The sequence below is a fragment of the Prochlorococcus marinus XMU1404 genome (genome assembly GCF_017696175.1).
GTDB lineage: Bacteria > Cyanobacteriota > Cyanobacteriia > PCC-6307 > Cyanobiaceae > Prochlorococcus_A > Prochlorococcus_A marinus_X.
Genome location: NZ_JAAORE010000002.1, coordinates 1 through 57,671 on the forward strand (window position 1 = coordinate 1; position 57,671 = coordinate 57,671).

The window sequence follows — 57,671 nt, forward strand, 5'->3', positions numbered from 1 at the left end:
ATAGTGAAATCGAATATTTTATCTCCCTGAGAAACATCAAACTGATATGCAGAAAGATTTAATTTTTGGACTTCTGGTTTGGTGACGTCTTGTACACTAGAGACTTCAAAAGAGTTAGCTAAACCTAAATCTAAATCAAGTATTTGTGAACCCCAAGGACTAATGTAATTCCCGGCATTATCTCTAAGATAAATATTAGCTAAAGTCCATACTCCCTGTTCTGAATATTGAGGTATTGTTAATTGACCAGCAAATGTGCCTTCTAAAATATCACCACTAATTAAATTACTATCATTAACACCATAGGAAATGCTTTGATCTCCACTTGGACTTTGGTACGTTATGGATGCATGACTAATACCACTTAAATTATCTGATGCATCAATAGTGAAATCGAATATTTTATCTCCCTGAGAAACATCAAACTGATATGCAGAAAGATTTAATTTTTGGACTTCTGGTTTGGTGACGTCTTCAATACCACTTATTGAAGGTAAAATGTTGAATTTATTTTGTGCTTCAATCTCTCCTCCATTACCATCTATAACTTTATATTCAATGTTTATTGATCCAGTCTTTCCTGATACAGGATTAAATGTATATGTTCCATCATTATTTTTAAGTAGATAATTATTACTAGAAGCTAGACCGGGAACTAGATTAATAGAATTGCCCATTCCCGCATGGTTTGCACAATAATATTCAAATGAATCAGGATTGTTTTGAGGTGTTTTAAGTTTTATGCTTGCTCCATCTACTCCTTGAGATCCATTTATTTCTATTGAGTATTCATCATTATTAGTTTTAAATCTTAGAGGATGATTACTTAAACTTGAATCAGATACATCAAATGTGTATACCGTTCCTTCTTTGACATCTAATTTTGGCGCTTGAACTCCATCAAAATAAAACTTTCCATTACTTGCAGTAACAACAATAGATTTTTCTTCAAAAGGAACGATATTTAAATCTGATATCTCTAGGTTATCGCCATCAACATCGGTGAATCCCGCAAGTAAATCCGAAGATTTAATGGTGTATGAAGAATCTTGAGTTCCATTATTTAACGTAATTTGTGATCCTGTTAATTGAGGTGCGTCATTTACTGGGTTAACTGTTAAAGATGCTTTGGCCGGAACAGATGAGACATCAATGTTGTCTAATATAATTTCTCCTCCATAACCTTTAGCTACATGTTCATTAAATACTTGCTCAAGTTCTGCCCATGTTGGCTTAGTGAAGCCATTAGCAATAGTTACATTGTTGTTGTAGTCTGATTCAGTAGTCCAAGATCCGTTAGCAGACCAACCAATTTCAGGATTTATAAACCTTATAGCTTGTTGCCAATCAGATTCTTTATCACCAAACTTGTGGTTACTACCTGCTTGAAAACCTGGAGCGAAGGAAATTTCTCCATTTATAGGTCCTCTGGGGTTAACTTTTAAAACGATATCTATAGAACCGTCATCATTTTGTTCATATGATTGTTCAGTATTGAAATTTCCTTGGGGATGTGGGTTATGAAGACTTAAATCAGATACAATATTAATATCCAATCCGTTAGATGAATTTATATATACATCCTTAAATAATGGATCACTTGAGGTGTTCTCAAAAAATAGCTTTAAATTATTATTTGGCAAATCATCGTAAGAGTCATATCTTATCCTTACTTCCTGAGGCTTATCCCAGTTATCCTTGTTAAAGGATATAGAACTACTTTGAATTTCTCCTCCGTAACCTTTAGCTACATGTTCATTAAATACTTTCTCAAGTTCTGCCCATGTTGGCTTAGTGAAGCCATTAGTAATAGTTACATTGTTGTTGTAGTCTGATTCAGTAGTCCAAGATCCGTTGGCAGACCAACCAATTTCAGGATTTATAAACCTTATAGCTTGTTGCCAATCAGATTCTTTATCACCAAACTTGTGATTACTACCTGCTTGAAAACCTGGAGCGAAGGAAATTTCTCCATTTATAGGTCCTCTGGGATTAACTTTTAAAACGATATCTATAGAACCGTCATCATTTTGTTCATATGATTGTTCAGTATTAAAACTTCCTTGGGGAGGTAGGTTATCAAGACTTAAATCATCTCCAATCTTAATATCCACCCACCTAGAATTATTTATATATACATCTTTAAATAATGGATCACTAGAAGTGTTATCAAAATATAGGTTAAAATTATTTTTTGGTAAATAATCGTAAGAGTCATATCTGATCCTTATTTCCTGAGGCTTGTCCCAGTTTTCTTTATTAAAAGATATGGAACCATTTTTAATTTCTACACCATCGTCATTGGTGATATGAAGATTGTCAAATTCTGTAGTTAAGGAAATTTCTCCATTTATAGGTCCTCTGGGATTAACTTTTAAAACGATATCTATAGAACCGTCATCATTTTGTTCATATGATTGTTCAGTATTAAAACTTCCTTGGGGAGGTAGGTTATCAAGACTTAAATCATCTCCAATATTAATATCCAAGCCGTTAGATGAATTTATATATACATCCTTTAATAATGGATCACCAGAAGTGTTATCAAAATATAGTTTGAAATTATTTTTTGGTAAATCATCGTAAGAGTCATATCTGATCCTTACCTCTTGAGGTTTATCCCAGTTATTTTTATTAAATGTAATTTGATTCTTAGAAACTTCCGAATTTCCAGTATTAACTGAATCAGAAACTTGATAAGAAAATTCAACCTCACCGTGCCAATCAGCATTAGGTTCAAATTTCCAAATATTAGTATTAGTCTTTGTTAGATTTCCTTGCTCATTCGATACTGTTAGGTTGACTATGGAAAGTGAATTAATTACATCGTTAGAATAATTGGCTAAAAAATCATGTTTCTTTATCAGTTTACTAGTATCTTCATCAATAGAACCAAGATCTATTGGTCCTCTTACTACTGGAGGTTTATTAATAGATTCAACAAATTCAATACTATTGTTTGCAGGGGTAAATCCTCCATTCCCATCAACAATGGTATAGGCTAAATCAACTTTGCCAGTCCAATTTTCATCTGTTGTAAGGGTCCATTTTTCATTAAATGAAATGTTTTCTAATGAGCCATGACTTGCAACTAAATTATTGATTAGAAGAGTATCACCATCAACATCTTTATAACCTTCGATTAGATCTGTTATTTGAATTATGTATGGAACTCCTTTAATACCTTCAGTAAATGAGGTTACCTGTCCTGTTAACTCTGGGGCATCATTAACAGGATCTACAGTTAATGATGCTTTAGCTGAAATAGTCGAAGATTTAGTCTGATTTAAGATTATTTCTCCGTTAGAACCGACTGAGTTCTCGCCGAAATCAGGCACAAAAGATAGATCTCCAATAACACTTTCATTCTGTGGAAGAGAATTAGCAGTAAGTTTTATGACGAGATCTATCGAGCCGTTTTCACCATGTTCAGTTGAGTAATCAGTGGAAATCCAACCATCAATAGGTGGAGCACCAACGCCATTACCGTTTACTGGAATATTTAAAGTATTTTGATGCTTGTAAATTTTTTCGTCTTTAAATTCACCGGTAGAGGTATTTTCAAAGAATAAATCAACACTAGTTTTTGGAAGGTCTTCAAAAGAGTCATATTTAATTCTTATTTCTTGTGGCTTAAACCAATTTTCTTTATTAAAAATTATTGGAGAATTATTTTGAATTTCGCCTCCAAATCCATTGGCAATATGTTTCTCGTAAACCTCAACGACTTCATCCCAAGTTGGCTTTGATGTTGTGCTATCAACCAAAAAGTATTGGTTATAGTCAGATTCACTTGTAATCGGAGTTGTTCTGCCAAGTTCAAAACGCCAGCCTTTACCTGGTCGAAGAATATCAAAGATATTAACCCAATCCTCATCAAGACTTCCTAGGACTCTTGTTGGATCCTCATTAAAATTAGCTAGGAAGGATAGATCTCCATTAAGAGGTAGCGAATTAGTAGTAAGTTTTACAACGACATCTATAGAACCATTTTCACTATGTTCAGTTGAGTAATCGGTGGAAATCCAACCATCAATTTGTGGAGCCCCAAAGCCATTACCATTTACTCCAATATTTAAAGTATTTTGACCTTGATAGATTTTTTGGTCTATGAAGTCATTAGTTGAGGTATTTTTAAGGAATAAATCAACACTAGTTTTTGGAAGGTCTTCAAAAGAGTCATATTTTATTCTTATTTCTTGTGGCTTAAACCAGTTATCTTTATTAAAGAGAATCGAATTTTCATTCTGATTTGAATTTTCTTGAATACCATAGGATATTTCAATATCCCCATTCCAATCTGCCTTTGGTGAAATTTTCCAAGAAGTAGGCTCTGATTCAAATATCTCATTAATTTCTAGGATACCTTCCCCTTTTGAAATTTTTAGATCAGTAATTGATGAAAGATAGGAAGAAATTAATTCACCAGAGTCATTTAATAAAAGATCAGATTTAGTAAAAATTAAATTATTATCTTCATCAATAGAACCAAGATCAATCAGGCTCGTAATGGTTTCTTTATTCTTCTGCCAATCAAGAAATTCTTTGCTTAACTTGACTTCTACAATCCCAGACGATGACATATTGCTGGGATCTTCAAATCTACTAGCCCAATCTCTACCATATACATTATTGTTAGAAACCCATAAAGAATAATCAGAACCATAAAAATCTGAAAAATCTATAGAAGTTGGGGAAGAATCAGCCCATTGAATATCATTTGAAAAAGCAGACCAAGATGCATCTTTGATTGTGATCTGTGATCCATCAGCCCATTGTAAGTTTCCTTCAACATTATTTTCTTTATTTGTAAGTCCAATCCATTTACCAATTTCACTATTATTATTTTCTGCGAATGTTTCCCATAAGAATTGGTTTTCTTCAACACTATTAATAGAAACTAAATTACCACCAAGTTTTTCTGCTTGTTCTTTGGCTTCACTCCATGTAGAAGCGCCAAGTTCAAAATAAATGGAATCTTCAAATTGATAATATGGAATTTCTGCTAGGCCATTTACAGGCAAACCGGATAAATCCTGCGTTCTGAGGTCATTTGTAAAATGTCCCCATGAACCAGCATTGTTAGTTATTGGATATGCATTAAATCCAATAAATTCTCCTAAATCAGACCCTCCCCATTCAACTTTAATGTCATCAAGTAATATTGAACTGTAAGTTCCGAAAACTTCTATCCACATCATATTAGTAATATCTGTATTAGTGAAATTAGCTTTGTCTCCTATATAACCTTCAGACGCAGTTATCTCTCCTGAAATCCATTTGCCACCTGTAGATGTTGCTCCAAAGACAGGAAGGGGGTCGTGGTAATCCGCAATTGGTTCACCTCTATCCATAAATGATTTACCCCAGTGATATCCAATCCATAGTGATTTGTCGTCGACTTCAGCACTTAGTTTTTCACTGATAAAATTATTCTCTTCTAAATCATTAATCGTTACTAGATGTCCACCTATCGCATTAGCTTCTAGCTCAGAGGTGAACCAACTAAGTACATTACCTCCTTGTCCACCAACGACTGAGTAAATACTGTTTCCAAAAATATATAAATCATCAGTCAGGCAATAAGCCGATTTTGAATAATCATATTCTTCAATTTCTTTGGGTTCAATAATATTGATTGGTTTTTTATCTGTTTCGTAAGCAGCAGAATTTAGATCTGAATCCAAATCCAAATCTTGAGTAATATTATAATTTTCATCGTCAAAGGCGTTGTCCATGCAGGTTTAAACCGGAGTTAATTACAACGAAGAATAAAGAGGATGAATCTTAAAAAATCTAGATAACTAGAAATTATAGTTTTATTATACTTTGTTTTGGTGCAAATTTTGTCTAATATGCCCATTTATTAATCTAAATCTAAAGAAAAAATATGAATAAATTTACTAGCTTTTGTAATGGTTTTTACAGATTTATATTGATTTAATACTTTAAGTATTTTAGAAAAAAATTCTTGAAAGTTTTCAGGTTAATTTTTCGTGTTAAGGTAGGGAATAGTTTTCTAACTCTTTAGAAGATTTTCAAAATAAATTTTTTTTGAAAATGCCTAATCTCTCAAAAGAAAAATTAGCTATTTGGGGACTGTATAGAAAAATTTCAACAGAGCAGCTTATTGATAGTAAAGTTGAGGAAATAGAAGTTAATCAATCTTCTATTAAAGAAATTTTAGATAATTGGATTAAATCAAATAAAATAAGATCTAATGAGGAGTTGGAGAATTGGAAAAAATATAATGGATTAAATAATACTGAATTTACGAAGTTTGTTGTAAGAACCTGGAAGTGGAAAGAATGGTGCAAAAAAACATTTGCGAAAGAACTTCCCTCTTATTACTTAAAAAGAAAACCACTTTTAGACTCTATTACTTATTCGATACTTAGAGTTAAAGATGAAAATCTTTCATTGGAACTTTTTTTAAGAATTAAAGATAAAGAGTCTTCTTTTAAAGAACTTGCTATCAAATATTCTGAAGGACCTGAAGCTAATAGCGGTGGATTAATTGGTCCAGTTTCTATGACAAATGTACACCCTGTAATAGCAAAATTATTGACAATTAGTGAATCTGGACAACTGTGGCCTCCTAGAAAAATTGAGGATTGGTGGATTATTATCAGATTAGAAGAACTAAAAAATACAGAATTAAATGATCCGATAAAAAATATGCTTTCCATGGAACTTGGGAATCAGTTTTTAGGAAAAGAATTTGAGAAAATTAACAAACTAAATCAAAAAGAAAATAAAACAAGTGGACAAATTAGTAAATAAAATGAAAACGAAGCAAAATTCCTGGGAATTAATTCTTTCATCAATAAAATCAGTAAGTGTTACTAATAAAAATCTTGTAAAAAAATTTACTTTAAAAGAGGCTGAAATATTCGTAGAGGAAGGTGAATTACCAAGGGGTGTTTTATTACTTAATAAAGGAAAGATTAGAGAAATAAGTATTAATGAAGATAAAGAACCATTTACTACAAAAGTTTATGGTTATGGAGAATTTGTAGGTTTTGACCATCTTCTCAGAGAAGAAAAATCTGTAAAAATGATCGCATCCTCAGATGTTGAAGGACATTTGATGAAGGCATCTGATTTTTTAAATTTATGCATAGAGTCCACAGATTTTCTGAAATACTTTGGAAGATGTTTTTCTCAAGAACTCTTTTACTTGATTAAAAAAAATAATCAAGTAAATGATGAAGAGAATTCTTCTCTTCTTAATTGGAGCAAAATAACAACTGAAAATCAAATAAATTCAATCTTCATATCAAAAGGAACTCATAATTTTGATAAAAAATTTGATAGACATTTTGTTAGCAGTAATAATTTTAAAGGTTTAAATGTAGGAGAAATTATAAAGGGACCTATTGCTCTTGAAGTTAACGGTAATTTACCTGGGAGATTGATCCCTATAGATTTTGATATGCCAAGCTCAAAGGATCTTATTCCAGTGGCATTAGATGAATTTAATAGGGAAGAAGAAACTCAAGAAATAAAAGAAATGGAATCTTTAGAAGATATATATGGAAAAATTAGAAAAGATAATAAATATCCTCATTGTAAAGGTTCTGGATTAAGTGATGAGCTCTTAGCCACCTTAAGAATGATCTCTAGATTTTATGATTTACCTTTTAAAAAAGACTTCGTCAAAAAAATTATTGATGGACAACTTAAGGAAAATAAACTAAACATTAATCAGATTGCTGCCTTTTGTGATTTGATTGGGCTAAAGGCTGTTTTTCTAAAACCATCTAATAAATCAGAATTATCAAGAATCCCACTACCTGCAGTTTTTTTAAGAAATGGTAGACCAATAATTATTTGGGAAAGGCAGAATAATAGATTCTTCATTGGAGATCCAACCAAAGAGCAAGAGTTTTTAGATATTGATTTAATAATAGATTCTTCTAATGAAAGTTTAGAAATTCTTTCAGTAGAGCGAAATAAAGAGTCTCCAAAAGCTCGATTCGGCTTGAAATGGTTTTTGCCTTCAATCAAAAAACATAAATATGCTTTGATTCAGGTTGTAATAGCAAGCTTCTTCGTTCAATTATTAGGTTTATTAAATCCTCTTCTTATACAACAAATTATTGACGCAGTAATTAGTCAAGGCAATTATTCAAGTTTAAATATTCTTGGGACACTTCTCATCTTTATGGCATTTAGTCAGGCTTTATTAGGTTCCTTAAGAACTTATCTTTTCAGTGATACAACTAATAGAATTGATATGACTTTAGGGACTTCAATCATCCGCCATTTGTTGAGATTACCTCTCCCCTATTTCAATAAAAGACCTGTAGGAGAAGTAAGTGGAAGAGTTGGAGAACTTGAAAAAATAAGAAGTTTTCTGACTGGAACAGCCTTGACAGTTTTACTTGATTCTTTCTTCTCTGTTATCTATATCGCCGTTTTACTTAGTTATTCAGTTCAATTAACAATTTGGGCGTTAGGGGTTTTGCCTCTTTTTATAGCTTTGACGATTTTTGTATCTCCAATACTTCAAGCGCAACTTAGAAGAAAAGCTGAAGCATCTGCGAGAGTAAATAGTCATCTTGTTGAGAGCCTTTCAGGGATGGAAACAATTAAAGGCCAAAAAATGGAACTATCTACTCAATGGCGTTGGGAACAAATGTATGGAGAACAGATTCAAGCTGGATTTAAAAATACAGTTACAAGTACCGCAGCAGGTTCGATAAGTAATTTTCTTCAACAGCTTTCAGGTTTAATTATTATTTGGGCTGGAGCAGCAATGGTTTTACAAGGTAAATTAACTCTTGGACAGTTAATTGCTTTTAGGATTTTGTCTAATTATGTTACCAGCCCTCTTTTACGGTTAGCTAGTTTATGGCAAAATTTTCAGGAGACATCTATATCCCTTGAGAGATTATCAGATATTGTTGATCATCAAGAAGAGATTGAAATAGCAGGTGAAAACTTACCTCCAATTCCTCCAGTTATAGGTGAAATTATTTATGAGAAAGTGAATTTCAGGTTTACTTCTTCAGGTCCTTATCAATTGTTAAATGTTAATTTCAAAGTTAAGCCAGGTACTTTTGTCGGAATTGTAGGAAGTAGTGGTTCAGGGAAAAGTACTCTATTAAAATTATTAACTAGATTATATGAACCAAACAACGGCTCTATAAAAATTGACGGGCATAGTATTTCAAAGGTAGATCTTTATTCACTTAGAGAGCAGATTGGTGTTGTTCCTCAAGATAGTTTACTTTTCGATGGAAGCATACAAAGTAACATAGCTTTGACGAAGCCTGATTCTTCTTATGAAGAAATTATTAATGCAGCCAAATTAGCTTGTGCACATGAGTTTATAGAAAAATTACCTTCTGGTTATACCAATAGCGTGGGTGAGAGAGGTTCTGGTCTTTCGGGTGGACAAAGACAAAGAATCGCAATAGCAAGAGTTATTCTAAGAAAACCAAAATTATTGATTTTAGATGAGGCAACAAGTGCCTTAGATGTAGATACTGAAAAGAGAGTTATCAGGAATATCTTGGATACCTTTAAGGGGTCAACTATTTTATTTATAAGTCATAGACTCAGTAATTTAAGAGATGCCGATAACATTTTATTAATGGATGAAGGTAGTCTTGCTGAGGAAGGAAATCATGAAGATTTGATGGCTCTTAATGGAAGATATACAACTTTATATAATCAGCAAGAGGCAGCCATATAATGAATATCTTTCAATTCATTAAAAATAAATTTAGAGATTTCAAAAATAAGAAAGGCGAGTCTCAAGAAGTGAAATTTAAATCAACTAATAAATTGAGTATTGCAATTCTTTGGTCAATAATAGGATCTTTTGGAGTTGGAATAATTTATGCTTCAATTTCAAAGATTGATGAGGTCGTTATCACCAGAGGAGAATTGCAAGCAGTAGGAGCTGAGAGACCTATTAAATTGCCATTTGACGGTATTGTTGAAAGCATAATGATAAAGGAAGGAGATGAGGTATTGATTGGCCAAGATTTAATTAAATTAGAGTCAGATATTTATTTAACTAATAAGGCAAATTTAGAAATTCAATTAAAAAATTCAGAGGAAATTTTATTAAATGAAAAAGATATTTTAAAAAGATTTGCTCAACTTATTCAAGAAGGTGCAGTATCCTATCAAGATTATCTATTACAAAAAAACAAAGTTGAGGAAAATAAATCAAAAATAAATCAATTAAAGTCTGAAATAAATGAAATAGATTATCAATTAAAAAAAACGGTGTTAAAAGCGCCCTTAAAGGGTAAAGTTTTCAATCTAATTCCATCTAGCTCTGGGTATTATGGCTCAAAAGGTGAAACATTATTGGTAATAGTTCCCTCAGAGGAATTGGAGGCAAAAGTATTCTTTAACAATGCTGATATTGGATTTGTTAGACAAAATATTCCTGCTGAAATAAGAATTGATTCATATCCCTTTACTCAGTTTGGACATATTGATGGACAGTTAAAAAAACTTGGAGAAGAATCATTACCTCCTGATCAGTTTAATCCTCAGGCAAGATTCCCTGGATATGTAAAGCTGAATAAACAGTTCCTTGAGAAAAAAGGTAAAAAATATAATTTACAATCAGGACAGACTCTATCAGCCAATTTTATTGTTAGAAACAAACCATTAATTACACTAGTAACTGATGTAATAGCTAATGCCTGGGATAGCTTAAGAGGTATAAAGACAGAGGGAAGTTTAAACTAAAAATAATTAAAACAATTAATATTTTATGATTCTAAAGGGGTTACATCCTTTAATTTCTCTTTTAGTTTTTCACTAATTGATTGTCTGGACATACTAATTAGCTTTATTGTGTCACTATACATTTTTAGTTGAGCTTCACAGACTTGAAGACCTGTCACATCGTTTTTAGCTTCATCAGATAATGATTCATAATCATATTCTTTGTCTTCAAATTTTATTTTCTTTAATTTTTTTGCTGAATCTGTCATGATTTATTCTAGAAAAGTAGATAGTTAGTTTAATTTTAAATCATTAACCATCGATACTTCAATAATTATTAATGATTTCAAAATAAATTTATTATTAAAATCTATTCAAATAAAAGTAAATATCCAGTTATTTAGATTAAATTATTAATTATAAATTTAAATTAAGAACACTATTAAAGATTTATAATAATAAAAAGGTTTTAAATATGCCTAAAAGAACTCAACTCAATATCAATATAAATGAAAAACTTTTAAAAGCTTTAAAGATCAGTGCTCTAAAACAAAATAAAAACTTAAGTGATTTAGTCACAGATATTCTTGAATCTTTTGTATATAAGTTAGGTAAAATAGATTTTTCTAAGCCTTTTTCTGATAGAGATGCTTTAAATTGTACAAAGTTTATGAAAGCTTTATTTAATAAAAAATTTGAATTAGGAGTATACAATAATAAAGAAATCGCTTTTGAAGAATTTATTTTTTACGTAGAAAAATTTAATCAATGGGATAAAATTTATACTCCAAAATTAAAGACAGTAATGCTTTCAGAATCTTCAGAAGCATGGAGTTCTAAGGAATTAAATTTAATAACTTCCGAAAGAAATTGTGAATGTCCAATTTATGCAGCACTTAAAGAGTGGACTGGATGTTCTGAATTCCCTTCTCAAGATTTAATTTGTGATTTAGGTAAATCTTTAATACCTGTTATTGAAGCTAATATTAAATAAAAAATTTTGTTTACAAAGATGATTATTTTAAAATTAAACGTTTTCTCATACTTACTGTGATAGATAAATATGTTGCAGAAAATTTATCATTTTAACAATACGACTGATGAATTATTTTTTTGTTTATGCAACTTTCTTTGTACTAGGAGCATGTTTTGGAAGTTTTATTAATGTCATAAGATATAGATTTCCTCGAGACATTTCGATAATAAGTCCTAGAAGTTTTTGTCCTCAATGTAAAACACCAATTCCTTTTTATTTAAATATTCCAATTTTTTCATGGTTTTTTTTAAAAGGGAAATGTAATTTTTGCAAAACTAAAATCTCCTTTTCGTATCCTTTAATAGAATTTTTTACCGCTTCTTTTTTTGTTTTTAATACTTTCTTCAGTAATTATTTTTCCTCAATATACCTTTTAGATTTATTCTATTTAAATATTTTTAGCACCTTATTGATTATCATCTCTTTAATTGATTTTGATAATATGATAATTCCAAATAAGTTATTAATTATTGGATCGTGTTTAGGATTCTTTTTTAATTTAATTAAATATACTTTTTTGGGAAATCAAACTTTTTTGTATGTATTCTACAAATTTATAATTTTATCTTTTTTAGCTTTTATTTTTTTGGAGATGTTAAATCTGATAATTTCTTTCTTTCTAAAAAAAGATGCCTTTGGATTTGGAGATAGTAAATATCTTTTCATGCTATCTACTTGGCTAGGCTTTTATGGAGTTATTTGTACCTTTGTATTGTCTTTATATATTGGAGGTGTAATTACTATTTTTTTGATCATCTCAAAAAAGATAAACTCTTCTGGGAAAATACCCTTTGGTCCTTATTTATCTATTGCTGCTTATGTTGTAAGTTTATTGGGACCAAACAATATAGTTTTATTCCTTAAAAATTTTTATAAACTAGCCTAGATAATTAAAATTTTAAGTTAATGTTCAATTTGAAAATTAAGCAATAAAATAAATAGTAATTGAAGTCTTAAATTAATGAAAATATTTTTCAAATTTTTTTTACTCTCTACAATATCAGTCTTTGTTAATGGTGATGTGTATGCATCTAAATCTTTAGATAAAAAGTTTATGAATAGTTTTAATAACTATAAAACATATGAGAAAGTAATAGAACCTCAAAATCAATTTTATAATTTACTTGGCATTAAAGGATATGCTGATCAAAGGCTTAAGAAAAGTAGTTTCAAATTACGGAATATTTACAAAATAGAGTCATCAAAACAAATAGGTAAATATAGATTAAATGGATCTGATATTAACAACACTTTTAATGAGAGTCTTCAAGATTTTTAAAAAAAATTCTATAAATATTTTTTTAATTTTTTTTATGAATGCATTTTATGGAAATAAGAAATATAGAAATTTTCTATTATAGAAGTTATGAAATTAAATATTAATATTTTCTCTAAAAATAAAAATTTGGAAGAAGGATTCACAATTACTGAACTTTTGATATCAATCGTGATTCTGGCTGTTATGGTAAGTCTTTCAATTCCTAGTGCTTTAAGGTGGATAGAAAAAGAACAACAGAATGCTTATCTAAGAGAGTTAATCAGTTATTTAGAACTTTTAAAAAAAGAAACACGAAGGTGGAATGGGACTTGTGAAGTAAAAACTAATAGTTTTGCAAAAAACATTTATGACCCAATTACACGCAAAAGAAAGTCAGAAAAGGCTTTTATTGTAGATTGCGAAGGAATGGATAAAAACCAAAAACTAAGAATTGCAAGGCAGGTGCCATTAATAGGGGAAAAAGTTTTTCAGGAAACAAGTCAAAAAAATTTTAATTTTACTCCGAAGGGTTATCTTTCATTGCCAGATAATGAAACTAGTTTAGTAATAATTATTGGAGGCAGGTCAAAAGGGAGATTTTACCAAAGACCTAAATGCATATTTATGGAAGCACCAATTGGATTGATTAAGTCTGGGTTTTATCAATCAAACTATTTATTTTTTTCAGATAGAGATGGGAATAGGCAAAACTCTGGATTAAGAAAACAATTTTGCTATGCAATGTAGATCAGAGCGTTTTATTTAAAGAAAATATCAGTATTATCTAATACATAATTAAGGCAAAGATAAGGAGCTACTTGTCTGAAAGTTTAAAATTATTTATATTATAATAGTCATGAATACATTTTTTTTAATGACTTCTTCGTTTAAAAGATACTTAATTAACTACCTTTCTAATAGAAAGCTTAAATCCCAATCTGCTTTTACATTAGTTGAACTTATAGTAGTGGTAGTAATAATTGGAGTTTTATCTTCTATAGCTATTCCTAGTTTCCAAAATGCTAGTGATAAAGCAAAGCAGAAAGAAGCTTCTTCAATGATTGCTTCTTACTTAAAAGCCGCACAAGCTTACTATACTGAATACGGACAAGGCGTTACTTTTTCTTCTCAACTTGGTGAGTATGTAAACGTAACAGGTTGTAGACAATTTGATCCTCAGTATTGCAAAAATAATAACAGCGCAACAGTTAATTGGTCATCTACAAATAGAAATCAGTGGTTTACTCCAACAGGTAACTATAGAATAGAAATGCAATTAAATGGCTCTAGATTAAATTTCTTAGGTTATCCACATAACACTACCTCTGGATTGGGAGTAATTGGTTGCTATGATTACTCTTCTGGAGCAACCAGACTAAAAGAAAATGGTGGAAATGAGAAGGGTACTAATTTTGTAAGGAATATAAACTGCAGTTAACAAAGTGGAAACTAATCTTTTAATGTGAGCAATATTTTTTCTTCAAAAAAAATAAATATTTCTATACATAATAAACTTTTTTATAAAATACAAAATAGGGCTTCAGAAAACAAAGCTTTTGCTTTGCCTCAAATTTTAGTTTTAGCCATTGGAATATCAATAACTTTAGTTGGATTAATGAATGTCTCAATTAACAGACTTTCAACTTCTAAATTAAGTAATGCTGAAATGCAGGCTAAAAATGCAACTGAGTCTGCTTTTAATTCTTTAAGAACTCTTTTGAATAATAGTGGGAATGTACCTTATTACTATTATTGGTTATTAAAAACGTGCTCTATTGACTCCAGCAATAATGAATGCCCAACTTTTGGAGGAGGTAAATATGGAAATCAGTGGCCTGGCTATTTAAATAAAGGAAAATTTCGTGATCCATCTACTTTATATTGGGTAGATACCAATAGTGAATGGTGTGATGGAATATCTTCTCCTACTTGTATTGGAAGACAAGTAGCCCCAGCTTGCTCATATTTAGGCAGAGATGCACGTATTTCCCAAATTCCATGGAACTTATATTCAAATAGTTTGGATATTTTACTCAATGGTGAAGAGAAAAGAATCAGTTCAAGCATTAATAGTTCTAACATTCAAAGTTTTCTAATAAAATCAACCGACTTTGTTGGCGATGAATATGGTGGCGAAAATTCTGTATTGTTTGAGGGATATAACGCATCTTCAAAAGATCCAAATATAAAAAATTCGACTAATAAAATAAGAGCAAATATTGAAGTATTTAAGTCTGTTTCTGATTCTGGATTTGCATTCATTAGTGCAGGTGAAAATGTAAGGGATGAAAATTCACTTTTTTTGGGAAATTTCAAGACCCTTAATAATAAGCAAAAAGGATCTATATTATGGAGAAAAAATATTGATCCCAATAGGGCTTATTTTGAATGTAATAAAATTAAAATGGAATCTGGAATAAAAAATTATTCTAGATTACCTGATAATTCTAATGATGGAGGAGGGCTATGGGTCCAACCACTTGCATTACCTTCCAGACCAATGATAAAGAATCAAGGGCAATTAGGTTCTATTTGGAATCCTTCTACTAACCAGATCGTTTGTCTAGGGGATCAAAAATTTGGTCAATATTTTGGGCCAAACTGCAGATTCCTCGAAAAAGATGGTTTTAATAATTATGCGAATAAAGATAGGACATATACAATAGATGATTTAGTTGTAAGAGGCAAAGATGCTTATTTTGGCATAGTAACTACTGATAAATCGAGAGTTACATTAATAGTAAGGGGATCTATAGATTTAAGTTATGGAGGGAGGATTTGTCACAGACATGGAGGACCTAACGGTAAATGTGGTTCGGGGAAACCAGAAAACTTAACAATCTTATTTCAACAACCTGCACAAAAAGGTGGTAAACAAAGATTAGAATGTTCCTCAAATGGCGGTATAAGATATGTAAAAGATAAAAATTTAAATATCCCAATTAATCATGATAATAATATTCCATTTAACACGTTCAACTTATCATTAGGCACTGGACAAAATAATGAATTTTTTAGTGCTTTTGTTTATGCTCCTGATACGACATTTTCTGTTGCTACTCCAGAAACAATATACTATTCAAGGGCTGGTGAGCCTTGGAATCTTGTCTCTACAGTTAAAGGGGTATACGCTTTAGTAGATTATCCAGGAGGCACGTCTGATCAAAGAACTCCAAAACTTTTTCGTAATATTAAAGGTGGTTTAATACCTTATACAACTACTCCAGACACTTCTTCATGGGATAGAAATACGCATGGATTTGATGACGTTTTTATCATTGCTGCTGGAAGACGAGGAGAAAAATCAAAACCGCAAATAAATAGTATGCTAAATATGGCTCTTTTATGGGATTCAATAGCTGATAATTATTTACTTGTTGGATTCGAATCTCAAGGAAATGATTTGAAATTTGTTGATAGAAATTTAGAAGGACGAGCATGGAAAGTTAATTTAGGAAATAACCCTTGGCTTAAAGATCAAACAGGAGATAGCATTATTCATCACTATGGAATGGAATTAAGACAAGTTTCCGATTTATCGGAGGACTCATCTTTTAAAGGATCTATTTGGGTTAAAAATGCATGTTTTGACAAAAATGGTAAGGGTGAGGTTTCTTGGGACTTCAACAGTAACTATAAAGATGATCTTGTTAAACGTTTTAACTATAATAATCAATATTATTTTGGCGTTCCATATTATAGAGGCAAGTCGATAAAAGTTTGGGATACCTTGAGAACCTTTAATTGATTTTTAGCTATGAAAAGATTATTTCGGGGGGATTTAAAATTTAGTTTTTTAAAACAAGAAGGTTTCGGATTAAGTGAAACTATCCTCAGTCTTATGATGCTCTCTTTTATAACAACTTATGCCTTATATTTTGTAACACTTAGGCAAATAAATTTATATAAGGCAAATTTAAATAATGCAATTAATGATGAGATTAGAAGAGATATAGAAAAATTAAAATCTGAATTATGGTATGAGCACTATAATGCCCCACAAGGAAATATGAGCGCATTTTATAGTATTGGTCTTTCATCTTCTGAACCAAAATTTTATTGTGGAGATATTTTAAGAACATTTTTAAGATTGCCTAGTTGGCAAAATAGGATTTGGACCCCTGGTTCTAGTGATTCAAATTATACTGGTCAAAAAAGAAACAAAATTTTTTCGGGTCAAGGAGTAAGAATTGAGAGAAAAGTTGACTCTCAAAGACCATTTAATATGGGAAATGATTCAGTAATTGATAAAAGTATTGCTGAAATAACTTATATTGTTACTACTAAAGATAACAGTTCTCAATGGACTAGCATTCAACTAAGTAGTGAAGCACACAGCTGGTGTCCACCCTCTTATGAATAAAAAATGAAGTCTGTTTTTTCTTATAAATATATATTCTCATTAGTGAATAAAAGATCAAATAAATATGGTTTTACGCTCCCAGAACTTATAGTTTCTGGATTTGTTTCTCTATTAATTCTTATATCAGGATATACTCTCTTAAAAATGAATTTACAAGTAAATAATTCTGATGAATTAAATCTTAAATTAGGAGGAAAAATAAATAATGCTTTAGATTTTATTGTTGATGAAATAAATAGCAGTAAAAGAGTAATAACAACTTACAATGATGTTCCAAATTCATGTCGCCCTTTACCACAAGGTGATTTAGTACTTGCTTTGAAAATGCCTGATCAAGCAAAAAGTAGTTCGTCTTATCAAACTTCTAATATGGGTAATGAATCTAAAACAAAAAAACAAAATTGGGTTACTTTAGCAAAAGATTGCCCTATTTTTTATAATTTAGTTAGAGATTACACTTTTAGTGGTAAAGGCATATCATACATACTTAAACGAACAGGACCCACAGTAGATGAACAAGGATTTTATAGAGCTACAGATATTAAAACTACTGTTGTTACGGATAGAATTAGAAGTGATTTTGAAGATGATATAAGGTGCTTAACAACTAATAACCAAAAATGGACTAGGAAACAGATAAAAGGGATTATTTTATGTACTGATGAAAAAGGTAAAGGTGCTGAAATAATGATTAATGCAGAAGCCTCTAGAGTTAGAAATCCATTAATCATATTTAAAACTTCAGGAGGTTACGCAAGGATTCAGGATGATGATTTAATGAATTTAGGAAATGCTGGGGCTGGAAATTTAGGGATTAACCCACCTTGTACTAACTGTGACTTTTTTCAAAAACCTCTAAAGAAGAAAGTAACTTTTTTTATTGATATATCTGGATCTATGAATTGGGGAAAGATAAAGGGGCTTACACCTATGGAGGCAGCAAAAAATGAATTAATTAACAGTATTAGAGCTTTACCAGTTAATCAAGGTTTTAAATTACAAGTAGTTGCATTCAACCATTGGTCTAGAAAAATGTGGTCTTCACCTATGGAGGTTACCACTAGTTCAAAAATGTATGCTATTTCTTGGGTTAGTAGATTAACAGCCGGCGGAGGTACAAACCCATGGTCAGGAATTTCAGAAGCTATTCAAAATTCAGAAGTTCAGCAAATTGCTGTTCTCTCAGATGGATGGACAAAAACATCAGGACGTTGTTTTAATAATGGAAAGTCTTATTCATATGCAGAATGTTTTAAGGACTATAACGATAGCGTTAGAGCAACTAATGAGGAGGGAACAGTGCAGATTGATTCTTTTTCTATGAGAAATGATTTTTGTTCAAATGGATGGATGGGAGAACTTTCCTCTAAAAATTCAGGAAGCTGTACTCACATTAATTAAATTTAATAAGCTGAATTTTCTTTGATAAATTCTTTTGCTTCTTCTGAATTAGGTTTGTAGCCTATTTCAGAGGGATCAGATTCGAGTGAATTCAGTATTTGAGGGGTAACTAGGATAACTAGTTCTCTTTTATCTTTCGAAGATACTGTTTTCCTAAAAATTTGTCCAATTATGGGTAAATCTCCTAATATTGGCCATTTTGTAACTGTCTCGTTTTCAGTAGAGTCTAATACTCCAGTAAGAATTAATGTATTCCCATCTTTTACTCTGATAGAACCACTATCAAGTCTTCTGGTTGCTAGGAGGTCAACAGTTGCACAATTTTCTATTAGTCTTTGTTCAGATTTTGAAGAAATAGCAGGTGAGATTGAGAAAGTAACATAACCATTATCATCTATCCTTGAGATCCTAGCTCCAAAAGTTAATCCTGCTATTCCATATTCAAGAGTAGCTACACTGGATTCGGGATCAAAAGTACAATTAATTGGTACTTGAGTCCCAACAATTACAAAGGCTTCGTTACCATAGGATCTCCCTATTGTCCCAGCCTTTAAAGTGTCGTTAACGCTACTAAAAGTAACTGTATCTCCACCAGTACTTCCTGGAAATTCATTAAGTATCAAAGTTGGATTAGCAATTATTTTTGTATCTTTAGAAGCAATATCAGCTCTTAACAAATCTATAAAGGTTTGATTAGGGAAAGTGCCTGAATTATTTGTAGCAGCAGCAGATCCAAAATTTGCTTCTGTTGGGGGAGTAATACTATTAACAGTACCTAGTAACTTACCTCCTGCATTTACTATGAACTTATTACCTTGTCTAAATGCCCAGCTATTATCTAGCGTAGTTCCATCTGAGATATTAACATCAAGTATTCTAACTGTAAGTGCTACCTGCCTTTGCCTTAAATCTAGTTGCTTTATATAGGTCTCAGCTACTTTAATCAAATCTGGATTCCCTATTAGAGTAATAGTCTGTAACCTATCGTCCGTAGTAGCAATTAATCCTAAAAGTGGACCGGCATTACCGCCGTAACTTCTTACAGAAGTAGTAGACTCTTGCGTTGTTGTTGCTGAAGAGGCTGCTCCTGATACAGATTGAGATTGGCTCGCTCCAGAAGTGACAGCAGTCGTAATTGTATTAGTTTGCGTAACTTTTGCACCTAAATTTGCTAGATAAGAAGCTGCTGCGTTGGCAGTGGTTTGATTGAGCCGATAAATCCTTGATATTCTCTCTGAAAAAATTCTATCTTGAACATCTGGTCCTACGTAAACTATGCCGTTTTCTAATTTAGCTTCTAATCCGCTAGACATCAGAATTGAATTAAAAGCAACTGAAAATGGTTTGTCCTTGATAGTAAGTGTTATGTATCGAGGGGAATCTGATACCTTTTCATTTTCACTTCCCGGACCGTCTTCGCTTGTTATGTTAAAAGTATTTGAATTTGCAAAATCAGAACCTTTATCCTTATTCGCATCAAATGTTGGATCTTGCTGCACCCAAACATAACCATAATTTGTTTTAGAAATCAAAAATTCAATGGCACTTTTTGCAGTGGCCCCTTCAAATACCATGGAAACATTTGGCCCTTCTAATTTAACTGTTTTTAGGTTAGGAATATAAGTTGTTCCAACTGCAATATCTCCTAGTGGAGGAGCTGAGGCTCTTCTTGAAATATTTGCGTTATTTTCTGCTTTGATAAGAGGTTTAACTGAAAAGATATTTTCTTCTGTAAGAATATTTGGAGGTAATGATTGCTTTGGAAATGTCATTTTCAAAGTATCATTTATGACTGATAGTTCAGGTTGAGAAAAAAGAATTTCATCTAAAGGAGTAATAACAATATCTACAATATCGTCGTTACCAGACAAGGTCAAAGTTTTAATGCCTACTGAAGGAATGGATAAACTTTGAAAAGATTTTTGATATTTTGAATTTTCAGTTTTTATATTAATGCTTATTAGATCTTTTTTTATATTTTTTGTTATTTGGGGATTTTCCCCTATTCCAGAAAGCAAAATATCAATATTTTGGTCATTAGAGCTATCTGTTTTTAATACTAAATTATTGGATTTTTTTATAGATTGAGAAATTAATTCATTCTTATTTAAAATTTCTTCTGAATAAACACTTATATAAGAAAAGGATAAAATTGATATAGGAATTAATAGTAGAGAATATATTCTTTTCATTATTTGATATTTGGAATTTCTTAGAAATTAACTAATCATTTCTATTATATTAACTTTTGATTTAATGATTAATTTGAAAATAGCTAAATTCATTTTTCTTTATAGTAAGGGATGTTTACAATAATGCGAGCATCAATTTCTCCTTCAATTGAAGGACTATTAATATCACTTATATTATTAGATGATTCTCCTGCCATTCTTGGTTCAAAACAATAAGGCAAAATAAAAATCTTATATTCCTGTATATACTTTATGAAATTAAGGCTGTTTAAATAGTTAGATTTTATATTTATTAAATAATAATTTGATTGAAAAATGTCACTCACCTTTTTTGTTAATGAATTAAATTCTAGAGTGCCATCTTTTTCGTCTAAATTAAATTTATATACCTTTTTTTTAGATCCACTTTCTATATTGCCATAATCGTAAGAATAATTGTTATTAATTGGACTTATTTGACTTTCAAAATTATTTAAATTGTTATTGTTAAATTCTTTATTTGAAATAAATTCAGTATTAAAAAGTTCTTCCTCTGATTTTGTTGTACAAGATGATAATTCATCTTTACTTATTGGAGAAAATTCAATAATCTCAGTATTTGATTTTAAAGCAGATTCAAATAATATTTCAGGTATTAAAACTAGATCTTCTTTTTTTGGAACTAATGATACAAATTCAGAATACAATTTCCTAAAAGAAATTATTGATTTTGATCTTTCTTTTAATTTCTCGATAATTAAAGGTAACTCTATATTCTCACTCTTATATTGGGAAGATTTTTCTTGAGTATTTTTCAATGATTCAATAGATGGAAAAAAAAACAAAATTGAACTTAAAGAAGCAAATAATATTCCTATTGAAGGATAAAAATAATTTGACTTAGTGATCTCTTTTAGGTCACTAAGTTTTATTGATCTAATATCTTCTACGTTTATACTTTTAGCCTTTTCTAATAACTCTCCTACATCAATGGTCTTAAGTCTTTCTATGAATTGTTGAAAAGTTAGATTTTTATTTCTCATTTTTTTTATTTTAGCAATTCTAGTAATTTTAAATAAAGACTCAATTTTTTATATACACCATTATTATCAGATTCCTCATGAAAATTTATTCTTTCGATAAGAGAAAAATGATTGATTTTCCCAGATATCTCTAAAACTATAGATTTATTATTAGTAAATTCTTCTGGGTTCTGAGTCGAACCGGGTGATTGGTTAACAAGTCTATTTATTTTCAAGGATTTATTATCTATGATTTCATTTTCTAAGAGTAATGAAATAAACTTTTTTGTAGAATCTGATCCTTCACTAATAGCATTTAATTTAAATCCAACATTATCAACTGTGTAGTCAACTAATTGAACATTTTTGGGTATTGAATCTTGCAATAAGAAAGCGAATAAATAAGTAGGTGCTGGATTTGAGAGTAATGATGAATGCTTTTTTAAATTTTTAAAATTCCTCTCTCTCTCACGATTGATTTTATTCAAAGAATTAACTTTCTCTTCATATTCAATATGTTTTACCTCCAATCTATTTATGTTGAATTTTGGAATTAATGAAATCATTTCAATAATAATTACTCCACTTAAGACAATAAAAGAAGGTACATATAATATTTTTTTTGTTTTTAATGAGTTTAATAAATTTGGATATGTTTTTAAAATTTTTAATAATTTATATTTATAAATATTCTCAGTAGAGTCTAGATTTACATCTTTTTTAAAATCCCATAAGTTTATGTTTTCATAATTATTAGCGAAGTTATAATCTTTCATTTCGTAATATTATCTAATATGCAAGCAAATGAATTTAAAATACTATGATTTAATTTGAGATCTAAATCCTTACTAGATTCAACCTTATAATTATTTTCAGGAATTTTTAGAAAACCTTTTTTTATATAAGTATTCAGTGAGAGCATTCTATCAATTCCATTTCCGTTAATGTAAAAATCACCATCAAAATGGATATTATTATCTTTAAGTATTTTCTTCACAGATTTATCAAGCCTCGAAAACAATTCATTATTTAAACTAACTTTATTTGTTATGTAAATTGAACTTCCAAAAGGTAATCTTGTTGAAATTAATTCACAATCTTTTCTAGTTAGGTAGACAGTAGTGGAATTATTACCAATATCACATAAGATAGATATCTCTTCAGAATTACTAATAAGATTTTCAGCTAGGTGAATAGCTCCACATGTAACTGTGGCAATTTTTGATCCTGATAATGAAATAACATTTATCCATGAGTCAATATGTTCTTTATTAGCGTAGATCACTCTATGGTAGCAACTTTTAGCATCACCATTTACTCTTTTAGATTGGATTAAAGTATTATCTGGTAAGTAGGGACTTTTCGAGAGTATTTTAGGATCTTCTTCTGAAAAGACTACTAAATCATTATTGCTAAATGATCTAGTTATAAAAAATGAGGAACTTAAAAGAACAATTATTGGCGGATTATTCAAGCCAAAGATATTTGAAATGTCATCAATTATTCTTTTGACTTCAGGAACTTTTTCAACTTTAAAATCTCCAATTAAATCTCCCGGGATATTTATATTTACTATATCTTTAATAATATTTCTATTGTTTTGCCTTTGAAGGTGTGTGGCGGTCAATATATTATCGACATAAGATATTCCTAAAAACTCATTTACTATGATGTCTTTTTTGTAATCACGCCTTGGAGAATTATTAATGGAATACTTTTTTAAAAAATTTTTAACTTTATAAAAATTTTTAATTTTAAAAATATCATCCAAAATATTAAGATCAAAAATTCTAATTTTGTTTTTTTTACTTAAAACGCTTCTCGCTTTTAAGAGATAATTTTCCTTAAAATATTTTGTGCTTGCATATATTTTAAGTTTTTCTAATAATTCTGAAATTGGTTTAAATCTTTTTTTTAGAGCTTTATTCTTAGTAGTTGATTTATGTTTTTTTATTATTTGAAGTTTAGAAATTGAAAAATTAAAAATGGAATTATTTTTTGATGTGTTTCTTGATTTAAATGAAAAAGATTTTAATTTACTATTATTTTTCCAGATTTCTTTTATTTTTTCTTTCCTGTTTGAAAATTTATTTATTAAATAATTATTCTTCAAAGAAAAATTCAACAATTTATTTTTTTCCAAAAATAATTTAATTTTATTAATCATTCTGCTTTAATTTTATAATTTGAGTTTTGTTTTGGCCAGTTATTTCAACTTCCAAATTGTTTCCATTGATATTGGATACTTTAAATCCTCCTCCAATAACTTCTCCTACTTCATAGGCTTTAACACCACTTGAAGTTTCAATGAATACATATTCTTTATTTCCCGTTTTAGCAATTCCTTTTAATTCTAGACCATTTAAACTTATTGATTGAGCACTAGAGTTATTGTTTATGGAAGGTAAGAATGGATTTCTAGTATTTAATGAATTTTTTTCTATTTCAGAAACTTTAGTCTTAGGGATATCTTTCAAATCTAAACTAAAAGATTCAAGTTTTCTTTCATTAGTTATTTGATTACTATTTAACCCTTTATTAAAATTCATCTCAGATTGCTCTGCTGATATTAATAAAGTGGGATACAAAAAAAGAAAAATTAAAAACTTCATTTTAAATAATCTTTAAATAAACTTCTAATTTATGTTATGAGTTGATTGAAGAATTTAAATTCCTAAATTATCCTAATTTTATTATATTTTTTATAAAAAAAGATAAATTTTTTAAAATTATAACTAATATGTACAGAGTAATTGATCTTTATTTATTATCTTTTTAATCATGAGTAATAAACTTAAAGAAAATAAAATAGAAGAACATACTAAAAATAAAATATATGAATATTTATCTAGTGAACAGGTTTTAAATGCTGGTATAGTTTTTATTTCTATGTCAAATTATGATATTAAATTAGGAGCAATGAATCCTATTTATCAAAAAGTTATTGACATAAAGTTAGAACTAGAAACTGAATTTTCATTAAATGTAGAAATAAATCAAATCTCAACCGAAGAATGGGAAAAATGGAATTCTGATATTATCTCCTCAAAAGAAGATTTCTCCAATTCTCTTACTAAGAATGCCGATCAAAAATCAATCAATAATGAGGATTATAATAAACCTATTAATGAATCATTAAATTCAGATAAAAATAAAGATACTAATAAGATCAATACAAAAATTGAAAAAGAAAAAAATTCATTAAATTCCTCCCTTTTACAGGAAATGCTTAATGATGAGTTTTCTGATGGTTTGATTTCTAATAAAGATGATAAATTTGATTTGTTTGATGAGGATAATGATTTGGAGGAGGAAGATGAACTAGATATTATTGAAGATACTGAGCTGAAAGATAATGAAGATCCAGTTATTAAAGCAGCAGGCTCAATATTATCAACATGTTCTAGATTAAAAGCGTCAGATATACATGCAGAACCTCTCGAAGATAGAATGCGAATAAGGTATAGGATTGATGGTGTTTTAAAAGAAGTATATTCTTTGCCCAAAGCCAAAGCTAAGGCAATAACAAGTAGGCTTAAAGTTATGAGTAAGCTTGATATCGCTGAAAAAAGATTGCCTCAAGATGGGAGAATAAGATGTCGAATTAATGAAGTTATTTCTGATTTTAGAGTAAGTACTCTTCCAGGAAAATGGGGAGAAAAAATTGTACTAAGAGCTCTTCAATCAGATTCTTCAATGTTGGATTTGGATAAACTTATAACCTCTAAGGATGAATTATCTAAAGTAAGAGAGATGGGTAGTTTCCCTTATGGAATTTTCATAGTTGTTGGACCTACTGGAAGTGGAAAATCAACGACATTATATTCGATTCTTAATGAAAGAAATACTCCAGATGTCAACATTAGTACTGTTGAGGATCCTGTTGAATATACATTAGATGGTATTCATCAAGTTCAAGTAATTAGAGAAAAAGGTCTTGATTTTGCACTTGCTCTTAGATCTTTAATGAGACAAGATCCTGATATAATTCTTGTAGGTGAAACTAGAGATAAAGAAACAGCCCAAACTGCTATGGAAGCAGCATTAACAGGTCATATGGTTTTCACAACTCTGCATGCGAATGATACCGCTACAGCAATAACTCGTCTTAATGAAATGGGAATCCCCCCATATTTGGTTGGATCCTCTGTAGTGGGTGTTATGGCTCAAAGATTAATAAGGAAGATTTGCCACAAATGTTGCACTACCAGAAATGTTGATCCTCAGAAAGATAAATTAGCTCACGAACATGGTATTCAAGTTCTAAAAAAAGCAAATGTATTAGACCTATCAAATAACGCTAGTAAAGATTTATGTCCAATATGTAATGGTACTGGCTATAAAGGTAGATTAGGATTGTTTGAAGTGATGAAAGTTAATGACTCAATTAGAGAATTAATAATGAAATCAAGTACCGCAGACATTATAAGAAATTGTGCTTTAAACAATGGAGTAAAAAGTTTGCTTGATTATGGTTTAGATTTAGTAAAAGATGGTTTGACAACTATTGAAGAAGTTGAAAGAGTTTGTTTACTAAATGATTAAATAAATGTCTCAACTAGATTTAACTATTACTAATTTGATGTCAGATTTAGTAAAGAGGAACGGATCTGATTTACACCTTACAGGAGATTCCATCCCTTTTTTCAGAATTCAGGGGTCAATCCTGCCAGCAAGTGAAAATATATTTAAAGAAGATCATTTGATTTCTGATTTAAAAGAAATTTTGGGGGAAGATAAAATTAGGTCTTTTTATAATGAAAAGGAACTTGACTGTAGTTACGGACTTGAAGGTATAGCAAGATTTAGATTAAATATTTTCTTTGATCGTGGAAAGATATCCTGTGTAATGAGAGCCTTAAGTACTAAAATTCCAAGTTTTTCCCAAATAGGTTTACCTGATAGTGTTCAGCAATTATTACAACGTCCAAGAGGTTTAATATTGGTGACTGGTCCCACTGGTTCAGGTAAGACTACTACCCTAGCAAGCTCAATAGACTGGATAAATTCTAATAATGCTCATCATATTTTAACAATTGAAGATCCAATAGAATTCGTTTTTGAAAATAAGAATTGCCTTGTTAGACAACGGGAAGTTGGAGAAGATACCATTTCATTCTCAAAAGCCCTTAGGTCAGCTCTCAGAGAAGATCCTGACATCATTCTAGTAGGTGAAATGAGAGACCTTGAAACAATTAGTCTTGCTATAACAGCTGCAGAAACAGGTCATTTGGTAATGGGCACATTACATACTTCTTCTGCATCTCAAACTATCGACAGAATCATAGATGTCTTCCCAACATCTCAACAGCAACAAATTAGAGTCCAGCTATCTGGTTCACTAATAGGTGTTATTTCACAAACTTTATGTAAAACAAAAGAGAATAAAAGAACATTGGCTGCCGAGATTTTAGTAAATAATAATGCTATTGCTAATCTAATTAGAGAGGCTAAATCTTCTCAGGTATATTCTCAATTACAAGTTGGGGCAAAATATGGTATGCAAACTCTTGAACAGGCGTTATCTAGAAATGTTATAAGTGGTGCAATCACAAAGGAAGAAGCTTTTTATAAATGTAATAGACCTAACGTACTTCAAGGTCTTTTGGATAATGAAGAGAATAACGAAAATTAATTGATAATATGGAATATGGTTTTGTCAGAGACTCAGAATTAAGGGAGAGATTAGAAAAGGCAAGAAAAGAAGGAATTAATAAATTTGAAAATAACAATATTTCGGTTAATAATCAAATTGGTAAATTAAGTGAAACTAGGAATTCATTAAAAAAGAAAAAACCTATCCCTAATAAAAAATTTGAAAATTTAAAGTCAAAGAAAAAAAGATATAAAAAAAGAAGGCTTAAGCCCCCATCGACAAAAACCTTAGCTGTTTCTACTAAACAATTATCTTCTATGATAAGGACAGGACTTCCACTTTTGGAAGCATTAAATATATTATCTGAAAGTAGTGATAATAAGACTCTAAAGGCTGTATTTAAAGAGGCATCAATTGGTATTAGTAGAGGAACCACCTTTAAAGAAATATTAGAAAAACATCCGGAAATTTTTGATGAAATGTATTTAGCATTGGTATCTGCTGGAGAAACAGCAGGTCTTCTCCCAGAGGTCTTAGATAGAGAAGCAAAATTGTTAGAAAGTCTCTCTAAAATAAAAGGCCAAATTCAGAGTGCATTAACTTATCCAATAGCTATCTTTATTCTTACAGTAATTGTAATTATCATAATGCTCGTTTTTGTTATTCCAGTTTTTGTAGATATGTATTCATCTTCAGGGGCGGATTTGCCTGCCCTCACTCTGTTTCTTGTAAATGCATCAAATGCAATAAAAAATCCACTTTTCCTCTTAAAAGCTCTACCTCTTTTAGCAATAGGATTTGTTTTTGTAAGGAAACAAATTAAAACCAATAGATTTATCAATTGGAGGGATCAAATGTTACTCAAATTGCCAATTACTAAGGAACTAGTAACAAAATCTTGTTTAGCAAATTTCTCAAGAACACTTAGTTCATTAAATTCTGCAGGAGTCCCTATCCTAGAGTCACTTATGATTTCGAAAAGAACCCTTGGGAACAGAGTATTCCAAAGAATTGTGGATAAAATGAATACTGAGATCCAGGCTGGTCAACCTATCTATAAAGTTTTAGCTTCAGAAGTTAAAGTTATCCCTATAATGTTTACTTCAATGTTTAGGATTGGAGAAGAAACAGGCGAATTAAGTGAAATGGTTGATAAACTCGCAGACTTTTATGAAGATGAGGTTTCAACAAGTGTTAAATCTTTGACCTCTATATTAGAGCCTTTAATGATAGTATTCGTAGCTATTGTAGTGGCTTTTATCTTAGTGGCAATGTATTTACCTATGTTTAATATGATGAGCACTGTTGGGTAACAACTTAATAAATTTATAAATGTATTTATATTATGAAAAGTATTACTTAGTTAATTTTTTTACTATTGAGTTGAAAAATCTATTTAATGCTTTCTCATCAATATCTTGATTCATAAAATGAGAGATAAGATCATCTTTTAATTTTTGAAGTTTATCTTCAATATTTTCTCCATCTAAAGGAACTGATCTTAAAACTCCATCGGAACCTCTATATTGAGTATTAGCTTCCCATAGAATTATAACTGCCTGTCTCCCAGGGGTTAATTTATGAATACCTCTGATAGGATTTTCCATACATGCTTTTTTAAATATTCTCCAAAAAGGGAATGCATTTAAATCTTTATCGGCGTTATCTATATGTTTTAAAAACGTATCTTCGTCCATAATTTATTTAACTAAAAAAAATTTAACATAAATTTTTTGAAAGTTCTTTACTTTATTAGTAATAAAAAATAACTATTACATTAATTTATAAAACTAATCTATCAATTTCAACTATTTAAAAAGTGATAAATAAATAAGTGAGCTTTTGACCATGTATCTACATCATCTGAAAAAGGAATAAATCTTATTTTCTTATCTTCTATGAATTCCAAAAGCATGGAGTATTTCTTTTTACCTTTGATAGATTTAACATCTTTCAATGATCCCATAATTACTTTTAATTTATTTGAAAGGTATTTCTTGAATTCATATATAATTTCGTCTTCCATCCCCTCACAATTTAATCTAAGGAGAACTTTTGAGTTTTCATGTAGGTATGTGGTATTTAAAATTTCTAAAAATTGATAAATATTCAAGGATAAAACGTTCCTGAAATTATCCTCATCAACATTACCCTTTGAACTGAATATTGAGTTTCCAGCTGACTTTGGATCGTTATTGGCAAAGAATAGCTTTGTAGTCCTTGAATTACCCTCATCAATACTCTTAATAGCTACTGGTAAGACCATGGAGGATAATTCATATGGAGGCTCATCAAAATGTAAAAAATTAGGTTCTACAAGAATGAGGGTTATTCTTTTAGAAACTTTTTTGAGTCTCAAATGATTTATTACTAAGTCTTTAAAGTAACTAATCTTAAAAGATTTTTTTTTATAGATATTCTTGATTACCTTTTTAATCAGTTTAAAAAAAAAGAATTTTGAATTTGTAAAACTCTTTATTTCTCCACATGAATGTGTCCCTATATCTATCAATATAAAATCGCCATTTTGAGAAAAATTTCTAATGCTCTTTTTATCCAAAATTAACATTTTGTTGAAATAAACCAAATAAATTATTGCCAACTATGGCAGCAATAATTAAAACAAAGGCCACTATTGCAAAGAGAGCACTTACATCTTTTATATCATAAGGTCCTTTAAATAGTGGTTTTTGCTCTTTCATAATTTCCCTCTTAAGATTCCATCGTGAACCATCCTATATCATTAATCGATACAAGTATGGATTTTTGTTCGCCTGACTTGATTTGTTGGCCATCTTGTAAGATCACTATTTAAAAATGGAAATTTATGAAATTAAAAGTACCTTGTCAATACTAAAATAATTCTTTAAATGATGCCTAGGAATTGAAAAGTTTTAACTATAAATTACTTAAGAATAGTATTAGTCAATACTAGGAAGAGTAATGCATTTTTATAAAAATTTTAGATTTAAAATTTTAATTAATAGTATTAATTTATTAAATATTCAAAAAAAAAGACCACTTAATGTGGTCTTTTTTCATGTTGTGACGAACTAACTTGTGTAGGCTTTTCCTCTATATGTTAATTCATTATGCTGCTTCTTAGCTGCTTCTTTGTTTTGGACGTACTTTTGTCCTCTGTAAATTAGAGTCATTTTTTAAGCTCAGGTTTCGCTTAAGTCCCCGTTCCATGGCTTAAGTCGATTTGCGGCTTGCTAAACGCAAGTTGAACGTTTTGGTAGCGGTTGCTACAAATTTATAATAACATTCAAGAAAATTATTTGTCTAGCTGTTTAATAAATAAACTTAATAAATTAATGATAGATTAGATTGCTGCTAAAAATATTTATATTTATCTTTGCCTTAGTTTCTTACAGGTTACATTTTGTTCGTTTTTGAGAAGTATTTTTTATTTAATGAACTTTTAAATGTAAAATTCTTAAGATTATAAAATTTGTTTTATGTTTTCTAGAAGCAAAAATTCTACAGTAAAAAAATCTGCAATAGTTGAAGGGACTCCATTATTCGCTCAATTACTACCATTCGCTAACAGAATGAATGATAAGGTTCAATTGGTAAATGCTTTAGCTTTTACTTTTATTATGGGGTTCTCAATTTTTGGAATTGCTCTTTGGAAACTTTCATCACTGACTTAATAATTTAATTTTTGCAAAGTATCAATTTTTGATTCCTTGTTTTTAATCATTGTTACTAACCATTTAGAGGCAAGTCCCCTAGATATTGATCTATTTTTTAGAAATCTACATATATATATGTGTAGATTTTTTTCATTTTTGGAGTTAAATTTTTCTTCAAATTCTAATATCTCTTCTTCTGAAGTTCTTTTTCTCAGCTCATCCACTAAAGCATGACTAGAGGAATCATTAAATAAGTTCCCAATATTTAAGCTTAATGTCATAAATAATTTATGTCCCTATTTAAGAGGTAGCCATAAATTAAATTTTTAAAAACTAATTTATATTTTTTATTTACAAATAATTTAGAAATTAATCCTTCGGTTTTGCCAAAGGAAGCAGACACTTATCTGAATCACAACCTGCTGGACCCGCTTCAGATAGTTCTCCAACATCATATTTATTGAGCGCGTCAAAGAAATCGTTATTAACCTTCCTCTCTATTACTTTATTTTGCAATGACATATATTCTTCTTTACTTATTGGTTCAAAGGGCAATCTCGGGAAAGTTGCGTTTGCACTAAATCTAGCGAGTAACGCCGCAGAAATATATCCTTCATTATTTTCTATTGCATTGTGTATGGCCTTCGCTAAATCCTCGATTTCATTTTCTCTAAATTCTACTGTTGCAGAGGTATTATGCTCTGTGTAAAATTTCTGCACTTGCATATAAAAATCAAATTGAGCTAATGCTGAGAAATTATTGATGTCTATTTTGTCTGCACCCTCTATATTAGCCCAGCTGACTTCTGTAGGGATTTCAACTAACCATTCTGTACATCTTGGATCAAATGGATTATCAAGTAAGCGGCCATTTTCATCCTTATCAGATTGAGATGGAACAACTGAGTAACCATAGTCCATGCAAGCTAATGCAATTGGATCATTTTTCCTGAAAGTTATTCTCCTTATGAATCTTTGAGCCTTTGGCGGATGCCATCCTGGAGCTGCTCCAGTTAGAAGACTTTTAGTCCCAGCTGGCTGAACAGTTGTACATCGATTTGGTCTTCTTAGATTATGTTTATCACAATATTCCCAGACAGTTTCTTTTACTATTTTTCTCCAGGAATCTAGGAATTTAGCTTCTTTCTCCTTGAAAGCCATTCCTTCTTTGGTATTTGGCCTTCCTGCTTCCCACCATTTCAACCATGGTGTACCAAAGGCATGAACACAAAAATCAAATAATCCAGTGAAACTTACTCCTACAATAGGGTCATATTCTCTACTTTTTCTATAACGCTCAACTTCAAATTCATGATTAAGTAAGCATGCTACAGAAAGAGCAGCTGCTTTAAAAGCTTTTTTTTGCTCTTCAAAATTTCCTGGATCAATCTGATTTAGATGAACTTCAGCCAAATTGCAGTGGAAATCATTTCCCAAGATTTCCCCACAAGGGTTAAGTCCATATCGGCTCATTCTGTGGTCTAACTCTTCTTCAGAAAATGGACCATAACTACTATTTATCCAATTTCTCGCTTCATCCTTACCTTGTTCTGAGTAGATTTCAATAAATTCCTTTCTCAATTCATCATCATTGAGAATATCTGCATTTGACCTTGCGATTGCTTCTGGAGCAAATTGAATAGCTCCCTCACCTGAATGGAATTGTTTCGTTACAGCTTCTAAAACAGTTTGGTAAGTGGGTTTTGTATGGTAAACCCTAGTATGATTAGCCATTCTTAGGGCATCTTTTTCGGGATCTATTCTCCAATTACCATTCTCATCTTGACTCCATAAATTTTCTTTTGCCGATGCTGCTTCCTTATCATCTGAAGCAAATTGTCTCATTCCAGCACTTCTTCTTATATTCCCAGCAACTATAGTTACTGCAGCTTCATCAATTAATAAACAACACTCTACTGTACTTAGTTTCCTACCAATTGCTTTTCCAAGAAGAGATGCAACCCGAGCATAGAGATCTTTCAATTTGATAGGATTTGCCATGCCACCAAAACCTTTTAATGATTCTCCAGCAGGCCTAATATCTTCCAAATTAATATAAACATCAATTTCTCTTTCAAGACTCTCGTCACTTGATGCCTCAAGAAGATATTTATAGCTATCAACCCAGCCTCTTCTGCTATCTCCAACTTTGATATGAAGATCTTTACCTTTGATTTCTAATGATGACTTTTCCTCTCTTTGATCTTTAGGAGTTATTCCAACTTCACTAACTGATTTAATATTTATTTTGTTTATTACCGTAGGTAGATTATTTATAAAATGAGGCTCAATTATTGCACCTGTTCCACATCCCATCATTGCTAAGTCCATCATCAAAGCAAAGGCTTCCCAGTCAATTAAGTTTGTTGAAGTACAGTTGTATGCCCCAGAGAAATTTTGGTTTTTATTAATCCAAGGAGTTCCTCCAATCCATAACCATCTTCCTGAAGGTTGGGCTTTTTGGTTGCTTTGCATCTCTCTCATTAGGATCAATTCTTCATCAGAAAGTTTTCCTAATTCTTTCAAGCCCGATAAATTTCTGTCACCCACCTCATTCCAGTTCTCCCTTTTGCCAGAGGTAGTTTTCCTACTGTAAGATCTGAAAAAAACTGGATAAGCAGCTGGCGCAGTCTTTGGAAAATCATCTTTTTTAAGATTATTGGAATAGCTCTCTGAAGAAGCTTTATTTGGTGCAACAGTCACGATAAAAAAAACGTATGTAAATAACCCGTACTGGAAGAATAACTCTACCTGTGGCGTCTGCAACCATTCTTACCACTATTTAACGGTTTGTGTAGAATTATGTTTAATATGAAATCTTTGTTTCAAGAAAGGACATGGAAAGAGTCCCAGAACCCGAGTTAATGGAAGAAAAAGAACAGGTCATTTCTTATGACGAAGCTGATTTTTCAAAAGGTGAAGTTAATCTAATTAATCAAATAAATTATTATCTCTTGAGAAAAAATATTTCTTTAGGTGAAAAAGATCTAATAGTTGATTTAGGATGCGGCCCAGGAAATATTTCTGAGAAGTTAGCAATAAAATGGCCTAATACTGAAGTAGTTGGAATAGATGGTTCTAAAGAGATGATTTTGAGAGCAGAATATAATAAAAATATTTCTACTTATCAGAAAAAATTAAAGAATTTAAGCTATATCTGTTCTGACATCAAAGACATTAAATCAAATAATTTTTTACTTAAAAAAAGAATTAGTTTGCTTGTAAGTAACAGTTTGATCCATCACATTACCAATCTTGAAGATTTCTTTAACACCATAAGAAGTTTGTCTAGTAATATCACTGTAAATTTTCATAAGGACTTAAAAAGGCCATTAGATGAGAAGTCTGCTCTAGAACTAAAAGCACAATGTTCAACTAAATATAATAAAATTTTAACTAATGATTATTATGCATCTTTAAAAGCTTCTTATACTTTTAAAGAGTTAAAAACTTTCACTTTAGAGAATGATCTATCCTCCTTAGATGTGTTTGAAGACAGTGATGAATATTTAATAGTTTATGGTAATGTTTAAAAACTAAGATTAAGATCATTATATTAGTCAAATGAGCTTAGGTACTAAAATTATAAATAATAAAGATATACAGGATGCGGTAAATAAAAGAAGAAATTTTGCCATTATTTCACATCCAGATGCGGGGAAAACGACTCTTACTGAAAAGCTGCTTTTATATGGAGGTGCCATACAACAAGCAGGAGCAGTAAAGGCTAGAGGAAATCAGAGAAAAGCTACGTCAGACTGGATGGAACTGGAGAAACAAAGAGGTATCTCAATTACATCTACAGTATTGCAATTTCAATATGATAGATCAGTAATAAATCTATTAGATACACCAGGACACCAAGATTTCTCTGAGGATACTTATAGAACTTTAGCTGCTGCTGATAATGCAGTTATGTTGGAAGATGCTGCTAAAGGCCTAGAACCTCAAACTAGAAAATTGTTTGAAGTTTGTAAGATGCGAAAAATACCAATATTTACTTTCATAAATAAAATGGACAGACCAGGAAGAGAGCCATTCTCTTTACTTGATGAAATCGAATCAGAACTTGGATTAAATACTTTACCTATTAACTGGCCAATTGGTAGTGGCGAGGAATTTAGAGGCGTTATTGATAGATTTTCGAGAGAGGTGATTTTATTTGATAAAGCCGTAAGAGGGAAACAATCGAATGAGAAAAGATTAAGTCTTGAAGATAAAGAGCTATCAAAATATGTAGAGAGAGATTTACTTGAAAACTCACTTGAAGAATTGGAGGTTCTTGATGAGGCAGGATCGAAATTTGAAAAAGAAAATGTTTTTAATGGTTCCTTAACCCCAGTTTTCTTTGGATCTGCCATGACTAATTTTGGTGTAAGACCATTTTTAGATAGTTTTTTAAAAATGGCTCAAAAACCAACCTCAAGAAATAGTAATAAAGGGGGTATTGAACCTGCAAGCAATGAATTTAGTGGGTTTGTTTTTAAGCTTCAAGCAAACATGGATCCAAAGCACAGAGATAGGGTCGCTTTTATAAGAGTTTGTAGTGGAAAATTTGAAAAGGATATGTCAGTTAAACATTCTAGGACTGGAAAAACAATTAGATTATCAAGACCACAAAAAATATTTGGGCAAGATAGAGAAGTTGTTGATGACGCCTATCCTGGAGATGTAATTGGCTTGAATAATCCTGGGATGTTTTCTATTGGAGATACTCTTTATACTGGATCTCATTTAGAGTATGAGGGTATACCATCCTTTAGTCCTGAAATATTCAGCTGGCTAAGGAATCCAAATCCCTCAGCATTTAAAAACTTTAGAAAGGGTGTGAATGAACTTCGTGAAGAAGGCGCTGTTCAAATTCTTTATGACTTTGATGAGAGCAAAAGAGACCCTATACTTGCAGCTGTAGGTCAATTACAGTTGGAAGTGGTAATTCACAGGTTAAAAAGTGAATATGGTGTAGATGCAAATCTTGAATCAATGCCATATCAACTGGCTAGATGGGTTTCCGATGGATGGTCAGTTATTGAAAAACTTGGCAGAGTCTTTAATTGTAAAATTGTTAAAGATTGTTGGAATAGGCCAGTTATTCTTTTTAAAAATGAGTGGAATCTAAATCAATTTGTTGAAGATAATAATAACTTGAATTTAAACAAAGTTGCTCCAGTTGTTAGTGGAGTCCAACCAATTGTTTTGTAAAGTCTTAATGGATTATAAAATTGGTTAATCTGTTATTATTGGTAAAAAATTTTGGATTCAAACAGTAGTAAAAACAATAATAAAAAATCACCTTATGAAATTTTAGGTGTAAAAGAAGGTGCTGCTTTTGAGGATATTCAGAAAGCTAGAGATATTAAAGTTAAAGAGGCTGGGGAAGATTTAATTTTAAAAGCAAAAATAGAATCCTCCTTTGATCAATTACTTATGGGGAGTTTGAAAGCCAGACAATCAGGAAACATAAGTTATGAAGCTGTTAGTGCTTCAAAAAAAGAGAAACAAATTAATCAATTTACAAATAATAATTTCCCAATGCTTTCTAAGATGAAAAATTTAAATAATAATTCTAAGAATGCAAGTCAATATAGTCTTCCAAAAATAACACCCCCTTCATTTGATAACCTTCCAATAAAAATATCTGTTGGAATATTATTTTTAATTTTGTTATTTATCAGTCCAGATTCGAATAATAGACTTTTGCTCTCTATCTCAACGTTAATACTTACCTATACTCAAATTAAATCAGGGAAAAGATTTATAGCTTCTCTAGGATGGAGTGTTACCTTTCTATCAATAGGATTGATATTCGGTGGATTACTTGAAACTAATTCTTTCATTCAGGAAATATCTAATGATTCTTTATCAATTCAAAAAATTCAAAGTATTCCAGCCATGGTTATTTTATGGCTCGGCGTAGTTTTCTTATGATTGATTTTCTACCATCGATTTAATTTCTTCATAATTTATAAGATATTTATTCTTACAAAATTCACAAACCAATTCTGCTTTGCCATCTTTTTTTAGGATGTCTTCCAACTCGCTTTTATCAAGCATTTTCATTGCATTTAAACTTCTTTGTTTTGAACATTTGCATTTAAAGCTAACTTCTTGAGAACGAGCTTTTTCAGATATTGATTTATCGTCAATATCAGGGAATATATCTCTTATTAATGAAAGAAGGTTATCTTTTGACTGAAATAGTTCTTCACTAAAAGAATTAATTTCTTTACATCTTTCTTCAAGTAGAGATACTAGTAAAGGGTCAGTTTCTTTTTTTGGTAAAACTTGAGCTAATAACCCTCCACTACAAATAACACTTTTATTTTGAATTTTTTCTCCTATAAATACAGCAGAAGGAGTTTGTTCTGAATGATACAAATATGAAGCTAAGTCTTCAGCAATATTTCCATTTACTAATTCAACAGTACTTGTGAATGGTTCCCCAAATCCACTATCTCTAATAACATTTAAATACCCTGTGCCTAATGCTTTTGAAAAATCAAAAGAATATTTATTATTTATTTTGACTAGATCTAATTCTAAATCAGGATTCCCTACATAACCTCTAACTTCCCCGTCCCTACCTGCATCAACTAACAATCCCTTTAAAGGACCATCAGATCTAATTCTTAAGGTAACTCTACCATGCATTATCTTCATCGAACTTGCCAAAAGTAGTGAAGCACTAAATGCTCTTCCTAAGATACAGGTGGTTAAATAAGAAAGATCGTGTCTTTTTTTAGCTTCTAAAGAAGATTCTGTTGTTAAGACTGCAACTAATCTTATTCCTCCATTTGCTGCAGTAGCTCGAACTATTCTATCCTTCATTACTTTCTTTCATAAGATCTTTGATTTTCCCTTTTTCCAGAATTAACATCCTAGACGTAATGCCCTGAAATAAGGCAGGTTCATGAGTAACAATAATAATTGTATTTTTATTTTTTAGATCAATAATTAAATTATTCACATCTTTTCTCATTGAATAGTCTAGTCCGGCAGTTGGTTCATCAAGTAAAAGAATTGAGGGGTTTCTAAGTAGCTGAACTGCAACAGCTAACCTTCTTTGTTGTCCTCCACTTAGTTGTTCTGGTGGTTGGGTCAAGTTAATTTTTTTCAAGCCAACCTTATTTAAAACTATTTCTATATTTTTCTCTCTTAAAGATTTATGACCTATTTTTAATTCTTTCCCAATGGTTGTGCCTATAAAGTATCTTTCAGGAAATTGGAATACTACTCCACAAAACCATCTTCTTTGTCTAGAAGATAATATTTTATTCTTCCAAGTAATTTTTCCTTTTTGTGGATTTGTTAATCCGCTTATTATTTCTAATAGTGTTGTTTTCCCTGAACCACTATTACCACAAATTAAAATGATTTCATTTTCATGAACTTTTAAATTTAGATTGTCTATTATTTTTTTTTCAGAAGTTTGAGGTTGATAAGATATTCCTTTTAAATTAAGCATTATTAATTAAGTTATCGGTGCGAATTTTAATCTTGTAATAACTTACTTATAATAGCTATAGATCTAAAAAGCTATTAGTCAATATGAATATTATTTTTAGAGAAGTTGATCCTTTTAATTGTTGGATATGGATAAGGTTTTCAGAATCACCAACTCAAGATGAAAAAAATTATTTAGATGGTGTTTTTGATAGTTGGTACGTTTTAGGAAGATTAGGCGGATTTAATTCTGAAAATTTGCAAACTCATGAAGAGGGTTCGGATTTAAGTTGGATGTCCTACGATAATGACCAAAAAAACGCATCTCTTCCAGCATTAATGCATAATTTAGGAATTATGGAATATCAAAACCTGTGGGGAAGATGTTGGGTCGATTTTGGAACTTCAGACTCCATTTCAATAGATATATTAATTAATTCTTTGAATGAGATATCAAATAATTATGTAAAAATTGAAGAGTTAATTATTGGGGGTGAAAATAATGATTGGTCAGTTGAAGAACATGAAGATTTAGTTTTCAAAGATTAAGTGTTTTAGATGGAAGACTTAACAAGATTAATTATTTCCCATGAAAGAATTGAAAATATTAAGAACAATAATTTAGAACTTTCTAAAGAAGAGGCTCATTATTTAAATAAAGTAATGAGGATAAAAAATGGTAAAAAAATATTTATAGCTAACGGAGAGGGTTCATTATGGAAAGCTATAAAAGTTAAAAATGATTGCTTAGAAATAATTAAATCAAAAAAACCTTACTTATTTCAAGAACAAGAAATTCACTTATTAGGAATAGCTGTTGTTATACCAAAAAGTGGTTTTGAGGATATTTTAAAAATGTGTACTGAAATAGGAATTGATTATATACAGCCATTATTTTCAGAAAGACAGGTAAACAAAAATTTAAATTTTTCTAGAAAACTTTTGAGATGGAATTTAATTATCAATGAAGCTGTTGAGCAAAGTGAGAGATTATGGAAACCATCTATTTTAAATGGAATGGATATTATTGAATGGCTAAAAAGTAGAGATAATCAAGAAAGAGTTTCAATTTCGATAACTAGAGAAGAAACACTATATGACTTAAATCAATGGTTAAGAAAACAACAAGAATTTGGAAATAAAAAAGGAGGTATTTTTTGGAATGTAATTGGTCCTGAAGGAGGTTGGTCCGCTAAAGAAATTGATTTTTTTAAAAAAAATAATATTACCTTTGTTAAGCTTTCCGACACTATCTTAAGAACTTCAACGGCTAGTATTAACGCATCAACAATTCTAAATCAGTGGAGAATTGATTTCAAATTAAAGAATTAGATAAAAATGGATTTAATTAGAAATCAATTTTTTATAGGTTTTTGCATTAATTTTATTTTGATTTATATATTTTGCAGGATTCCTTTGATGACGAAAAGTGGTTGGGTAAGTGCAGGCATATTAGGCACAATTTTGTGGGGATGTTTGTCTTGGCAGGGATGGATGTCAGTTGTAATTTATTTATTATTTGGATCCCTCGTTACCAAAATAGGTTTTAAATTTAAAAAAGCACAAGGAATTGCTGAAAAAAGAGGCGGGAGAAGAGGTCCTGAGAATGTATGGGGCTCAGCAGCTACAGGATTATTTCTTGCCATTATGACCAAATTTAATGCTGCCAATGTAGTGATGTTTAAAGTAGGTTTTGCTGCAAGTTTTGCTGCAAAGTTGGCGGATACTTTTGGTAGCGAAATTGGAAAAAGATTTGGTAAAGACACATACTTAATTACTTCACTTAAAAAGGTGGATAGGGGAACTGAGGGCGGAATAAGTATAGAAGGAACATTAGCTAGTGTTTTGGGATCAATATTTATGGCTTTTATAATGCTTCGCCTATCAATTATTTCTACAAAAGATCATTTTATAGTTGTTGTAGTTTCTGGATTCTTGGCAACACTTTCTGAAAGTATTATTGGTGCTAAATTTCAAAACAAATATAAATTAAGTAATGAATTGGTAAATGCTATTCAGACAAGTATTGCTTCTGTTTTTGCTATCTTTGCTCTTATTTTATATTCATATTTTTTAAATTAATAATATTTGGAAAGACCTAAGATTCTTTCCATTTTGTAAGAATTTCCCAGCTTTTAAGTCTTTGGAAAAGCCAGAAATGACCTTCGGAATTTAGATGAATTCCATCATGCGTAATCCAATTTTTACTCCTTTTATCAGAGTACATTTCTCTAAAAGTAGGAAGAAATGGGACATTCTGATTGAGGCATACTTCTTCCATTCTCCTTTCATAAGAATTACAAAAATCATTTGAGTACCATAGACATCCTGCGAACGGCATTTTGCTTTCGTCAACTGGTGTCAAACCAATAACAAATAGATTTGTTTGAGAGTTCATTTCATTAATTAGCCTCTCTAATCCATATTCAAATCCATCTATATCTAATTGATGTCTTCCATTTATCTGACCAATTGCTGCAGTGTCGTTAAGACCTACATTTAGTAGGATTGCTTTAGGTTTATTTCTTCTCGTTTCTCCTCTAGATGACCATTCTTTTTCCCATCTAGATGAAACTTTTTCTATCCCATCTCCCCTAACGCCAAGTTGATAAATAACTGGTCCATTTTGGTTATTACCCCAATCTTTTCTAAGCCTCTCACACCATCCACCACCCTCATTATCTCCCCATCCATAAACTGAGCTATCTCCAATTACAACAAGCTGTTTTGGTAAGCTAATCACTATAACCGAGGAAAAAAATAATTACTTGATTTAACTTTTTATTCTTACAAATCAAGTTAAACTATTTTTGATTTTACCATTTATTAATTCGCCAACTATTGCGATGGAGCTATAAGCTATCAAAACTATGGTGACTTCTTGCCATGCGAAGGAACTTAGTGATTCTTGCAATTGCCACCCTAGACCAATACTTCCAATAACCCCAACAATTGCAGTTTCTCTAATAATGATGTCAGATCTATAAGCGCAATATGCTAAGTAACTTTTTGCTTGTTGAGAAAATAAACCTAAAAGCCAACTAGTCTTTTTTGAGATTCCTAGAGATTTCATTGCAATATAATTTCTCTTGTCTTGGCTATCTAGATTTGTAAAAAGTAATTTGCTAGTAATACCAGCATTGTGGAGACCTAATGTTAAAGCTGCTAAAGATAAAGAAGGATTATTGAAAGTTAATAGAGTAAGAAGTATTACAGGTGTAGGTATTAAACGTAATAAAAATGCAAAAATTTTTATAAAAATTTTAGAACTATTGTTGTTAAAAATTCCTATTACTAATGGAGGTAAACTAATTGCGATTCCTGTTGAAAAAAGACTTAAAATTATTGTTTCTAATATAAGTTTTAAGAAATCAAATAATCCTAAATCTGAGCTTGATTTAAATAGAGAACTAACGGAATTAAAATTTTCAAAATTATTATTAAAAATAAAATAAAGAAAATATGAAAAAGAAAATAAAATTGTTATGAAAAAAACTGCAATAAAAAAAATAGATAGGATTTTATTTGTAGTATTAAATTTTGTTTTTTTGAATATTAATCCAGAAATAATTATCAAAATTGCTAAGGACCATAAATAAGTCCATAACTCTCTAAAATTCAAAGTTTGGAAAGATAAAAAAATACTGGTACCTATTCCTCCAATCCCAAAAAGTCCTAAAATCACAGTACTTCTTATTGAACACTCTAATCGATATAAACCAAAGTTTTTAAATGTATTTATTATTGGATTCCATATTAAAGTTAGTAAAGAAGAAAATTTAGGTGCATTTATTTGATTTATAGATTCAAAACTTTTGTAGTCAATAGTTTCTATTTGTTCAGCAAAAACTTTTGAATTTACAGCAATATAAGGTATACATATAGCTATTATTCCTATCGAAAAATTTATTCCATATATTTGCATTAATATTATTCCCCAAACCACTTCGTGTATAGATCTAATTATTGTTAGAAAAAACCTTATTAATCGGTAGAAAAAATTTGGAATATTAAAGATTTTATAAAAAATATTTGAGGAAATTATTCCAAAAATTGCTCCAAAAATAATACTTACTAACCAACTAAAAAAACCAATTAAAATAGTTTCATTTAATCGCTTAATTACGGTAATAATAATTTCATTATCGATTTTGGGATTAAATGCAGAAATTAAGAATTCTTGGAATAATTTAAATCCTCCAAAATGAATATTGTTTATTAATTGATACCCTAGAGGTATGCATACCAAAATTGGAAGAAAAGATAATGAGGTATAGTTTAATTTTAATTTTTTCAATTAATTAATATATTTTCTCTACATGAATCTTTTTTAAGTTATTTCTTTTGATATTGAAAAAAATTTTACCATCCCTTATTCCAATAACTTTATCGAAATCGTTCAGCAAATCTAATCGATGTAATGCAACTAATACCGTCTTTGGGGATTTTTTTGTATCATTTTTATTGACACTTTCTAGCATTAGGTTTTTAATTGTTGTTATCAATTTGGGATCTAGATTATTAAAAGGCTCATCTGCAAGTAATATATTTGATTCTTGAATTAATGATCTAGCTATAGCCACCCTTTGTTTTTGCCCCCCAGATAGTTTTCTGATTTTTTTGTCGTAAATAGAGTTATGAAGTCTACATAATTTCATATATTTATGCGCCTTCTTAAAAGAACTTATATTTAGTAAATTTTTAAAAGCGAAATAAAAATTGTTTTCCGCTAGTAGTCCACAATTAACATTTTGTTCTGCAGAGAGATCTTCTATTAATCTTAAATCTTGCCATATTGTTGTTATTTTACTTTTCTGCTTTCTATCTAATTCCTCGAAACTTTCGTTGAATAATTTAACCTCACCTTGAGTTGGCTTTATAGTGCCATTAAGTACTGATATAAGAGTAGTTTTTCCTGAACCGCTTTTACCTAAAAGTGCAATTTTTTCCCCAGAATTTATTTTTAGATTTATTTTATTTAGGATCAGATCATTTTTGTATTTATAAGATATGTTTTTTAATTCTAATACAGTATTATTCATCTAATTTTATTTAATTTCCTCCCGATTTCCTCTATATTTTTATATTGTTTTGATTCTGCCTTTATAAATCTTTTTGCATTGAACATATCTAATATCTGTTTATGTGATTTTTGCTTTATATCTAAATCTAAAATTACTGATTTAAGTTTGTTTGTAAACCCTTCCCCGAATCGATTGTCAAGATCCCCTTGAGCAATCCAATGATAGTCAACAAATTCTGGGGTGATCCAGAATAATTCTGAATTACTTGCCCTTTTGGGATTATTTTTAAGAGTGTTTCTCCATACTTGTTTATTTAAAGCTCCAGCATCAAACGCCCCACTATTGACTAAAGCTATAGTGGCATCATGACTCCCACTAAAACCTGCTTTTTTGCCTTTAAAGTTTTTGATTTCTACTCCTGCTTGATTTAAAAAATATTCTGGCATTAATCTTCCAGAAGTTGAGTTTTCAGAGCCAAAAGTAAATCTTAAATTCTTTAGTTTTTTAAGTCCTTTAATGTTTGAAATTGAGTTAAGTTCTAAATTTTTGTTTACTATAAAAACACTTTTAAATTCCTTATCGATATCTCTTTGAGCTATGACAATTGAATTAGGTGTTTGTAATCTTGCTTGAACTCCTGATAAACCGCCAAACCAAACTAAATCTAAATCTTTAGTTCTAAATCCAGTTACTGCTGCAACATAATTAATAACAGGAATGTATTTAACTTCTACAGCAAGTTGTTTGGATAATTCTTTTGAAAATAAATTAAATCTTTTGTCCAAAACATCTTGGTTTTGATCAGGTATTGCTCCAACTTTTAAAACTTTGGGATTTGAAAATACAGGTGATGAAAAAACAGAAAATAATAGAGATGAACTTAGTAGGAAATTCTTTAAGTTAAACATAACTTAGTTAAATTAATAGTATTCAGAGATTGCTTTTTCAATCCTTTGTAGTCCATCTTTTATTTTAATTTCTGAAGCTGCACAAGATATTCTTATACATTGATCAGCTCCAAAAGCTTTTCCAGGTACAACAACTAATCCGTAATCTTGAAGAGCTTTATTGCAGAAATCAACAGAAGTAATTGAGGAGTTGGGTAATTTTGGAAATGCGTAAAATGCTCCGTTAGGTTCTTCAATATAAATCCCATTTATATTATTAAGGCCCTCATAGAGAAGTCTTCTTCTTTGATCATAATAGCTATTTATCATTGAGAAATACTCATTATTAATTTTTAAAGCCTCTAAAGCACCTTTTTGAACAAAGGAGCAAACATTACTTGTACTTTGACTTTGTAATGCTGAGGATGCTTTGATTACATCTTTGGGACCTATTAAATAACCTATCCTCCAGCCAGTCATGGCCCATCCTTTCGCAAACCCATTTATTATAAAAATTCTATCTTTTAAGTCATTTGCTAATGAAGATAAACTGTAGTGTTTAAATTCTTTTTTAAGGATTAGTTCGTAAATCTCATCAGAAAGAATATTGATATTTGGATTTTCTCTAGCTAAATCGGCAATTTGTAATAATTCTTCCTTTGACATAACTCTTCCAGTAGGGTTATTCGGAGAATTGATAATTATAAATTTAGTTTTTGAAGAGATTTTAGACTTCAAATCTTCTATATTTATTTTGAATCCATCTTCTGCAGAAGAATTTGTAAAAATTGGCTTCCCACCCGCCAATCTAACCATCTGGGGATAACTTAACCAATATGGAGAGGGAATAATAACTTCGTCTCCAGTATTTAACAATACTTGGAAAAGATTATATATTGCTTGCTTAGCACCATTTGTGACCATTACATTTTCAAATTCATAATTTAAATCGTTTTGAATTTGAAGTTTATTTGCAATTGCTTTTCGGAGATCTAAATTCCCCGCTGCGGGCCCGTACTTTGTAAATCCATCAAATATAGCTTTACTTGTAGCCTCTATAACTTCTTTTGGGGCATCAAAATCAGGTTCACCTGCACTTAAATTGCAAATATCTACTCCTTCTGCAGATAATTGATTTGCTTTAGCACTTATCTGCAATGTAAGAGAAGGCTCAATTGAAAGTGCCCGATCAGATAAATTAACTTGACTCATTGACTTATGACTTTTCAAATATGACAAATGCATAAATTAAGAATAAATAAAACTATCACACTATGGTTTAATTTAGTTCATTTTCTTAATCTATTTTATTTTCATGTTTTGAGTTCTTAAGATAAAAATATTTAAAGTTTTATTTTCGGTGAAAAGGTTAGTAATTGGGAGAGGAAGTGTATTTGCAGATTTGTTAGTAATTGGTGAGGCACCTGGAGCCCAGGAAGATTTAGAAGGAAAACCTTATGTAGGTAAATCTGGTAAGTTATTAAACGAATTATTAGTACAAGCTGGAATTGATTATAAGAAGGATGTTTATTTTTGTAATGTAATTAAATGTCGTCCACCAAATAATAGAAAACCCACGGCTAGAGAAATTAATATTCATAAACCTTGGTTATTACAGCAAATAAAGTTAGTCGATCCAAAATTTATATTACTTACTGGTTCTACTGCCATGACAGCTATTTTAGAAGTTAAAGATCCTATAAGTAATTTAAGAGGTCAATGGATTAAAAAAGATGGGAGAGAAATTATGGTAATTTTTCATCCATCTTATTTGTTGAGATTTCCTTCAAAAGAAATCAATAAACCTTACCATCTAACTTTGAAAGACCTAGAGAATGTAAGTGGTAAACTATATGCCGTATAATTTAGTGAAATCCTTTTTGAATATCAAGAATTTTAATGTCATTAACTCAATCTAAAGAGGTTAATAGTCTCTCCAAAAGATATTCAACTCATATTGAGAGAAGGATAACTAGAACAGTAATGGTGGGTGATATAGCTATTGGAAGTGATTATCCAGTAAGAGTTCAATCGATGATAAATGAAGATACTATGGATGTCGAAAATGCTTACTTAGCTATCAAAAGACTTCATGATGTGGGTTGTGAAATAGTAAGGTTAACTGTCCCTTCCTTAGCACATGCCAAAGCAGTAGGAGATATAAAGGCAAAATTACTAGAAAATAATATAAATACCCCCTTGGTGGCTGATGTTCACCATAATGGTATGAAAATTGCAATGGAAGTTGCAAAACATGTTGATAAAGTAAGAATTAATCCTGGATTGTTTGTTTTTGAAAAATCAGACCCTACAAGAACTGAATATACAGATGAGGAATTTGAAACTATTAAGCAAACAATACTTAAAAGATTTACCCCTTTAGTTGAAGTTTTAAAGGCTGAAAACAAAGCTCTAAGGATTGGAGTAAATCATGGGTCTCTATCTGAGAGGATGCTTTTTACTTATGGAGATACGCCATTAGGAATGACAGAATCTGCGATGGAGTTCGTCAAAATTTGTGATGAGCTTGATTTTCATAACATAATTATTTCTATGAAAGCTTCTAGGGCTCCGGTCATGATGGCAGCTTACAGAATGATTGCAGATAGGCTTGACTCAGAAGGATATAACTATCCCTTACATTTAGGAGTGACCGAAGCTGGTGATGGTGATTATGGAAGGATTAAAAGTACTGCTGGAATTGGAACGCTTTTAGCAGAGGGATTAGGAGATACCATCAGGGTTTCCTTAACAGAAGCTCCAGAAAAGGAAATACCAGTGTGCTATTCAATTTTGCAATCTTTAGGATTAAGAAAAACAATGGTTGAATACATCAGTTGCCCTAGCTGTGGGAGAACACTTTTCAATTTAGAAGAAGTTGTAGACAAAGTTAGGAACGCCACTTCACATTTGACGGGTTTAGATATAGCAATAATGGGATGCATAGTAAACGGACCTGGAGAAATGGCAGATGCTGATTATGGCTATGTGGGGAAAGGAAAGGGAACTATTGCTTTATATAGGAGGAAAGAAGAAATAAAAAGAGTACCTGAAGATGAGGGTGTTAATGCTTTAATTCAGCTAATTAAGGATGATGGAAAGTGGATTGATCCTTAAGGATTAATTAAATTTTGTCATTTTAAATGAAATTTTTATACCATTAAGAAATCTAGATCCTTTGAAGGTAAATAAATTGCTAAGAAAGAATTTAATAATTTTTTTTGCGACAACTACATCATGTATATATTTTAATAATTTTGCTGAGGCAACAGTATTAAATAATAGTCATAAAGAAGTAATTGATCATGTATGGCAAATTGTATATAGAGATTTTCTTGATTCAAATGGTAACTTTAAAAAGTCTAATTGGATTGAGTTAAGAAAAAAATTTTTATCAAAAAAATACTCTAACAGTGAAGAAGCATATGATGCGATTAGAGATATGCTCTCAAACTTGGATGATTCCTACACAAGATTCTTAGAGCCTAAAGAATTTAACCAGATGAGAATTGATACTTCGGGTGAATTAACTGGAGTTGGTATCCAAATAGTTAAAGATAAAGAATCTGATGATTTAATTATCGTCTCCCCTATAGAGGATGGTCCTGCTTATGATGCAGGGATAAAGGCAAGAGACAGAATATTATCCATAGATGATATTTCAACTAAAGGGATGAATATAGAGGATGCAGTGAAATTAATAAGGGGGAAAAGAGGTACTAAAGTAAAGCTAGAAATTCTTAGAGGTTCAAGAACATTTTTTAAGGTTTTATTAAGAAAAAAGATTGCAATAAAATCTGTTTCAAGTAAAGTAAATCAAACCAATAACGGATTATTAATTGGTTATTTAAGAATTAAACAATTTAATGCAAATGCCTCAAGAGAGACGAGAAATGCTATTAAAGATTTAGAAAAAAAACAAGTTGCAGGATATGTTCTTGACTTAAGAAGTAATCCTGGGGGATTATTAGAATCAAGCATTGATATATCTAGGCACTTTATTAATAAAGGAATAATAGTTAGTACTTTAAGTAAAGATGGTTCTAAAGAAATAAAAAGAGGAAATGGGCAAGCTCTAACTGATAAGCCCTTAATTGTTTTAGTTAACGAGAGTTCTGCCAGTGCTAGCGAAATAGTTGCTGGTGCAATAAAAGATAACAGAAGAGGAAAATTAGTTGGAAAGAAAACTTTCGGCAAAGGTCTAGTTCAATCTATGCGAACTTTAGTTGATGGCTCAGGACTGACTGTCACCGTAGCTAAGTATCTTACTCCAAATGGAACGGATATAAATAGATCTGGAATTATCCCAGACATAGAGGTACGAATGAATATCAACCCTATTCTTCAAAGGGAGATTGGGACCAGAAGAGATAACCAATATAGAACTGGTGAAAAAGAGCTAGTAAATATAATTAAAAGAAATAATCAGATAAGTGAATTTAATCCAAAAACTACAAACCTTAATGCGTTCCTAAAAATTAATAAGGAAAATAAAGTATTTTCTTTTAATTAATTACTCATATCTAACATTCTCTTAATTGGTACATAGGCTCTTTTTATTATTTCTGAGTCAAGTTCGATTGACGGGTAATTATTTTTCAGACAATCAAGAATTTTTTCTAAAGTATTTAATTTCATATATGGACACTCGTTACATTTACAACCTTCTATGTCGGGGACTTCAATAAAAATTTTGTTAGGTTCTTTCTTCTTCATTTGGTGGATTATTCCAGGTTCAGTTAATACCATGTAAGTTTTAGATGAATCTTTACTTACGAAATCAAGCAGTTTACTTGTTGATCCAATAAAGTCCGAGAGAAGTAGTAAATTTTGACTACATTCAGGATGAGCAATTACTTTTGATCCTGGATTTTGGTATTTTAGTTTTAGTAGTGCTTCTTCACTAAATGATTCATGAACAATACAACTGCCAGGCCATAATTTAAGATTTCTTCCTGAATTTTTCTGTACCCATCTCCCAAGGTTCTGATCCGGTGCAAATATTATCTTTTTATCTTTAGGTATCTTTTTAATTAATGAGACTGCATTACTACTTGTGCATATAAGATCACTTTGCGCTTTTACTTCTGCAGTGCAATTTATATAACTTACTACATAGTGATCTGGATTTTCTTCCCTGAACTTTTGAAATTTATCTGAGGGACAATCGTCTGCTAATGAGCATCCTGCGTCAATATCTGGTAATAGAACAATTTTATTTGGGCTAAGAATTTTTGCGGTTTCAGCCATAAAGTGTACCCCGCAAAAAATGATTATATCTGCATCATTATTTGCTGCTTTTCTAGATAGATCTAATGAATCGCCAATAAAATCTGCAATTTCCTGAATCTCTGGGGCTTGATAATAGTGCGCAAGAATAATTGCATTAGCTTTTTTGCAACGCTCCTTTATTTCAGAAATCAAATCCTCTTCGTTTTGAACTGATTTCTGTTTTGCAGTAGAAGTTATACTGGTCAGGATTTAGAATATCTCTAAATAGATTATATGCCTTTAACCAGAAAAAATTCTGACAAATTTAAAAATTGCTATTGTTGGTGACTGTCATGGTCAATGGTCTGAATCAGACTTGAAAGTTTTATCGATTATTAAACCGAATATTGTTTTATTTGTTGGTGATATTTCTGATGGGAGTGTCAAAATAATTAAAAAAATAAATGAGATCAGAATTCCTACTTTTGTGATTTTAGGAAATCATGATAGAGGGAAGGATTCTACAGGCGAAACTCTCTCAAAGCAGATACGTGTTCTTGGTGGAAAATATTGTGCATGGGATTTGAAAGTTTTTAATAATCAAATAAATTTACTATCTGCAAGACCATGTAGTTCTGGCGGAGGCTATTATCTTTCTAAAGAAGTTAAAGGTGTTTATGGACCTATCACTGAACAAGATTCAATTAATAAAATTATCAAATGTTCGGAAAAGACTGTTGAAAATATACCTTTAATAATTATGTCTCATGCTGGCCCTTCGGGTTTAGGCTCAGAACCTAAAAGCATTTGTGGGAAAGACTGGAAATTACCCTCTTTAGATTGGGGAGATAGAGATTTGTCTGTGGCTATTTCTAAAATACAAAAGAGAAGAAAAGTTGATCTTGTAATTTTTGGTCATATGCACAATCGGCTTAAAAGAAATCTTGGTTTAAGAGAGATGTTTAAGATAGATACCAAAGGAACGATTTATTTCAACACTGCTGTAGTGCCAAGATATAAAACTGATGAAGACGGGAAATTACTAATTAACTTTTCATGGATTGAGTTTGAAAAAAAGGAATTAAGACATGTTTCTCATCGATGGTATTCAGAGTCTGGTGAAATTTGTGAAGAAGAGAAATTTTTTAAGATTTAGATATTTTGGATCATATTTTAAGTATTTTTGGGCTTTTCATATCTTGAAAATAATGTTTGAGACAAGATATAACCTGCAATTCCTGCAGCTGTAAAAGCTAAACCATTTTTAAATAATGGTAATAAATCATTCGTTCTGGATATTATCGGTGCCAAACCAAAAATTCCAAATAACATTCCCCATAAAGGAGAAAGAAGAGCTAAAAATCCAATTGATATGACTTGACCTTCTTTTCTTGGGGCAGAAGCGAAACCTGCTACTAAACCTCCAAGAATAGATGTACATAACGTCCATATATATTGTTCTTTGGGTAGGCCAGGGACAACTTGACACCCTCCTCTCTCAAGGCAAATCTTTACGGAATTAATTGCATCTAATACTGCGCCATCCTCACCGTGATCTTTTACATAATATTGATTACCAAATCTTGTTTGAAGTTCAACCCAAAATAACCTTGGCATAAAATTAAAATAAGCCTCTCCGACGTTAAAGTTAAGTAAATTTCCTCCTCTAGGATCTGCGACTATCAATAAACTTGTCTCATCTAAATCCCAATAGTCCTTTATTGCACTACCAGGAGAACTCTCAAACTGAGATAAATATTTAATTTTCCACCCACTTTCAATTTCTAGATTATTGAGTTTGTCCTCTAAAGATTTTTTTTGATTAGGGCTTAACGTTTTAGCTAAATCAATTACTGGAGTTTTTACTTCTGGTAAGAGATTTGGATTATTTATAGCGAAAACGGGTTTTTGTGAAATTAAAACTAATATGGATAGAAATATTCCCAATAAATAGTTAATCTTTGTAGGCATAAATAAGTTTTATCTTTTTATATTTTCGCCGATGAATAGCTTACCTGCGAATAATCCGGATTGGTTAGTAAAAAAAATAAAAAAAATGGGAGGCACTATAAGTTTTTATGACTTTATGAATTTTGTTTTAAATGATCCTATTAATGGTTATTACGGCAGCGGAAAAGCTGAGTTAGGCGTTCGAGGGGATTTCGTCACATCACCCTCTTTATCTGATGACTTTGCTTTTTTGGCTGGTAGACAGATAGAAGATTGGTTAATTCAGTTCAAAAGTAGTTTTTTATGTAATCAGAAATTAGCTGTAATTGAATTTGGAGCTGGAGATGGAAGCTTTATGAGTGGATTAATTAAATATTTCTTAGAAAATAGTAAGAATTTTTTGGAAGGAGTTTCTTTTGTAATTATTGAACCTAATGAAGGGATGGTAGAAAAACAAAAAAATAAATTGGAGGAATTTTTAAATTTAGGTATTGATATTTTGTGGAAAGGTTTGGAAGAAGTAGAAGAAAATAATATAAATGGAATAGTTGTTGCGAATGAGGTTTTAGATGCTCTGCCAGTAGAGAGAATAACCTTCTCAAAAGGAAAATTACTTCGACAAGCGGTTTCTGTAGACAAAAATTCAAATAAATTATTTTTTGATGAAATGCCAATTACAAGTGAATTGGGAAAAAGTATTGAACTTGCTAAAAGTGAGTTGGGAATCACTATCCCGCCTGTAGATGCTATTGAAGGATGGACAACCGAATGGCATGTAGATAATTCAAAATGGTTAGAAGCTATTTATGGAAAAATCAATAATGGTATTTTATTGATAATTGATTACGCTAAAGAAGCTAAAAAATACTATAACTCTAAGAATTCTGATGGGACGATAGTTTCTTATGAAAATCAAAAAATGAATAATAATGTACTAGATTCTCCTGGATATTGCGACTTAACATCTCATGTGTGCATAGAAACTTTAATTAATGATGCTGAGACTCTTGGATTTAATACTGTTGGAATAACCAAACAAGGAGAGGCTTTGTTGGCACTTGGATTGGCAGAGAGACTTTATGGAATTCAGAGGGAATTTAAGGAGGATTTGTCAAATGCTCTTTTAAGAAGAGAGGCATTACTTAGACTCGTAGATCCTGTAAGTCTAGGTGATTTTAAGTGGTTTGTTTTTAATAAATTTAAGGAGAAGGGAATGAATATAAATTCAACCTGTTTGCGTTAAGAAAAAAACTTTAAAAATAATGCATCCTCTACGTCATCATATATATCCACTTCACCAATTCCTTTCGGTAATATAAATCTCATTTTGCCATCACGAACTTTTTTATCGCCCATAAGTATTTTAAGAACGTCTTCTTTATTTATTTGTGGGATCGCGGTAGGAAGATTGTAACTCCTCAAAAGATTCTTCTGTCTTTCTAATTCTTCTTTAGACCATAACCCTTTCTCAATTGCTATTTCCCCCGCAATATTCATACCAATTGATATTGCCTCACCATGTAGAAATTTGCCGTATCCACATAAATTTTCAATAACATGACCAAAAGAATGACCATAATTCAATATTGCTCTAACACCATTCTCATGTTCGTCTTGAGAAACGATATGAGACTTTGTTTTTATTGAACTATTAATTATTTTAATTAGATAATCATTCTTGAGATTTATAAGTTCATTTTTGTTATTTTCAATTTCTAAGTATTCAAAAAGTTCTTTATCTCTTATTACTCCGTATTTTATTACTTCGGCCATGCCTGCATTAAATTCTCTTTTGGGCAAACTTTTTAAAGTTTCTGGATCAATAAAAACTGCTTTAGGTTGATTAAAAGCTCCAATTAAATTTTTACCTTTTGGATGATTTACTCCTGTTTTTCCTCCCACAGATGAATCAACCATTGATAATAATGTTGTTGGAATCTGAATATATTCGATACCTCTCAGCCAAGTGGCAGCTGCGAAGCCACTTACATCTCCAACAATTCCTCCTCCAAGGGCAATAATTATTGAATTTCTATCTAAGCCAAATTCAAATGCAACATCATATATTTCACTTAAGGTTTTTAAGTTTTTATATGATTCTCCAGCCTTGATGAGGAACATTTTGGCCTGAAATTGATTCTCTTTTAAATTATTTAGGAATTTTTCTCCATACAAATTTGATATTTCTTCATTTGAAATCACAAGTATTTTTCTATTCTTTGTTATTCCAATTTTTAAAAGTTCTTCGCTGATATTATTCAGTATCCCTGCTTCTAGAGTTACTTCGTATGACTTATCACCTAATGGGACTAGTATTTTTCTCTTATTCACAATTGATTACCTAGTGAAAATTTATAAATATTTGGTATTAAATACTTTATATATTAGCAAAATCTAAGCTCTAGATACTTAAAAAATCAGTTGTTAAGAATTAGAAATGGTAATAAAATCATGCTATGAGTTTTAAAAAAAATATAAACGATATTAAGAAAAATTATTCCCTAGGAATAATTGGTGGTGGTCAACTAGCTTTGATGCTAACCGAGGCAGCACAAAAAAGAGATTTAGAAGTATGTGTGCAAACAAAATCTTGTGATGATCCTGCTGGTTCAAAAGCAGATCATGTCATAGAAGCTGATCCTTTAAAAATAAGAGGTAATAAATCATTAATTAATGAGTGTGAAAAAATAATTTTTGAAAATGAATGGATAAAAATTGATAAATTAAATTTAATTGACAATAAGGATATTTTTGTTCCAAGCCTTAATGCAATTAAGCCATTAGTAGATAGATTTTCTCAAAAAAAATTAATAGATAGAATGAATATCCCATGCCCAAAATGGATAAGTATTGAAGATTTTAAAAATCTCTCGGATGAAGAAATCAATAATTGGACTTTTCCTCTAATGGCAAAATCAAATAAAGGTGGATATGACGGTAAAGGGAACAGAAAAATAAAGACAAAAGAAGATTTAGATTCTTTTTTAAAAGAAAATAATTCTGATGAATGGTTAATAGAAGAATGGATAGAGTATGAAAAGGAATTAGCTCTTGTTGGTTCGAGAGATAGGACCGGTAAGATAAGATTCTTTCCAATCGTTGAGACATTCCAATCAAACCATGTTTGTGATTGGGTTCTTGCACCTGGAACAAATGAATATGATTTGAACTTATTTGCAATAAATATTTTCTCTTCAATAGTCAATGAACTTAATTACGTTGGAGTTTTGGCTATTGAATTCTTCTATGGAGACAATGGTCTTTTAGTTAATGAAATAGCTCCTAGAACACATAACTCAGCTCATTTCTCTATTGAAGCTTGTACTTCAAGTCAGTTTGATCAATATGTTTGTATTTCTTCTGGGATGATGCCGCCTGAAATTAAAATGAACTGTGAAGGGGCAATTATGATAAATCTACTGGGATTAAGAAAGAATTTCCCAATCTCAATGGAGACCAGAATTAAAATGTTATCTGAAATTGAGGGTTCTAATATTCATTCTTATGGCAAATCTCGCGAAATTCTGGGAAGAAAAATGGCTCACATCACATTTTTATTAAATGGTAAAACGCATTCAGAAAGATATGATGAAGCTCAAGTTTTATTAACTATGGTAAGAGACATATGGCCATCTCCAAATGCATAAAAAAATAAGTTAGAGTTAGGTTACTGGATCTTTGGTTAAGTTCTTCTTTATGTGCTCTGATCTGACTCTCTTTCGACATGAGGAGACTGTCGTGATGCGGTAGTAAACCGATCTTGTAATCGGAAACGAAAGCCCACTTTGAATCCTCTTCTGGCATTTCCAGGTCGATGCAGCAGAGAACTGACGGGGATCCGGTATTACCTATCAAATGCTCACTATAACTGGCTTTTGGTAGGTATTTTATGTTTTAGGAATAGCCGAGATTTTTTTGTTCTCTATCAGTGTAAATAATTTGTTTGCCAAAATACTTGACTATCCATTTCTAATGCGTTTATATTAATAGTACACTTGTATTACTAAGAAATGACTTTAGGAGGAGCTAATGTTTGGACTAATTTTTCTTACGGTTATCGTAATGAGTCCCCAAGTGGTTGGTTGCTTAGTCCAGACCGCAGCAGATTAATTTTATTTACAAGGAATAAAAAATCTCCAAGAAATAGTATGAGAATTTTTGCTCATACATATTATGCAAATGATCTTGGTGAGCCAATGGCAATTAAATCATCCACTCAAATATATCTGGATAATGCCTGGGATAAATGGCATGACCTTCAATTAGAAGGTTGGACTTTTGAAGAACTTGAATTACCTGAATCAGTATGACTAACCTAAACCCAATCAAAAAGAAACTATCAAAAGCACATAGAAAGATATCTATGCAAGACCCATCAAAATTATTAGCAGAATTTTTTAATGGTATTGTCATTGAACTTGATGAAGAATATAAATATGACTCATAAAGAATTGATAGATCAAGTTTCCGCAAATTTATTTAAGCAAAGTGGAAAGTTAGAAAGCAGAAGATCTTGGTTGGCAATGAGAAATTATCTTGAACAATTAGACAGAGAACAACTTAAATCCATGCTTAAGGACCACGGATGATTTAAAAACATTATTTAGTTTTTATTTTTTTCTTAATTCTAAGAAAACCGTAAGTTCCAAAACCAACCAAAAACAAGTCCAAATAAATATGCCAAGTAGGAAAAATCTGATGAACTAATTCCATTAACTTTTTATTGCCATTTGCCAATAAGGATAATCTAAATTTGATTTTTCTCTAATTAATTGTAATTTTCTAGAATTTATCTTTACTACTATCCCATCTGTTGGATATTTCCTAAATAGCTTCCCCTCTAGCCATTGTTTTCTAAATACTTTAACTTGGCTCGTAAAGTTGCATGAAATATCTTCTGGTATCGTGAAGCCAAGTTTAGAAAGACACTTTTTGGACTCATATTGGTTAAGTTTTGAATTAATTATTTGAAATGCACAGAAGCTAAGGCTTTCAGAAAATCCTTCTTTAGCTCTGAGAAATCTAGAGGCGATTCTTTGAGAGATATGTGGACTTTGATTGGGTGCGTATAATTCCCCTCTAACTTGAAGAACTCCTCTTAAAGAGAGTTTATTTGGAATGTTTTGAAATTTTATAAGTTTACTAGTAACGTTACTTCCTTTTCTTGAAATTGCTTTCTCCAAGTTTCCATTAATGTATTGCAAAGCAACAGCACAACCATCAATTTTAGGTTCAATTAATAATCTAGTATCTGCTAATAATCCTTTCAAAAATTCATCAACTGAACCCTTTTCTAATGAAGGTAAAACTAGTTTATTTTTCCTTCTGAAGTAATCACAATTGGGGTTAATTCTCAATAAATTCTTTTCAAGTTGGTCGAACTGCTTATCAGAAATTAAAGCATTCCCATTTCTATAATTATCTTCATACCATTCAATTCGCTCTTCTAAATAAGTCTTCATTTAATAAGATGGCTTAAGTTTTTAAATAGGCATCCAATTTGGTTTATCTATGATCCATTTTTCTCTATCTTCATATTTAACAGTCCATAAAAGAAACGAAGAAATCTGTTTAAGAGATATGCCAGCCACATATCTTGTTTTTGGACTTATTGATATAATTCCAAATAAAAATATTACTAAAATAAGTTTAAGAATAACCTTAATCATTTAAAAAGTCAGCGTAATTTTTCAAACTTTTTAATTTTTGCAATTCTTATAACCTTCAATCTTCGCTAGTTCATCAATTTTCAAACCTGTTTCTTTTAATAAAGTTTCTCCGATATCGTCTTTATTAAATTTAGTTAATGCTCCTTTAGTGGAGTACTTAATGCATTGGTTTTTATATTTTGCTTCTTTGACAATAGGAGATAAATAAAAACCAAACAAGACGATAAAAGCCCCATAGGTTAAAACTTTTCTGTGGTTTTCCCACCATTTATAAAATTTATTGGACACGGAAGATAAATAACTA

The 57,671-nt window shown here is 30.6% G+C and carries 56 protein-coding genes and 1 other RNA gene; 31 read left to right on the forward strand and 26 right to left on the reverse strand.

All coding sequences use genetic code 11. The features are described from left to right. The coding region (locus HA144_RS03595; RefSeq protein ID WP_209042584.1) for a cadherin-like domain-containing protein at positions 1-5,738 on the reverse strand (5,738 nt) is incomplete at its 3' end. Between the two features lie 322 nt (positions 5,739-6,060). Here HA144_RS03595 and HA144_RS03600 point away from each other — a divergent pair. The 3 genes from HA144_RS03600 to HA144_RS03610 are packed head-to-tail and all read left to right on the forward strand — an operon-like array spanning position 6,061 to position 10,719. After that, complete coding sequence (locus HA144_RS03600; protein ID WP_209042586.1) at positions 6,061-6,783, forward strand: peptidylprolyl isomerase; 723 nt, start codon at positions 6,061-6,063, stop codon at positions 6,781-6,783. Position 6,784: 1 nt separating this feature from the next. Beyond that, positions 6,785-9,703 (forward strand): ABC transporter transmembrane domain-containing protein, encoded by a 2,919-nt coding sequence (locus HA144_RS03605; protein ID WP_209042588.1) that lies wholly within the window; start codon positions 6,785-6,787, stop codon positions 9,701-9,703. Then, positions 9,703-10,719, forward strand: coding sequence for an HlyD family secretion protein (locus tag HA144_RS03610; protein WP_209042590.1), 1,017 nt, complete (start codon positions 9,703-9,705; stop codon positions 10,717-10,719). Before HA144_RS03605 ends, HA144_RS03610 begins: the two co-directional genes overlap by 1 nt. A 23-nt stretch (positions 10,720-10,742) precedes the next feature. On the opposite strand, the gene HA144_RS03615 is transcribed toward HA144_RS03610, so the two are convergent. Continuing rightward, on the reverse strand, positions 10,743-10,967 hold the full coding sequence (locus tag HA144_RS03615) for a DUF6447 family protein (RefSeq protein WP_209042591.1): 225 nt from the start codon (positions 10,965-10,967) through the stop codon (positions 10,743-10,745). 206 nt (positions 10,968-11,173) lie between these two features. Between HA144_RS03615 and HA144_RS03620 the strand changes: the two genes are divergently transcribed. The 8 genes from HA144_RS03620 (at position 11,174) to HA144_RS03655 (ending at position 18,756) form a co-directional block, all read left to right on the forward strand. Continuing rightward, positions 11,174-11,692 carry a hypothetical protein gene (locus HA144_RS03620; RefSeq protein ID WP_209042593.1) on the forward strand — a complete coding sequence of 173 codons (519 nt, stop codon included), beginning with the start codon at positions 11,174-11,176 and terminating at the stop codon, positions 11,690-11,692. A 106-nt stretch (positions 11,693-11,798) separates the two neighbouring features. Further along, positions 11,799-12,620: a prepilin peptidase gene (locus tag HA144_RS09550; RefSeq protein WP_209042595.1), complete on the forward strand. Its 822-nt coding sequence runs from the start codon at positions 11,799-11,801 to the stop codon at positions 12,618-12,620. A gap of 75 nt (positions 12,621-12,695) precedes the next feature. Next, complete coding sequence (locus HA144_RS03630) at positions 12,696-13,013, forward strand: hypothetical protein (protein ID WP_209042597.1); 318 nt, start codon at positions 12,696-12,698, stop codon at positions 13,011-13,013. Positions 13,014-13,100: 87 nt separating this feature from the next. Further along, complete coding sequence (locus HA144_RS03635) at positions 13,101-13,739, forward strand: pilus assembly FimT family protein (protein WP_209042599.1); 639 nt, start codon at positions 13,101-13,103, stop codon at positions 13,737-13,739. Between the two features lie 127 nt (positions 13,740-13,866). Next, a complete protein-coding gene (locus HA144_RS03640) occupies positions 13,867-14,430 on the forward strand; it encodes a prepilin-type N-terminal cleavage/methylation domain-containing protein (RefSeq protein WP_209042601.1) in 564 nt (187 codons plus the stop codon). Between the two features lie 24 nt (positions 14,431-14,454). Further along, entirely contained in the window at positions 14,455-16,740 is a 2,286-nt protein-coding gene (locus tag HA144_RS03645) for a hypothetical protein (protein WP_209042603.1), read from the forward strand. Positions 16,741-16,749: 9 nt separating this feature from the next. Beyond that, the gene (locus HA144_RS03650; RefSeq protein WP_209042604.1) at positions 16,750-17,355 is read left to right on the forward strand and encodes a hypothetical protein; all 606 of its coding nucleotides are present in this window, start codon (positions 16,750-16,752) and stop codon (positions 17,353-17,355) included. A 3-nt stretch (positions 17,356-17,358) separates the two neighbouring features. Continuing rightward, positions 17,359-18,756 carry a hypothetical protein gene (locus HA144_RS03655; protein WP_209042606.1) on the forward strand — a complete coding sequence of 466 codons (1,398 nt, stop codon included), beginning with the start codon at positions 17,359-17,361 and terminating at the stop codon, positions 18,754-18,756. Between the two features lie 2 nt (positions 18,757-18,758). Here HA144_RS03655 and HA144_RS03660 read toward each other — a convergent pair whose 3' ends face one another. The 5 genes from HA144_RS03660 to HA144_RS03680 form a co-directional block, all read right to left on the reverse strand. Next, the gene (locus HA144_RS03660) at positions 18,759-20,948 is read right to left on the reverse strand and encodes a type II secretion system protein GspD (protein WP_209042610.1); all 2,190 of its coding nucleotides are present in this window, start codon (positions 20,946-20,948) and stop codon (positions 18,759-18,761) included. Positions 20,949-21,037: 89 nt separating this feature from the next. After that, positions 21,038-21,970, reverse strand: a complete 933-nt coding sequence (locus tag HA144_RS03665; RefSeq protein ID WP_209042612.1) for a hypothetical protein — start codon at positions 21,968-21,970, stop codon at positions 21,038-21,040. A gap of 5 nt (positions 21,971-21,975) precedes the next feature. Next, entirely contained in the window at positions 21,976-22,725 is a 750-nt protein-coding gene (locus HA144_RS03670) for a hypothetical protein (RefSeq protein ID WP_209042614.1), read from the reverse strand. Beyond that, positions 22,722-24,116 carry a hypothetical protein gene (locus HA144_RS03675; RefSeq protein ID WP_209042616.1) on the reverse strand — a complete coding sequence of 465 codons (1,395 nt, stop codon included), beginning with the start codon at positions 24,114-24,116 and terminating at the stop codon, positions 22,722-22,724. The genes HA144_RS03670 and HA144_RS03675 overlap by 4 nt, the downstream gene beginning before the upstream one ends. Next, positions 24,109-24,498, reverse strand: coding sequence for a hypothetical protein (locus HA144_RS03680; protein ID WP_209042617.1), 390 nt, complete (start codon positions 24,496-24,498; stop codon positions 24,109-24,111). Before HA144_RS03680 ends, HA144_RS03675 begins: the two co-directional genes overlap by 8 nt. 232 nt (positions 24,499-24,730) lie before the next feature. Here HA144_RS03680 and HA144_RS03685 point away from each other — a divergent pair, with 232 nt between their 5' ends. Genes HA144_RS03685 through HA144_RS03695 form a run of 3 tightly spaced genes read left to right on the forward strand, consistent with a single transcriptional unit; the run spans position 24,731 to position 28,858 of the window. Continuing rightward, positions 24,731-26,494, forward strand: a complete 1,764-nt coding sequence (locus HA144_RS03685; protein ID WP_209042619.1) for a GspE/PulE family protein — start codon at positions 24,731-24,733, stop codon at positions 26,492-26,494. A gap of 4 nt (positions 26,495-26,498) precedes the next feature. Beyond that, entirely contained in the window at positions 26,499-27,584 is a 1,086-nt protein-coding gene (locus HA144_RS03690) for a type IV pilus twitching motility protein PilT (protein ID WP_209042621.1), read from the forward strand. A gap of 8 nt (positions 27,585-27,592) precedes the next feature. Continuing rightward, the gene (locus tag HA144_RS03695) at positions 27,593-28,858 is read left to right on the forward strand and encodes a type II secretion system F family protein (RefSeq protein WP_209042623.1); all 1,266 of its coding nucleotides are present in this window, start codon (positions 27,593-27,595) and stop codon (positions 28,856-28,858) included. A 42-nt stretch (positions 28,859-28,900) separates the two neighbouring features. Here the strand turns inward: HA144_RS03695 and HA144_RS03700 are convergent, their stop codons facing one another. From HA144_RS03700 to HA144_RS03715, 4 genes are all read right to left on the reverse strand, one after another. Continuing rightward, a complete protein-coding gene (locus tag HA144_RS03700; protein ID WP_209042625.1) occupies positions 28,901-29,242 on the reverse strand; it encodes a hypothetical protein in 342 nt (113 codons plus the stop codon). Positions 29,243-29,349: 107 nt separating this feature from the next. Next, positions 29,350-29,904: a hypothetical protein gene (locus HA144_RS03705; protein WP_209042627.1), complete on the reverse strand. Its 555-nt coding sequence runs from the start codon at positions 29,902-29,904 to the stop codon at positions 29,350-29,352. Positions 29,905-30,097: 193 nt separating this feature from the next. Next, on the reverse strand, positions 30,098-30,247 hold the full coding sequence (locus HA144_RS03710) for a hypothetical protein (RefSeq protein ID WP_209042629.1): 150 nt from the start codon (positions 30,245-30,247) through the stop codon (positions 30,098-30,100). 351 nt (positions 30,248-30,598) lie between these two features. Beyond that, positions 30,599-30,700, reverse strand: a complete 102-nt coding sequence (locus HA144_RS03715; RefSeq protein WP_011862700.1) for a DUF4278 domain-containing protein — start codon at positions 30,698-30,700, stop codon at positions 30,599-30,601. 306 nt (positions 30,701-31,006) lie between these two features. On the opposite strand from HA144_RS03715, the gene HA144_RS03720 reads away from it, so the two are divergent. Beyond that, positions 31,007-31,201 carry a hypothetical protein gene (locus HA144_RS03720; protein WP_209042631.1) on the forward strand — a complete coding sequence of 65 codons (195 nt, stop codon included), beginning with the start codon at positions 31,007-31,009 and terminating at the stop codon, positions 31,199-31,201. Here the strand turns inward: HA144_RS03720 and HA144_RS03725 are convergent. Then, positions 31,198-31,464, reverse strand: a complete 267-nt coding sequence (locus tag HA144_RS03725) for an RNA recognition motif-containing protein (RefSeq protein ID WP_209042633.1) — start codon at positions 31,462-31,464, stop codon at positions 31,198-31,200. The two genes, HA144_RS03720 and HA144_RS03725, sit on opposite strands and share 4 nt — an antisense overlap. 88 nt (positions 31,465-31,552) lie before the next feature. Further along, positions 31,553-33,886, reverse strand: coding sequence for a ribonucleoside-triphosphate reductase, adenosylcobalamin-dependent (gene nrdJ, locus HA144_RS03730; protein ID WP_209042635.1), 2,334 nt, complete (start codon positions 33,884-33,886; stop codon positions 31,553-31,555). Positions 33,887-34,020: 134 nt separating this feature from the next. On the opposite strand from nrdJ, the gene HA144_RS03735 reads away from it, so the two are divergent. From HA144_RS03735 to HA144_RS03745, 3 genes are read left to right on the forward strand one after another with little or no spacing between them, the layout of a single operon-like run. Beyond that, positions 34,021-34,716, forward strand: coding sequence for a class I SAM-dependent methyltransferase (locus HA144_RS03735; RefSeq protein WP_209042637.1), 696 nt, complete (start codon positions 34,021-34,023; stop codon positions 34,714-34,716). A gap of 31 nt (positions 34,717-34,747) precedes the next feature. Then, a complete protein-coding gene (locus HA144_RS03740; RefSeq protein WP_209042639.1) occupies positions 34,748-36,385 on the forward strand; it encodes a peptide chain release factor 3 in 1,638 nt (545 codons plus the stop codon). Positions 36,386-36,436: 51 nt separating this feature from the next. Further along, entirely contained in the window at positions 36,437-37,111 is a 675-nt protein-coding gene (locus HA144_RS03745; RefSeq protein WP_209042641.1) for a CPP1-like family protein, read from the forward strand. Here the strand turns inward: HA144_RS03745 and hslO are convergent. Continuing rightward, positions 37,106-38,011, reverse strand: a complete 906-nt coding sequence (hslO, locus tag HA144_RS03750; protein WP_209042643.1) for an Hsp33 family molecular chaperone HslO — start codon at positions 38,009-38,011, stop codon at positions 37,106-37,108. The genes HA144_RS03745 and hslO overlap by 6 nt on opposite strands. After that, entirely contained in the window at positions 38,001-38,648 is a 648-nt protein-coding gene (locus tag HA144_RS03755) for an ABC transporter ATP-binding protein (RefSeq protein ID WP_209042645.1), read from the reverse strand. The genes hslO and HA144_RS03755 overlap by 11 nt, the downstream gene beginning before the upstream one ends. An 83-nt stretch (positions 38,649-38,731) precedes the next feature. Here HA144_RS03755 and HA144_RS03760 point away from each other — a divergent pair, with 83 nt between their 5' ends. Genes HA144_RS03760 through HA144_RS03770 form a run of 3 tightly spaced genes read left to right on the forward strand, consistent with a single transcriptional unit; the run spans position 38,732 to position 40,708 of the window. Beyond that, positions 38,732-39,175: a DUF3531 family protein gene (locus HA144_RS03760; RefSeq protein WP_011818170.1), complete on the forward strand. Its 444-nt coding sequence runs from the start codon at positions 38,732-38,734 to the stop codon at positions 39,173-39,175. 9 nt (positions 39,176-39,184) lie between these two features. Continuing rightward, positions 39,185-39,958 carry a 16S rRNA (uracil(1498)-N(3))-methyltransferase gene (locus HA144_RS03765; protein ID WP_209042647.1) on the forward strand — a complete coding sequence of 258 codons (774 nt, stop codon included), beginning with the start codon at positions 39,185-39,187 and terminating at the stop codon, positions 39,956-39,958. A 6-nt stretch (positions 39,959-39,964) separates the two neighbouring features. Beyond that, on the forward strand, positions 39,965-40,708 hold the full coding sequence (locus HA144_RS03770; RefSeq protein ID WP_209042649.1) for a TIGR00297 family protein: 744 nt from the start codon (positions 39,965-39,967) through the stop codon (positions 40,706-40,708). A 16-nt stretch (positions 40,709-40,724) separates the two neighbouring features. Here HA144_RS03770 and HA144_RS03775 read toward each other — a convergent pair whose 3' ends face one another. Genes HA144_RS03775 through HA144_RS03795 form a run of 5 tightly spaced genes read right to left on the reverse strand, consistent with a single transcriptional unit; the run spans position 40,725 to position 45,749 of the window. After that, the gene (locus HA144_RS03775) at positions 40,725-41,369 is read right to left on the reverse strand and encodes a GDSL-type esterase/lipase family protein (RefSeq protein WP_209042651.1); all 645 of its coding nucleotides are present in this window, start codon (positions 41,367-41,369) and stop codon (positions 40,725-40,727) included. A gap of 51 nt (positions 41,370-41,420) precedes the next feature. Continuing rightward, a complete protein-coding gene (locus HA144_RS03780) occupies positions 41,421-42,923 on the reverse strand; it encodes a PhnE/PtxC family ABC transporter permease (protein WP_245152828.1) in 1,503 nt (500 codons plus the stop codon). 4 nt (positions 42,924-42,927) lie between these two features. Next, positions 42,928-43,668 carry an ATP-binding cassette domain-containing protein gene (locus HA144_RS03785; protein WP_209042654.1) on the reverse strand — a complete coding sequence of 247 codons (741 nt, stop codon included), beginning with the start codon at positions 43,666-43,668 and terminating at the stop codon, positions 42,928-42,930. Next, positions 43,665-44,558 (reverse strand): putative selenate ABC transporter substrate-binding protein, encoded by an 894-nt coding sequence (locus tag HA144_RS03790; RefSeq protein ID WP_209042656.1) that lies wholly within the window; start codon positions 44,556-44,558, stop codon positions 43,665-43,667. The genes HA144_RS03785 and HA144_RS03790 overlap by 4 nt, the downstream gene beginning before the upstream one ends. Positions 44,559-44,570: 12 nt before the next feature. After that, complete coding sequence (locus HA144_RS03795; protein WP_209042658.1) at positions 44,571-45,749, reverse strand: pyridoxal phosphate-dependent aminotransferase; 1,179 nt, start codon at positions 45,747-45,749, stop codon at positions 44,571-44,573. A 148-nt stretch (positions 45,750-45,897) separates the two neighbouring features. Between HA144_RS03795 and HA144_RS03800 the strand changes: the two genes are divergently transcribed. The 3 genes from HA144_RS03800 to HA144_RS03810 all read left to right on the forward strand — a co-directional run bounded on the left by HA144_RS03800 (position 45,898) and on the right by HA144_RS03810 (position 49,050). Then, complete coding sequence (locus HA144_RS03800; protein ID WP_209042660.1) at positions 45,898-46,401, forward strand: uracil-DNA glycosylase; 504 nt, start codon at positions 45,898-45,900, stop codon at positions 46,399-46,401. Positions 46,402-46,436: 35 nt separating this feature from the next. After that, positions 46,437-47,654 carry a (E)-4-hydroxy-3-methylbut-2-enyl-diphosphate synthase gene (gene ispG, locus HA144_RS03805; protein WP_011818179.1) on the forward strand — a complete coding sequence of 406 codons (1,218 nt, stop codon included), beginning with the start codon at positions 46,437-46,439 and terminating at the stop codon, positions 47,652-47,654. Between the two features lie 61 nt (positions 47,655-47,715). Continuing rightward, positions 47,716-49,050, forward strand: coding sequence for a S41 family peptidase (locus HA144_RS03810; RefSeq protein ID WP_209042662.1), 1,335 nt, complete (start codon positions 47,716-47,718; stop codon positions 49,048-49,050). On the opposite strand, the gene nadA is transcribed toward HA144_RS03810, so the two are convergent. Beyond that, on the reverse strand, positions 49,047-50,006 hold the full coding sequence (gene nadA / locus HA144_RS03815; protein ID WP_209043225.1) for a quinolinate synthase NadA: 960 nt from the start codon (positions 50,004-50,006) through the stop codon (positions 49,047-49,049). The genes HA144_RS03810 and nadA overlap by 4 nt on opposite strands. Positions 50,007-50,124: 118 nt before the next feature. Here nadA and HA144_RS03820 point away from each other — a divergent pair, with 118 nt between their 5' ends. Further along, positions 50,125-50,904, forward strand: coding sequence for a TIGR04168 family protein (locus HA144_RS03820; protein ID WP_245152830.1), 780 nt, complete (start codon positions 50,125-50,127; stop codon positions 50,902-50,904). 17 nt (positions 50,905-50,921) lie between these two features. Here HA144_RS03820 and HA144_RS03825 read toward each other — a convergent pair whose 3' ends face one another. Next, a complete protein-coding gene (locus HA144_RS03825; RefSeq protein WP_209042664.1) occupies positions 50,922-51,719 on the reverse strand; it encodes a TPM domain-containing protein in 798 nt (265 codons plus the stop codon). A gap of 31 nt (positions 51,720-51,750) precedes the next feature. Here HA144_RS03825 and HA144_RS03830 point away from each other — a divergent pair, with 31 nt between their 5' ends. Next, a complete protein-coding gene (locus HA144_RS03830; RefSeq protein WP_209042666.1) occupies positions 51,751-52,941 on the forward strand; it encodes an SAM-dependent methyltransferase in 1,191 nt (396 codons plus the stop codon). On the opposite strand, the gene aroB is transcribed toward HA144_RS03830, so the two are convergent. After that, complete coding sequence (gene aroB / locus HA144_RS03835) at positions 52,938-54,029, reverse strand: 3-dehydroquinate synthase (RefSeq protein ID WP_209042668.1); 1,092 nt, start codon at positions 54,027-54,029, stop codon at positions 52,938-52,940. The genes HA144_RS03830 and aroB overlap by 4 nt on opposite strands. A gap of 125 nt (positions 54,030-54,154) precedes the next feature. Here aroB and HA144_RS03840 point away from each other — a divergent pair, with 125 nt between their 5' ends. From HA144_RS03840 to HA144_RS03860, 5 genes are all read left to right on the forward strand, one after another. Continuing rightward, positions 54,155-55,345, forward strand: coding sequence for a 5-(carboxyamino)imidazole ribonucleotide synthase (locus HA144_RS03840; RefSeq protein WP_209042670.1), 1,191 nt, complete (start codon positions 54,155-54,157; stop codon positions 55,343-55,345). A gap of 17 nt (positions 55,346-55,362) precedes the next feature. Continuing rightward, a non-coding RNA gene (gene ssrS / locus HA144_RS03845) (6S RNA) lies at positions 55,363-55,547 on the forward strand. 161 nt (positions 55,548-55,708) lie between these two features. Beyond that, positions 55,709-56,008 (forward strand): DUF1651 domain-containing protein, encoded by a 300-nt coding sequence (locus tag HA144_RS03850; RefSeq protein ID WP_209042672.1) that lies wholly within the window; start codon positions 55,709-55,711, stop codon positions 56,006-56,008. Continuing rightward, a complete protein-coding gene (locus HA144_RS03855) occupies positions 56,005-56,145 on the forward strand; it encodes a hypothetical protein (protein WP_209042674.1) in 141 nt (46 codons plus the stop codon). Before HA144_RS03850 ends, HA144_RS03855 begins: the two co-directional genes overlap by 4 nt. Then, the gene (locus HA144_RS03860; protein WP_209042676.1) at positions 56,135-56,287 is read left to right on the forward strand and encodes a hypothetical protein; all 153 of its coding nucleotides are present in this window, start codon (positions 56,135-56,137) and stop codon (positions 56,285-56,287) included. Before HA144_RS03855 ends, HA144_RS03860 begins: the two co-directional genes overlap by 11 nt. A 123-nt stretch (positions 56,288-56,410) precedes the next feature. On the opposite strand, the gene HA144_RS03865 is transcribed toward HA144_RS03860, so the two are convergent. Genes HA144_RS03865 through HA144_RS03875 form a run of 3 tightly spaced genes read right to left on the reverse strand, consistent with a single transcriptional unit; the run spans position 56,411 to position 57,655 of the window. Further along, the gene (locus HA144_RS03865) at positions 56,411-57,160 is read right to left on the reverse strand and encodes an NAD-dependent DNA ligase (RefSeq protein ID WP_209042678.1); all 750 of its coding nucleotides are present in this window, start codon (positions 57,158-57,160) and stop codon (positions 56,411-56,413) included. Between the two features lie 21 nt (positions 57,161-57,181). Further along, positions 57,182-57,367 carry a hypothetical protein gene (locus tag HA144_RS03870; protein WP_209042680.1) on the reverse strand — a complete coding sequence of 62 codons (186 nt, stop codon included), beginning with the start codon at positions 57,365-57,367 and terminating at the stop codon, positions 57,182-57,184. Positions 57,368-57,397: 30 nt separating this feature from the next. Continuing rightward, positions 57,398-57,655 (reverse strand): Notch domain-containing protein, encoded by a 258-nt coding sequence (locus HA144_RS03875; protein ID WP_209042682.1) that lies wholly within the window; start codon positions 57,653-57,655, stop codon positions 57,398-57,400. Between the last annotated feature and the right edge of the window lie 16 nt (positions 57,656-57,671).

What these genes read in the sequence shown, in the direction of transcription:
- HA144_RS03755 (WP_209042645.1), bottom strand. Translation starts at nt 38,648, where the DNA reads ATGCTTAATTTAAAAGGAATATCTTATCAACCTCAAACTTCTGAAAAA.
- HA144_RS03735 (WP_209042637.1), top strand. Translation starts at nt 34,021, where the DNA reads ATGGAAAGAGTCCCAGAACCCGAGTTAATGGAAGAAAAAGAACAGGTC.
- HA144_RS03710 (WP_209042629.1), bottom strand. Translation starts at nt 30,247, where the DNA reads ATGAAAGAGCAAAAACCACTATTTAAAGGACCTTATGATATAAAAGAT.
- HA144_RS03825 (WP_209042664.1), bottom strand. Translation starts at nt 51,719, where the DNA reads ATGCCTACAAAGATTAACTATTTATTGGGAATATTTCTATCCATATTA.
- HA144_RS03670 (WP_209042614.1), bottom strand. Translation starts at nt 22,725, where the DNA reads ATGAAAGATTATAACTTCGCTAATAATTATGAAAACATAAACTTATGG.
- HA144_RS03610 (WP_209042590.1), top strand. Translation starts at nt 9,703, where the DNA reads ATGAATATCTTTCAATTCATTAAAAATAAATTTAGAGATTTCAAAAAT.
- hslO (WP_209042643.1), bottom strand. Translation starts at nt 38,011, where the DNA reads ATGAAGGATAGAATAGTTCGAGCTACTGCAGCAAATGGAGGAATAAGA.
- HA144_RS03865 (WP_209042678.1), bottom strand. Translation starts at nt 57,160, where the DNA reads ATGAAGACTTATTTAGAAGAGCGAATTGAATGGTATGAAGATAATTAT.
- HA144_RS03685 (WP_209042619.1), top strand. Translation starts at nt 24,731, where the DNA reads ATGAGTAATAAACTTAAAGAAAATAAAATAGAAGAACATACTAAAAAT.
- HA144_RS03635 (WP_209042599.1), top strand. Translation starts at nt 13,101, where the DNA reads ATGAAATTAAATATTAATATTTTCTCTAAAAATAAAAATTTGGAAGAA.
- HA144_RS03650 (WP_209042604.1), top strand. Translation starts at nt 16,750, where the DNA reads ATGAAAAGATTATTTCGGGGGGATTTAAAATTTAGTTTTTTAAAACAA.
- HA144_RS03630 (WP_209042597.1), top strand. Translation starts at nt 12,696, where the DNA reads ATGAAAATATTTTTCAAATTTTTTTTACTCTCTACAATATCAGTCTTT.
- HA144_RS03680 (WP_209042617.1), bottom strand. Translation starts at nt 24,498, where the DNA reads ATGAATTTTAATAAAGGGTTAAATAGTAATCAAATAACTAATGAAAGA.
- HA144_RS03700 (WP_209042625.1), bottom strand. Translation starts at nt 29,242, where the DNA reads ATGGACGAAGATACGTTTTTAAAACATATAGATAACGCCGATAAAGAT.
- HA144_RS03665 (WP_209042612.1), bottom strand. Translation starts at nt 21,970, where the DNA reads ATGAGAAATAAAAATCTAACTTTTCAACAATTCATAGAAAGACTTAAG.
- HA144_RS03725 (WP_209042633.1), bottom strand. Translation starts at nt 31,464, where the DNA reads ATGACATTAAGCTTAAATATTGGGAACTTATTTAATGATTCCTCTAGT.
- HA144_RS03620 (WP_209042593.1), top strand. Translation starts at nt 11,174, where the DNA reads ATGCCTAAAAGAACTCAACTCAATATCAATATAAATGAAAAACTTTTA.
- HA144_RS03830 (WP_209042666.1), top strand. Translation starts at nt 51,751, where the DNA reads ATGAATAGCTTACCTGCGAATAATCCGGATTGGTTAGTAAAAAAAATA.
- HA144_RS03695 (WP_209042623.1), top strand. Translation starts at nt 27,593, where the DNA reads ATGGAATATGGTTTTGTCAGAGACTCAGAATTAAGGGAGAGATTAGAA.
- HA144_RS03840 (WP_209042670.1), top strand. Translation starts at nt 54,155, where the DNA reads ATGAGTTTTAAAAAAAATATAAACGATATTAAGAAAAATTATTCCCTA.
- HA144_RS03795 (WP_209042658.1), bottom strand. Translation starts at nt 45,749, where the DNA reads ATGAGTCAAGTTAATTTATCTGATCGGGCACTTTCAATTGAGCCTTCT.
- HA144_RS03785 (WP_209042654.1), bottom strand. Translation starts at nt 43,668, where the DNA reads ATGAATAATACTGTATTAGAATTAAAAAACATATCTTATAAATACAAA.
- HA144_RS03850 (WP_209042672.1), top strand. Translation starts at nt 55,709, where the DNA reads ATGACTTTAGGAGGAGCTAATGTTTGGACTAATTTTTCTTACGGTTAT.
- HA144_RS03790 (WP_209042656.1), bottom strand. Translation starts at nt 44,558, where the DNA reads ATGTTTAACTTAAAGAATTTCCTACTAAGTTCATCTCTATTATTTTCT.
- HA144_RS03615 (WP_209042591.1), bottom strand. Translation starts at nt 10,967, where the DNA reads ATGACAGATTCAGCAAAAAAATTAAAGAAAATAAAATTTGAAGACAAA.
- HA144_RS03715 (WP_011862700.1), bottom strand. Translation starts at nt 30,700, where the DNA reads ATGACTCTAATTTACAGAGGACAAAAGTACGTCCAAAACAAAGAAGCA.
- HA144_RS03675 (WP_209042616.1), bottom strand. Translation starts at nt 24,116, where the DNA reads ATGATTAATAAAATTAAATTATTTTTGGAAAAAAATAAATTGTTGAAT.
- HA144_RS03640 (WP_209042601.1), top strand. Translation starts at nt 13,867, where the DNA reads ATGACTTCTTCGTTTAAAAGATACTTAATTAACTACCTTTCTAATAGA.
- HA144_RS03860 (WP_209042676.1), top strand. Translation starts at nt 56,135, where the DNA reads ATGACTCATAAAGAATTGATAGATCAAGTTTCCGCAAATTTATTTAAG.
- HA144_RS03760 (WP_011818170.1), top strand. Translation starts at nt 38,732, where the DNA reads ATGAATATTATTTTTAGAGAAGTTGATCCTTTTAATTGTTGGATATGG.
- HA144_RS03690 (WP_209042621.1), top strand. Translation starts at nt 26,499, where the DNA reads ATGTCTCAACTAGATTTAACTATTACTAATTTGATGTCAGATTTAGTA.
- HA144_RS03855 (WP_209042674.1), top strand. Translation starts at nt 56,005, where the DNA reads ATGACTAACCTAAACCCAATCAAAAAGAAACTATCAAAAGCACATAGA.
- HA144_RS03770 (WP_209042649.1), top strand. Translation starts at nt 39,965, where the DNA reads ATGGATTTAATTAGAAATCAATTTTTTATAGGTTTTTGCATTAATTTT.
- HA144_RS03605 (WP_209042588.1), top strand. Translation starts at nt 6,785, where the DNA reads ATGAAAACGAAGCAAAATTCCTGGGAATTAATTCTTTCATCAATAAAA.
- HA144_RS03740 (WP_209042639.1), top strand. Translation starts at nt 34,748, where the DNA reads ATGAGCTTAGGTACTAAAATTATAAATAATAAAGATATACAGGATGCG.
- HA144_RS03655 (WP_209042606.1), top strand. Translation starts at nt 17,359, where the DNA reads ATGAAGTCTGTTTTTTCTTATAAATATATATTCTCATTAGTGAATAAA.
- HA144_RS03870 (WP_209042680.1), bottom strand. Translation starts at nt 57,367, where the DNA reads ATGATTAAGGTTATTCTTAAACTTATTTTAGTAATATTTTTATTTGGA.
- HA144_RS03765 (WP_209042647.1), top strand. Translation starts at nt 39,185, where the DNA reads ATGGAAGACTTAACAAGATTAATTATTTCCCATGAAAGAATTGAAAAT.
- HA144_RS09550 (WP_209042595.1), top strand. Translation starts at nt 11,799, where the DNA reads ATGAATTATTTTTTTGTTTATGCAACTTTCTTTGTACTAGGAGCATGT.
- HA144_RS03600 (WP_209042586.1), top strand. Translation starts at nt 6,061, where the DNA reads ATGCCTAATCTCTCAAAAGAAAAATTAGCTATTTGGGGACTGTATAGA.
- HA144_RS03660 (WP_209042610.1), bottom strand. Translation starts at nt 20,948, where the DNA reads ATGAAAAGAATATATTCTCTACTATTAATTCCTATATCAATTTTATCC.
- ispG (WP_011818179.1), top strand. Translation starts at nt 46,437, where the DNA reads ATGTCATTAACTCAATCTAAAGAGGTTAATAGTCTCTCCAAAAGATAT.
- HA144_RS03720 (WP_209042631.1), top strand. Translation starts at nt 31,007, where the DNA reads ATGTTTTCTAGAAGCAAAAATTCTACAGTAAAAAAATCTGCAATAGTT.